Annotated in this window: 48 protein-coding genes (1 of these 48 cut by a window edge); 30 read left to right on the forward strand and 18 right to left on the reverse strand. The window is 61.6% G+C overall.

Annotation, left to right across the window (positions count from 1 at the left end):
- The 7 genes from AGR7B_RS21645 to AGR7B_RS21675 form a co-directional block, all read left to right on the forward strand.
- Positions 1 to 1,037: the 3' portion of an NnrS family protein gene (locus AGR7B_RS21645; protein ID WP_080857852.1), read on the forward strand. Its footprint begins 151 nt before the window's first position; the window shows 1,037 of its 1,188 coding nt (coding positions 152–1,188); its start codon lies off the left edge, out of view; the stop codon is at positions 1,035 to 1,037.
- Between the two features lie 201 nt (positions 1,038 to 1,238).
- Positions 1,239 to 1,424: a periplasmic nitrate reductase, NapE protein gene (napE, locus tag AGR7B_RS21650; protein WP_003585411.1), complete on the forward strand. Its 186-nt coding sequence runs from the start codon at positions 1,239 to 1,241 to the stop codon at positions 1,422 to 1,424.
- A gap of 7 nt (positions 1,425 to 1,431) precedes the next feature.
- A complete protein-coding gene (locus AGR7B_RS21655) occupies positions 1,432 to 1,932 on the forward strand; it encodes a ferredoxin-type protein NapF (protein ID WP_080857853.1) in 501 nt (166 codons plus the stop codon).
- Complete coding sequence (locus AGR7B_RS21660) at positions 1,925 to 2,212, forward strand: chaperone NapD (RefSeq protein ID WP_080857854.1); 288 nt, start codon at positions 1,925 to 1,927, stop codon at positions 2,210 to 2,212. Before AGR7B_RS21655 ends, AGR7B_RS21660 begins: the two co-directional genes overlap by 8 nt.
- A complete protein-coding gene (napA, locus tag AGR7B_RS21665) occupies positions 2,187 to 4,691 on the forward strand; it encodes a periplasmic nitrate reductase subunit alpha (RefSeq protein WP_080857855.1) in 2,505 nt (834 codons plus the stop codon). The genes AGR7B_RS21660 and napA overlap by 26 nt, the downstream gene beginning before the upstream one ends.
- Positions 4,661 to 5,152 (forward strand): nitrate reductase cytochrome c-type subunit, encoded by a 492-nt coding sequence (locus tag AGR7B_RS21670; protein ID WP_065655264.1) that lies wholly within the window; start codon positions 4,661 to 4,663, stop codon positions 5,150 to 5,152. The genes napA and AGR7B_RS21670 overlap by 31 nt, the downstream gene beginning before the upstream one ends.
- A 2-nt stretch (positions 5,153 to 5,154) precedes the next feature.
- Positions 5,155 to 5,850, forward strand: a complete 696-nt coding sequence (locus AGR7B_RS21675) for a cytochrome c3 family protein (protein WP_269313700.1) — start codon at positions 5,155 to 5,157, stop codon at positions 5,848 to 5,850.
- Between the two features lie 104 nt (positions 5,851 to 5,954).
- Here AGR7B_RS21675 and AGR7B_RS21680 read toward each other — a convergent pair whose 3' ends face one another.
- The 6 genes from AGR7B_RS21680 to AGR7B_RS25665 all read right to left on the reverse strand — a co-directional run bounded on the left by AGR7B_RS21680 (position 5,955) and on the right by AGR7B_RS25665 (position 13,324).
- A complete protein-coding gene (locus AGR7B_RS21680; protein WP_080857856.1) occupies positions 5,955 to 7,868 on the reverse strand; it encodes a PhoX family protein in 1,914 nt (637 codons plus the stop codon).
- 127 nt (positions 7,869 to 7,995) lie between these two features.
- Positions 7,996 to 8,706, reverse strand: a complete 711-nt coding sequence (locus tag AGR7B_RS21685) for a 4'-phosphopantetheinyl transferase family protein (protein WP_080858205.1) — start codon at positions 8,704 to 8,706, stop codon at positions 7,996 to 7,998.
- Between the two features lie 63 nt (positions 8,707 to 8,769).
- Positions 8,770 to 9,525, reverse strand: a complete 756-nt coding sequence (gene dhbA, locus AGR7B_RS21690) for a 2,3-dihydro-2,3-dihydroxybenzoate dehydrogenase (RefSeq protein WP_078053267.1) — start codon at positions 9,523 to 9,525, stop codon at positions 8,770 to 8,772.
- Positions 9,526 to 9,538: 13 nt separating this feature from the next.
- On the reverse strand, positions 9,539 to 10,408 hold the full coding sequence (locus AGR7B_RS21695) for an isochorismatase (protein ID WP_078053266.1): 870 nt from the start codon (positions 10,406 to 10,408) through the stop codon (positions 9,539 to 9,541).
- 96 nt (positions 10,409 to 10,504) lie between these two features.
- A complete protein-coding gene (locus AGR7B_RS21700; protein WP_078053265.1) occupies positions 10,505 to 12,130 on the reverse strand; it encodes a (2,3-dihydroxybenzoyl)adenylate synthase in 1,626 nt (541 codons plus the stop codon).
- Positions 12,131 to 12,148: 18 nt separating this feature from the next.
- Positions 12,149 to 13,324: an isochorismate synthase gene (locus AGR7B_RS25665; protein ID WP_078053264.1), complete on the reverse strand. Its 1,176-nt coding sequence runs from the start codon at positions 13,322 to 13,324 to the stop codon at positions 12,149 to 12,151.
- A gap of 81 nt (positions 13,325 to 13,405) precedes the next feature.
- Between AGR7B_RS25665 and AGR7B_RS21705 the strand changes: the two genes are divergently transcribed.
- Entirely contained in the window at positions 13,406 to 17,854 is a 4,449-nt protein-coding gene (locus AGR7B_RS21705) for a non-ribosomal peptide synthetase (RefSeq protein WP_080857857.1), read from the forward strand.
- 60 nt (positions 17,855 to 17,914) lie between these two features.
- Entirely contained in the window at positions 17,915 to 19,261 is a 1,347-nt protein-coding gene (locus AGR7B_RS21710) for a condensation domain-containing protein (RefSeq protein ID WP_080857858.1), read from the forward strand.
- Between the two features lie 308 nt (positions 19,262 to 19,569).
- On the opposite strand, the gene AGR7B_RS21715 is transcribed toward AGR7B_RS21710, so the two are convergent.
- The 7 genes from AGR7B_RS21715 to AGR7B_RS21745 form a co-directional block, all read right to left on the reverse strand.
- A complete protein-coding gene (locus AGR7B_RS21715; protein ID WP_080857859.1) occupies positions 19,570 to 22,407 on the reverse strand; it encodes a condensation domain-containing protein in 2,838 nt (945 codons plus the stop codon).
- Positions 22,408 to 22,469: 62 nt separating this feature from the next.
- Complete coding sequence (locus AGR7B_RS21720; RefSeq protein ID WP_078053260.1) at positions 22,470 to 22,748, reverse strand: phosphopantetheine-binding protein; 279 nt, start codon at positions 22,746 to 22,748, stop codon at positions 22,470 to 22,472.
- Entirely contained in the window at positions 22,741 to 23,580 is an 840-nt protein-coding gene (locus AGR7B_RS21725; RefSeq protein ID WP_078053259.1) for a siderophore-interacting protein, read from the reverse strand. Before AGR7B_RS21725 ends, AGR7B_RS21720 begins: the two co-directional genes overlap by 8 nt.
- 234 nt (positions 23,581 to 23,814) lie before the next feature.
- Positions 23,815 to 24,768, reverse strand: a complete 954-nt coding sequence (locus AGR7B_RS21730) for an ABC transporter substrate-binding protein (RefSeq protein WP_078053258.1) — start codon at positions 24,766 to 24,768, stop codon at positions 23,815 to 23,817.
- Positions 24,769 to 24,791: 23 nt separating this feature from the next.
- Complete coding sequence (locus AGR7B_RS21735) at positions 24,792 to 25,856, reverse strand: FecCD family ABC transporter permease (RefSeq protein WP_080858206.1); 1,065 nt, start codon at positions 25,854 to 25,856, stop codon at positions 24,792 to 24,794.
- Between the two features lie 11 nt (positions 25,857 to 25,867).
- A complete protein-coding gene (locus AGR7B_RS21740) occupies positions 25,868 to 26,881 on the reverse strand; it encodes a FecCD family ABC transporter permease (protein ID WP_080857860.1) in 1,014 nt (337 codons plus the stop codon).
- Positions 26,878 to 27,678 carry an ABC transporter ATP-binding protein gene (locus AGR7B_RS21745; RefSeq protein WP_080857861.1) on the reverse strand — a complete coding sequence of 267 codons (801 nt, stop codon included), beginning with the start codon at positions 27,676 to 27,678 and terminating at the stop codon, positions 26,878 to 26,880. Before AGR7B_RS21745 ends, AGR7B_RS21740 begins: the two co-directional genes overlap by 4 nt.
- Positions 27,679 to 27,892: 214 nt before the next feature.
- Here AGR7B_RS21745 and AGR7B_RS21750 point away from each other — a divergent pair, with 214 nt between their 5' ends.
- The gene (locus AGR7B_RS21750) at positions 27,893 to 29,194 is read left to right on the forward strand and encodes an NtaA/DmoA family FMN-dependent monooxygenase (protein WP_080857862.1); all 1,302 of its coding nucleotides are present in this window, start codon (positions 27,893 to 27,895) and stop codon (positions 29,192 to 29,194) included.
- A gap of 2 nt (positions 29,195 to 29,196) precedes the next feature.
- Here AGR7B_RS21750 and AGR7B_RS21755 read toward each other — a convergent pair whose 3' ends face one another.
- A complete protein-coding gene (locus tag AGR7B_RS21755; protein WP_065655272.1) occupies positions 29,197 to 29,973 on the reverse strand; it encodes an IclR family transcriptional regulator in 777 nt (258 codons plus the stop codon).
- A gap of 297 nt (positions 29,974 to 30,270) precedes the next feature.
- On the opposite strand from AGR7B_RS21755, the gene AGR7B_RS21760 reads away from it, so the two are divergent.
- Entirely contained in the window at positions 30,271 to 32,337 is a 2,067-nt protein-coding gene (locus AGR7B_RS21760; protein WP_080657567.1) for a TonB-dependent receptor, read from the forward strand.
- An 80-nt stretch (positions 32,338 to 32,417) separates the two neighbouring features.
- On the opposite strand, the gene AGR7B_RS21765 is transcribed toward AGR7B_RS21760, so the two are convergent.
- On the reverse strand, positions 32,418 to 33,605 hold the full coding sequence (locus AGR7B_RS21765) for an acyl-CoA dehydrogenase (protein WP_080857863.1): 1,188 nt from the start codon (positions 33,603 to 33,605) through the stop codon (positions 32,418 to 32,420).
- Positions 33,606 to 33,701: 96 nt separating this feature from the next.
- Here AGR7B_RS21765 and AGR7B_RS21770 point away from each other — a divergent pair, with 96 nt between their 5' ends.
- From AGR7B_RS21770 to AGR7B_RS21805, 8 genes are all read left to right on the forward strand, one after another.
- Positions 33,702 to 34,622: a LysR family transcriptional regulator gene (locus AGR7B_RS21770; RefSeq protein ID WP_065655275.1), complete on the forward strand. Its 921-nt coding sequence runs from the start codon at positions 33,702 to 33,704 to the stop codon at positions 34,620 to 34,622.
- 135 nt (positions 34,623 to 34,757) lie between these two features.
- Positions 34,758 to 35,819: a LacI family DNA-binding transcriptional regulator gene (locus AGR7B_RS21775; RefSeq protein WP_080857864.1), complete on the forward strand. Its 1,062-nt coding sequence runs from the start codon at positions 34,758 to 34,760 to the stop codon at positions 35,817 to 35,819.
- A complete protein-coding gene (locus tag AGR7B_RS21780; RefSeq protein ID WP_080857865.1) occupies positions 35,816 to 36,838 on the forward strand; it encodes an ABC transporter substrate-binding protein in 1,023 nt (340 codons plus the stop codon). Before AGR7B_RS21775 ends, AGR7B_RS21780 begins: the two co-directional genes overlap by 4 nt.
- Positions 36,839 to 37,005: 167 nt before the next feature.
- Positions 37,006 to 37,833, forward strand: a complete 828-nt coding sequence (locus AGR7B_RS21785; RefSeq protein WP_080857866.1) for an ABC transporter permease — start codon at positions 37,006 to 37,008, stop codon at positions 37,831 to 37,833.
- Positions 37,830 to 38,609 (forward strand): ABC transporter permease, encoded by a 780-nt coding sequence (locus AGR7B_RS21790; protein ID WP_065655279.1) that lies wholly within the window; start codon positions 37,830 to 37,832, stop codon positions 38,607 to 38,609. Before AGR7B_RS21785 ends, AGR7B_RS21790 begins: the two co-directional genes overlap by 4 nt.
- Positions 38,602 to 39,627, forward strand: coding sequence for an ABC transporter ATP-binding protein (locus AGR7B_RS21795; RefSeq protein WP_080853606.1), 1,026 nt, complete (start codon positions 38,602 to 38,604; stop codon positions 39,625 to 39,627). The genes AGR7B_RS21790 and AGR7B_RS21795 overlap by 8 nt, the downstream gene beginning before the upstream one ends.
- A 2-nt stretch (positions 39,628 to 39,629) precedes the next feature.
- Entirely contained in the window at positions 39,630 to 40,550 is a 921-nt protein-coding gene (locus AGR7B_RS21800) for a nucleoside hydrolase (protein WP_065655281.1), read from the forward strand.
- Positions 40,547 to 42,340 (forward strand): adenine deaminase, encoded by a 1,794-nt coding sequence (locus AGR7B_RS21805; RefSeq protein WP_080857867.1) that lies wholly within the window; start codon positions 40,547 to 40,549, stop codon positions 42,338 to 42,340. Before AGR7B_RS21800 ends, AGR7B_RS21805 begins: the two co-directional genes overlap by 4 nt.
- Positions 42,341 to 42,400: 60 nt before the next feature.
- Here the strand turns inward: AGR7B_RS21805 and AGR7B_RS21810 are convergent, their stop codons facing one another.
- The 3 genes from AGR7B_RS21810 to AGR7B_RS21820 all read right to left on the reverse strand — a co-directional run bounded on the left by AGR7B_RS21810 (position 42,401) and on the right by AGR7B_RS21820 (position 45,442).
- Positions 42,401 to 43,594, reverse strand: coding sequence for a hypothetical protein (locus AGR7B_RS21810; protein WP_078053244.1), 1,194 nt, complete (start codon positions 43,592 to 43,594; stop codon positions 42,401 to 42,403).
- A gap of 6 nt (positions 43,595 to 43,600) precedes the next feature.
- Entirely contained in the window at positions 43,601 to 44,059 is a 459-nt protein-coding gene (locus AGR7B_RS21815; RefSeq protein ID WP_078053243.1) for a hypothetical protein, read from the reverse strand.
- A gap of 210 nt (positions 44,060 to 44,269) precedes the next feature.
- Entirely contained in the window at positions 44,270 to 45,442 is a 1,173-nt protein-coding gene (locus AGR7B_RS21820; RefSeq protein WP_162934225.1) for a M20 aminoacylase family protein, read from the reverse strand.
- A gap of 209 nt (positions 45,443 to 45,651) precedes the next feature.
- On the opposite strand from AGR7B_RS21820, the gene AGR7B_RS21825 reads away from it, so the two are divergent.
- From AGR7B_RS21825 to AGR7B_RS21875, 11 genes are all read left to right on the forward strand, one after another.
- Positions 45,652 to 46,362 carry a phosphoribosyltransferase gene (locus AGR7B_RS21825; RefSeq protein ID WP_080857869.1) on the forward strand — a complete coding sequence of 237 codons (711 nt, stop codon included), beginning with the start codon at positions 45,652 to 45,654 and terminating at the stop codon, positions 46,360 to 46,362.
- Positions 46,363 to 46,569: 207 nt separating this feature from the next.
- Positions 46,570 to 47,625: a dipeptidase gene (locus AGR7B_RS21830; RefSeq protein WP_080857870.1), complete on the forward strand. Its 1,056-nt coding sequence runs from the start codon at positions 46,570 to 46,572 to the stop codon at positions 47,623 to 47,625.
- Between the two features lie 49 nt (positions 47,626 to 47,674).
- Positions 47,675 to 49,315: an ABC transporter substrate-binding protein gene (locus tag AGR7B_RS21835; protein WP_065655285.1), complete on the forward strand. Its 1,641-nt coding sequence runs from the start codon at positions 47,675 to 47,677 to the stop codon at positions 49,313 to 49,315.
- Between the two features lie 18 nt (positions 49,316 to 49,333).
- Entirely contained in the window at positions 49,334 to 50,401 is a 1,068-nt protein-coding gene (locus tag AGR7B_RS21840) for an ABC transporter permease (RefSeq protein ID WP_080857871.1), read from the forward strand.
- A complete protein-coding gene (locus AGR7B_RS21845; RefSeq protein WP_080857872.1) occupies positions 50,398 to 51,330 on the forward strand; it encodes an ABC transporter permease in 933 nt (310 codons plus the stop codon). Before AGR7B_RS21840 ends, AGR7B_RS21845 begins: the two co-directional genes overlap by 4 nt.
- Positions 51,327 to 52,163: an ABC transporter ATP-binding protein gene (locus AGR7B_RS21850; RefSeq protein ID WP_080857873.1), complete on the forward strand. Its 837-nt coding sequence runs from the start codon at positions 51,327 to 51,329 to the stop codon at positions 52,161 to 52,163. Before AGR7B_RS21845 ends, AGR7B_RS21850 begins: the two co-directional genes overlap by 4 nt.
- Positions 52,160 to 52,909: an ABC transporter ATP-binding protein gene (locus tag AGR7B_RS21855; protein ID WP_080858207.1), complete on the forward strand. Its 750-nt coding sequence runs from the start codon at positions 52,160 to 52,162 to the stop codon at positions 52,907 to 52,909. Before AGR7B_RS21850 ends, AGR7B_RS21855 begins: the two co-directional genes overlap by 4 nt.
- Before the next feature lie 177 nt (positions 52,910 to 53,086).
- A complete protein-coding gene (locus AGR7B_RS21860; RefSeq protein WP_080857874.1) occupies positions 53,087 to 53,989 on the forward strand; it encodes a LysR family transcriptional regulator in 903 nt (300 codons plus the stop codon).
- A 183-nt stretch (positions 53,990 to 54,172) separates the two neighbouring features.
- The gene (locus AGR7B_RS21865) at positions 54,173 to 55,708 is read left to right on the forward strand and encodes an ABC transporter substrate-binding protein (protein ID WP_080858208.1); all 1,536 of its coding nucleotides are present in this window, start codon (positions 54,173 to 54,175) and stop codon (positions 55,706 to 55,708) included.
- A 194-nt stretch (positions 55,709 to 55,902) separates the two neighbouring features.
- Positions 55,903 to 56,853 carry an ABC transporter permease gene (locus AGR7B_RS21870; RefSeq protein ID WP_059760891.1) on the forward strand — a complete coding sequence of 317 codons (951 nt, stop codon included), beginning with the start codon at positions 55,903 to 55,905 and terminating at the stop codon, positions 56,851 to 56,853.
- Complete coding sequence (locus tag AGR7B_RS21875) at positions 56,850 to 57,671, forward strand: ABC transporter permease (RefSeq protein WP_162934226.1); 822 nt, start codon at positions 56,850 to 56,852, stop codon at positions 57,669 to 57,671. Before AGR7B_RS21870 ends, AGR7B_RS21875 begins: the two co-directional genes overlap by 4 nt.

Consider the following 57,671-nt stretch of genomic DNA (forward strand, 5'->3'; position numbering starts at 1 on the left):
ATGAAATGATCTTCGGCACCTATGGCATGGCGCTTGCCGGTTTTCTTGGCTCAGCGGTGCCGGAATGGACGGATACGAAGCCCGCGCAGGGACGAACGCTGCTTCATCTCGCCGGTCTCTGGCTGCCGGGCCGCCTTATCGGCCTTCTCGGGATGGAGGCATGGAGCCTGTTTGCAGGTTTTTTCGATCTCGCCTTTCTGCTCGCGCTCTCTGTTCTCATCGGCAGGGCGATGCTGGCGCGGCGCACGATGAAACACCTGGCATTCCTTATCTGGCTTCTTCTGTTTACGGCGGCTGAAGCGGGTGTGCGTTATGCCTGGTGGAGCGGCGATCTCGAACTTGCATCCCGCTTGCTGGAGGCGGCGCTGTGCATTTTCACCGTGCTGTTTTCGCTTTCCGCCGCGCGTATCAATGTGGTTGTCATCAATCTGGCGCTCGATCCGAGCGGCGAGACCACGCCTTACCGGCCTCATCCCGGCCGCCAGCATATGGCGGGCGCCATGGTGACGCTTTACATGGCGGCGAAACTTTTCTTTCCGCAGAGCGATGTCTGCGCCTGGCTTTCGCTTGCGGCCGGCGCCGCCTTTTTCGACCGGCTGGCCGAATGGTTCATCGGGCGTGCCGTCTTTAAGACCGAGGTGCTGTTGCTTGGCCTCGGCAACGCCTTTGCGGGCGCGGGTTTTCTGGCGCTCGGCGCGACACGGCTCGGTTTTTCCGTCACGCCCGCCGCGGGGCTGCATCTGCTGTCGGTCGGGGCGCTGGGATGCGCCATCATGGCCGTCTTCATCATTGCCGGGCTGCGGCATACGGGCCGCAATCTGACGCATCTGCCATGGCAGGCGCATGTGGCCGCCCTTCTGATGGCGACGGCCGGGCTGGTGCGCATCCTGCCGGAATTCGATTTTGCCGCAACATTATCGCCCTATCACCATGGCCTCAGCGCCGCTTTGTGGGCGGCTAGCTTCTGGGTCTGGTTGCAGGGCTTCCTGCCTTTCATGCGCGCGCCAGGCGTCGATGAGGCGGGCGCATGCGGATGAGACAGACCTTGCCCCGCTGCGTCGACATCACTGTTCCGACGAGTTTGTTTATTTTTTCGGCAAAAGCACAATGTGAAATCAGTGGCTTAGAGGAGGGATATTGATGAATGTTAGTTTTAATAAATAATCAATAAAATCAAGTGGTTGAACATACTTTCTTTTTGGTCGATTATAACTCCAACCAAATAGGGAAACGCGAATATGCCTAAAATAGTCGCGCCTCAGCACGCAGATGAAAAGCCAAGCCGGACGAGGGAACTTGTGACCTTCGCCGTTCTGGCCTTCGGAATCTGGCCCATTCTGGCGGTCGGATTTGTCGGAGCCTATGGTTTTATTGTCTGGATGTTCCAGATCATTTACGGCCCACCGGGGCCGCCCGGACATTGAGGGCGAGATGATGATGGAAGTCTCTCTCAGCCGGCGCGATTTCCTGCGCGGCGGGCAAAAAAATAGACCACGCATCTGTCCCCCCGGGGTCGCGTTGAGCGACCTCGCCGCGTGCAGCGGTTGTGCAAAATGCGTGGAGGCCTGTCCCACCGGCATCATTGCCATGGCGGACGGTTTGCCTTGCGTGGATTTCTCCGCCGGGGAATGCACCTTCTGCGGCAAATGCGCGGAGGCCTGTCCCGAACCGGTCTTTGCCGCCCCCGCGGCGCAGCGCTTCGATCATGTCATGGCGATCGGTGAGGGGTGTCTTGCCTTCGGCAATATCGATTGTCAGGCCTGCCGCGATGCCTGCCCGACTGAGGCCATCCGGTTTCGGCCCCGGCGCGGCGGCCCCTTCGTTCCGGAACTGCTGGAAAATGCCTGCACCGGTTGCGGGGCCTGCGTGTCCGTCTGCCCCGCCAGTGTGATCGAGATCAAAGAGAGAGCCACGGAGATGCAATATGCCTGAAAATACAGGCCGGTATCATGTTTCAAGCGCCGTGGTGGCGGTGATGCCGCAGATGCGGGACGCCGTACTGGCAACGCTTTCAGCACTCGACAATGTCGAGGTTCATGGCGAGGGCAACGGCAAGGTCGTCATCGTCATAGACGGCACGAGCACCGGCATGCTGGGCGATACGCTCACTTATATTTCGACACTCGACGGTGTGATTGCCGCCAACATGGTTTTCGAACACGTCGACACAGAGGAGACAAGCGGCGATGAGCAGCGAACTGACGCGGCGTGATCTATTGAAGGCCCATGCCGCCGGCATTGCGGCGGCAACGGCGGGCATTGCGCTGCCGGCCGCCGCCCAGCCGGTGCCGGGCGGGGTTTCCGCATTGCAGATCAAGTGGTCCAAGGCGCCCTGTCGTTTCTGCGGCACGGGCTGCGGCGTCATGGTCGGCGTCAAGGAAGGCAAGGTCGTCGCCACCCATGGCGACATGCAGGCGGAGGTCAATCGCGGTCTCAACTGCATCAAGGGCTATTTCCTGTCCAAGATCATGTATGGCAAGGACCGCCTGCAAACCCCGCTTCTGCGCAAAAAAGGCGGCGTCTACGCCAAGGACGGCGAGTTCGAGCCGGTGAGCTGGGATGAGGCTTTCGACGTGATGGCGCAGCAGTGCAAGCGCGTGCTGAAAGAGAAGGGGCCGACGGCCGTGGGCATGTTCGGCTCCGGCCAATGGACGATCTTCGAGGGCTATGCGGCCACCAAGCTGATGCGCGCCGGCTTCCGCTCCAACAATCTCGATCCCAATGCACGCCACTGCATGGCGTCGGCCGCTTACGCCTTCATGCGCACCTTCGGCATGGACGAGCCGATGGGCTGTTACGATGATTTCGAACATGCCGATGCCTTCGTGCTCTGGGGCTCGAACATGGCGGAGATGCATCCCATTCTGTGGACCCGCATTGCCGACCGGCGTCTGGGCTTCGACCATGTGAAGGTGGCTGTGCTTTCGACCTTCACCCATCGCAGCATGGACCTTGCCGATATTCCGATGGTCTTCAAGCCGGGCATGGATCTCGTCATCCTCAATTACATTGCCAACCACATCATCAAGACCGGGCGCGTCAACGAAGACTTCGTGAAGAACCACACGAAATTCGTGCGCGGCGTCACCGATATCGGTTATGGCCTGCGGCCCGACAATCCGGCAGAGGTGAATGCCGCCAATTCCGCCGATCCGACCAAGACCGAAGCGATCGATTTCGAGACCTTCAAGGAATTCGTCTCCGAATACACGCTGGAAAAGACCGCCGCCATGACCGGCGTGGAAGCCGGTTTCCTGGAGGAGCTGGCCGAGCTTTATGCGGACCCGAACCGCAAGGTCATGTCGCTGTGGACCATGGGTTTCAACCAGCATGTGCGCGGCGTCTGGGCCAACCAGATGGTCTACAACATCCATCTTTTGACCGGCAAGATTTCCGAGCCTGGCAACAGCCCGTTCTCGCTCACCGGCCAGCCCTCGGCCTGCGGCACGGCGCGCGAGGTGGGCACCTTCGCCCATCGCCTGCCGGCCGACATGACGGTGACCAACCCGGAACACCGCAAACATGCCGAGGAAATCTGGCGCATCCCGCACGGCATCATCCCGGAAAAGCCGGGTTACCACGCCGTGCAGCAGGACCGCATGCTGCATGACGGCAAGCTGAATTTCTACTGGGTGCAGGTCAACAACAACGTCCAAGCCGGTCCCAACACCAAGAACGAGACCTATCAGGGCTATCGCAACCCGGAAAACTTCATCGTTGTTTCGGATGCCTATCCGACCGTCACGGCCATGAGCGCCGACCTCATCCTGCCCGCCGCCATGTGGGTGGAGAAGGAGGGGGCCTATGGCAATGCCGAGCGGCGCACCCATGTCTGGCACCAGCTTGTCGAGGCCTCGGGCGAGGCGCGCTCCGACCTCTGGCAGCTGGTGGAATTTTCCAAACGCTTCACCACGGATGAGGTGTGGCCGGCGGAGATACTGGACGCCAATCCCGCCTATCGCGGCAAGACGCTGTACGAGGTGCTCTTCAAGGACAGCGATGTCGGCAAGTTCCCGTTAAGCGAGATCAACGGCGAATACGAAAACCAGGAAGCAAAACACTTCGGCTTCTATCTGCAAAAGGGTCTCTTCGAGGAATATGCCACCTTCGGGCGCGGCCACGGCCACGATCTGGCGCCTTACGATGCCTATCACGAGGTGCGCGGTATGCGCTGGCCTGTGGTGGATGGCAAGGAAACGCTGTGGCGTTACCGCGAAGGTTATGACCCCTATGTCAAACCGGGCGAGGGCGTGAAATTCTACGGCAACAAGGACGGCAAGGCGGTCATCATCGCCGTGCCCTACGAGCCGCCGGCGGAATCCCCGGATGCGGAATTCGATACCTGGCTGGTGACGGGCCGCGTGCTGGAGCACTGGCATTCCGGCTCCATGACCATGCGCGTGCCGGAACTCTACAAGGCCTTCCCCGGCGCCCGCTGTTTCATGAATGCCGACGATGCGCGCAAGCGCGGGCTCAATCAGGGCGCGGAAATCCGCATCGTTTCTCGCCGTGGCGAAATACGCTCCCGCGTGGAAACGCGCGGCCGCAACCGCATGCCGCCCGGTGTCATCTTCGTTCCCTGGTTCGATGCCAGCCAGCTCATCAACAAGGTGACGCTCGACGCAACCGATCCCATCTCCAAGCAGACGGATTTCAAGAAATGCGCAGTCAAGATAGAGCCGGTCGCATGATCAGGAAACACGGATGGATGATCGCCGCTTTCGTCGTTGCGACGGTGGCGACGGGGGCCGTTGCGCAGATGGTGCCGGAATTGTCTGGCCCGCGCGGCGATGCCATGCAGACCGAACCTGCGAAACCCCTGCCGAAATGGGTGATCGACGATTTCAGGCGCATGCGCGCCTATCCGGAGCAGCCGCCGGTCATCCCGCATTCGATCGACGGTTACCAGCTTTCGGTCAATGCCAACCGCTGTCTCTCCTGTCACAAGCGCGAATTCACGCAGGATTCCGGCGCGCCGATGATCAGCGTCACCCATTACATGACGCGCGAAGGCCAGATGCTGGCGGATGTTTCGCCGCGCCGTTATTTCTGCACGGCCTGCCATGTGCCGCAGGCCGACACACGGCCGCTCGTGCCCAACACCTTTCAGGACATGAGCGAAATGGGCGTCAAACCGGCGGGTAGCGAATGATGATCGCCCGTGTGAAAAAACTTCTCGCGTGGCTCTGGGCGGTTCTGACGACACCGGCCGGCACGCTCAGCCTCGCCTTTCTCACCCTTGGCGGTTTCGTCGGCGGGGTCATGTTCTGGGGCGCGTTCAACACCGCGCTCGAAATGACCAACAAGGAAGCCTTCTGCATTTCCTGCCACGAGATGCGCGCCAATGTTTATGAGGAATTGACCCGGACGGTGCATTTCTCCAACCGTTCCGGCGTGCGCGCCTCCTGTCCGGATTGCCATGTGCCGCATGAGTGGACGGACAAGATCGCCCGCAAGATGCAGGCCTCGAAGGAGGTCTGGGGCAAGATTTTCGGCACCATCGATACGCGCAAGAAGTTCCTCGACAAGCGGCTGGAGCTTGCCCAGCACGAATGGTCCCGCCTGAAGGCCAATGACAGTCTGGAATGCCGCAACTGCCATTCCTCCGCCGCCATGGACTTTACCAAACAGACACAGCGCGCCGCCGATATTCATTCCAAATATCTGCTGACGGGCAAGGCCACCTGCATCGATTGCCATAAAGGCATCGCTCATGAATTGCCCAATATGGAAGGCATAGACCCCGGCTGGAAAATGCCGCCGGCGCTCAACGACCAGCCGGGGCCGACGGCCTCTGCCGTCGACGACCTTAGACGTGCGATGACGGATGTGCATCGGAACGTTTTCTGATCGCCTGAAAAAGAAGCCGTGCATCCCTTCGGGCGCACGGCGTTTTCGTCAGTAGAACCGGATCGCGGCTGTCGCGACGATCCGGTTGCCAATATGTCTGTGGCTTAGCCGATCTTCACATTGTCATCGCGCTTGATGGCGATGACGGTCGAGCGCGGCAGCTTGCCTTCGCCATCCGGGAAGGGGGCGTCGGGGTGCTGGATGCCGACGAAGTGGGTGCGCTTGTCGCCGGACCATGTCTGGCCGGTGACTTCGGAACCCTTCGGGGCGGTGAGGAAGCGCTGGATACGGCCGGTGGCCGGGTCGCCCGCCAGCATCTGGTTGTTGCCCTGGCCGGCGAAGTTACCTTCATTGGTGTCCTCGCCATCGGTCTGGATCCACAGCAGACCGGTGCTATCGAACATCATGCCGTCAGGCGAATTGAACATGTTGCCTTCGTTGATGTTCGAAGAACCCGCATAGGCGTCCTTGTGGACGGTGGGGTTGCCGGCCATGCAGAACAGGTCCCACTTGAACTTGCCGTCCGCATGGTCGTCATTTTCCGGATACCAGCGCACGATCTGACCGTATTCGTTCTTTTCGCGCGGGTTGGCGGCATTGATCGTCATGGCGTCGCCGCCGGCATTGGCGCGCAGCTTGCCGTCCTTCATTTCGCCACGGCGGCTGTTGTTAGTCAGCGCGCAATAGGCTTCGATGGCGACCGGGTTGATGGCGACCCATTCCGGTCGGTCCATCGTCGTTGCGCCCACCTTGGAAGCGGCCTGACGGGTGAAGACGCAGATTTCGTCGATCTTCATGCCGGTGGTTTCAGGCGTCAGGGCGAGCCATTCGCCGGCGCCGTCGTCGGAAAACTTCGCGACGTAGAGCGTGCCTTCGTCGAGCAGCTTCGAGGTGTCGCCGCCCGGCACGTAGATGCCGTTGGAGACGAATTTGTAGAGGAATTCGCCACGCTCGTCGTCACCCATGTAAACGACGACACGGCCATCGCGGGCGATGACCACGGCGGCGTTTTCGTGCTTGATGCGGCCAAGCGCGGTGCGCTTGATCGGGGTGGAGGAGGCGTCCGAAGGATCGATCTCGACCACGTAACCGGCGCGGCGCGGTTCGTTGGGGTTCTTGGCGACGTCGAAACGCTCGTCGAATTTCTCATAGGCGTAGCGCGTCTCGGCGACGATGCCGTAACGCTTGTAGTCGTCAGGCAACTTGAAGGCGGCGTCGGTGGTGCCGAAATAGCCGTTGAAGTTTTCTTCGCAGGTGAGATAGGTGCCCCACGGCGTGCGGCCGGCGCCGCAATTGTTGAAGGTCCCGAGACAGTCGACACCCTTCGGGTCGGCGGCGGTCTTGACGAGATCGGAGCCTGCGGCCGGGCCGGAAAGCTTCATCGGCGTATTGTGGTGGATACGGCGGTTGAAGGGGCTGTCGAGAACGATCTTCCAGCCATCCTTGTCTTCCGCGACTTCCATGACGGTGACGCCCTGCATGTTCTGCAGGATCTTCACGTCGTCGGCCGTCTTCGGATTGCCCTTGTCAGTGTGCGGCAGGTTGATTTCGGGGTTCACATATTCATGGTTGACGGCGATCAGCTGGTGGCTGCCGACCACGAAGAGTTCCATGCCGTCGGTGTTTTCGCCGAAGACCTTGTCGGAGTTTTCAACGCTGACGCCCTTGGCGGGGTCGAGATCGGGAACGTTGGAGAACAGCGGCTGGCCCCATTTCGCCAGCGGCTTCCAGTTATAACCTTCCGGGACATGGATGGTGTTGTCGGTGGCGGCGGCAACCGGCTTGAAGGGGAAACGGCCGACGGCGGCTTCCTGCGCTTCGGCCGAGGTGCTGCTCATCAGGTTGCCGAGCGTGCCCATGGCGGCCGCGGCCGAACCGAAGGCAAGCACGCCGCCGAGAAAGCCGCGGCGGGAAATCGCGGTTTCGACAACGCGGTCGAAATCGGTTTCGGCCGGCGGCGGGTTCTGCAGTTCGTCCCACTCGTCCCAGGACAATTTGCTCGTATCGATGTCGGTCATAGTCTGTCTCCACCGTTGCTTGTTTGGAATCATTCCAGCAAGGTGCCTACCGTCCGAATATTTCATTCGGATGACGGAAAGGGCAGTATCGGCGGTCATTTTCCCTGCGCCGGGGCGGCGTTTTTCGTCAGCGCCCGATCAGGATGCGGGTGACAAGAAAGCCGTCGAAGCGGCAGAAACGGAAGGGAATCTCCGTTCCCCTGCGCCATTCGCCTATGTCGGCGGTCAGCCGCAGCGAGGCCGAGCCGTTGTCGTCGAAGCCGGATAATTCCGCCGCCTCGAAAAAGAAAAACCGTTTCACTGTCGGATAAAGCGCCTTGAACAGGCTTTCCTTGGCCGAAAAAATCAGGCCGGTCATGAAGGGGTCTATGACGTTGCCGAGGTTGTGGCGTTCATGCGCCGTCAGGGCCTGCGCGGCGATATCGCAGGCTTCCTCTTCAGTCAGGAGCCTTTCGATATCGATGCCGATGCCGCGGAACCGCCCCGAAGAGCCGGCAATGGCAATCGCCCGCTCATGGCTGTGGGAAATCGCGCCGATCACGCCTTCGGGCCAGATCGGCGCGCGGTCCTCACCCATACCGGGAAAGCTGGAGCGGCCGGTGAGACGGCGGATGGCTTCGGCCGCGCATCTGCGCCCGGCGATGAACTCCGCCTTGCGTTTGGGCAGGGCGTGTAAAAGCTGCGGCGGCAAGGGAGGGACCTCGCCGCCGCAACCCTCATCGGCGCTGTAATGAAGGGTGAGGCAATGGCAATCGCAGCTGTCGTCCGGCCAAGGCCAGATGGCCTCCGGTGGATCGCCGGAGACGGCTTTGCGATGAAACGCCGTTGCAATGGCCATGTCCGTCACCTTCATCCAGCGGCCTAGATCATGCGCTCACGCTTTTCGCCATCCCGCGTCTGTTCAGGCCGCAAGCGTTGCGCCGCCATCGACGACGATCTGCTGCATCGTCACGTGGCCTGCCTGATCGGAGGCGAGGAACAGCACCGTATCGGCGATATCGTCCGGCCTCGCGATCTTGCCGAGCGGAATGCCGAGCTTGAACTGATCGGGCAGGCCGGCGACCAGCCGGTCCTTGCCGGAAGGATCGCTCAACATGCCGGCAAGCATCGGCGTATCGGTGGAGCCGGGGGAAACGACATTGCAGCGCACGCCATAAGGCGCAAGCTCAAGGGCGGCGCAATGGCTGAGGCTGACCAGCGCCGCCTTGGAAGCGCAATAGGCCATCATGCCGATGCGCGGCACGACGGCGGCATTGGAGCCGACATTGACGATGGCGCCGCGCCCCTGCCGCTTGAAGGTGCCGCTCCATTGCCGCAGCATATAGAACGGCCCGGCGGCATTGACATCCATGCAGGCCTTCCAGTCCTCTGGCGTCAGGCTTTCGCTGTCGCCGAGCCGTAAAATTCCGGCGGCATTGACCAGAATATCGAGCCCGCCCCATTCGCTCTCTATCGCCTTGCAGGCCGTCTCCACCGCCGCCGCGTCAGTGATGTCGAGCGCGATCTGGCGGAAGGGGGCCTCCGCCGTGTCAGCCAGAAGGTCGAGGCCGATGACCTCGGCCCCTTCCTCGATGAAACGTTCGGCGATGCGGCGGCCGATGCCCTGGGCCGTGCCCGTCACCAGCACGCGCCGTCCGGTAAATCTCTGTTGCGTCATCTTGTCCGTCCGCTCAGGCTGCGAGCCGCTTTTCTTCGATCAGCGTCCACCAGGCGGAAAGTGTCGGCACACGGGCCAGCTCATCGAAGCCGACGGTGACACCGCGCTCCTTCAATTCGCCGGCGAGCTTCATCACCTGCAGCGAATCCAGCCCGTAGAAGATCAGGTTTTCATCGGGGTCGATATCGCTTTCATCCTCCACCATCTGCAGGACGCGGGCTTTCAGCCATTCGCGGGTGCCGGTGGCCTCGCCTGCGCCGACAAGGCTTGCGGTGTCGATCACCACGCCGCAGCGCGTCGCCACATATTGCAGCGCCATGCGGTGTTCGGCCTCGGAAAAATCGGCGACACCGTCACCGATCATGAAGGGCTGAATATCCTTCATGAAGGCTTCAACCGCCGTCATCATGCAGCCGATATGGGCGTAAACGCCGCCGACGATGATCTGGTCGCGGCCCCAGCCTTTCATGCGCTCAGCAAGATCGGAACGCTGGAAGGCGCTGTAGCGCCATTTGGTCAAAACCACGTCGTCGGGCGTCGGCGCGAGCTTGTCGACCACCTTCTGCAATTCGGGATCGACGACAGTAAGACCCGGTCCCCACATGTCGTTCAGCAGCGCGCGGTCGCCGGGCGGCTGGTTATGCGGCTGGGCGGTATAGATGACCGGCACGCCGTTCTGAACGGCCCATGCCTTCACCTTGGCGAGATTGTCGATGAGGGCCGTGATCAACTTGCCGTCCGCCTCGTAGAACCGCAGGAAATAACGCTGCATGTCGTGGATGAGAAGCACGGCGCGTTTCGCATCGGGCTGCCATTTTGTCTTGTTGGCCGGAAAGCTCGCGGCGACCGGCATCGGATAGTCGGAAATGGTGGGGATCGTCATGATGACCTCGGTTTTTTGCTGCGCCGGCTCGGGCGGCGCGTAATCTTTGGAATTGGGGACGCCCTTTTGAGCGTCCCTTTCGGTTGGCGCTGCCTGTCAGGCGCTGATGGCGACGGGGGCCATCAGCAGGTCGCGCAGGCGCTTCTTGTCGATCTTGCCGACGGCGGTGAGCGGCATGGCCTCGATGAAGCGCACGCGGTCCGGCAGCTTGTAATCCGCGACGCCGAGACCGGCGAGATGCTGGCGGATGGCCGGCGCCCTAAGCGCGGGATTGCGCGACACGACGAAGACGCAGCTTTTTTCGCCGAGAAGTTCGTCCTGCATCGCCACCAACGCCGCGTGCGTCACATCCGGATGCCGCAGGATCAGGTTTTCCACCTCTTCCGAGGCGACCTTTTCGCCGCCGCGATTGATCTGGTCCTTCACCCGGCCAACGACCCGCAGATAACCTTCGGGCGTGCGCTGCACGACGTCGCCGGAATAATAGAAGCCGTCCTTATCGAAGACCCGGGCGCTGTGTTCGGGGGCGCGGTAATAGCCCCGGAACGTGTAGGGACCACGGGTCGCCAGCATGCCGGCTTCGCCCTCGGGCACGTCGTTGCCGTCCTCGTCAACGATGCGGATTTCGTCGTCCGGGCTGATCGGCCTGCCTTGCGTGGTGAAGACGATATGGTCGGGGTCACCGAAGCGGGTGTAGTTCACCAGACCTTCCGCCATGCCGAACACCTGCTGCAGATCGCAGCCCAGCACCTCCGGCACCTGGCGGGCGAGCGCTTCGGCGAAGCTTGCGCCCCCAACTTGCAGGAGCTTGAGGGATTTCAGCCGTTCGCGATGGGCGGGAGCCGCCTGCAGCCACAGCGCCACCGCCGGCGGCACCAGCGGCACAATGTCAACGCGATGTTTTTCGATCAGATCGAAGCAGGCAAGCGGCTCCGGATTGGCGGCCATGACCACGGCACCGCCGGCGTGGAACACCCCAAGCGCGCCGGGTGAGCTCATCGGGTAATTATGCGCCACCGGAATGGCGCAGAGGAAGCGGGTCTGCGGCGACAGTTCGCAAATCTCCGCGCTGGCCCGGGCGCTGTAGTCGTAGTCGTTATGCGTCCGGGGGATCAGTTTCGGCGTTCCGGTGCTGCCGCCGGAAAGCTGGAACAATGCCACCTCATCGGCGGCGGAAGGGGCGTAAGCCGGTGGATTTTCGGCCGGGGCGGCCAGCTTCTGCTCCAGGCTGCGCTGCGGATCGGTTTCGCCGAGCAGCAGGGTCACGGCAAGCTTTGGAGAGACCGCCTTCAGCGCCTCCACAAATGTGTCATCGGCGAAAAGCTCGTGGCTGCGTGAGGCGATCACCAGCTTCGGCGCGATCTGCTCCGCATAGGAGGTCATTTCCAGTCGGCGATGGCTGAAAAGCGCATTGACGGGGGCGGCGCCGATTTTGATGAGCGCGAAAAAGACGAGATAGAACTCGGCTATGTTCGGCAATTGCACCAGCGCCGTATCACCCCTGCCGATGCCTGCGGCGGAGAGATGTCCGGCCAGATTGGAGGATTGCCGGTCGAGGTCGGCGTAGCTGAAACGACGGTCGCCGCAGATCAGCGCTGTGGCGTCCGGCCGGCGCTCCACCTGTTCGGCGAGAATGCCGCTCAGCGGCCGGTCGATCCAGTAGCCGCGTTCGCGGTATCGGCGAACGAAATCCTCGGGCCAGCGTTGGAATTCGATTGTCATGGTTTGTCCCTGGAAAAATTAGGCCGCAAGACCGCAGGCGTTCAGCATGGTCTTGAGCTTGGTCTGCACCTCGGCCCATTCGGATTCGGGCTCCGAGGCCTCCACGATGCCCGCGCCGGCGAAGAGCCGCACGGTTTCCCGCTGCACGGTGCCGCAACGGATCGTCACCACCCATTCGCCATTCCCTTGCGAATCCGTCCAGCCGACCATGCCGGTGAAGAGGCCGCGCTCGAAAGGCTCGACGAAGCGGATGAGGCGATGGGCGCGCTCGGTGGGGAAGCCGCAGACGGCTGGCGTCGGGTGCAGCAGGCAGGCAAGCTGCAGCGCATTGGTTTCCGGATCGGCGAGACGGCCTTCGATGCGGGTCGAAAGATGCCAGAGCGCCGCCGTATTGATGAGGGAGGGTTTTTCGGGAACATCGAGTTCCGCGCAGACCGGCGAAAGCAGCGAGCGGATATCCTCGATGACGAGGCTATGCTCGTAATGATCCTTTTCCGAGGCCGAGAGCCGATGCGCATTGGCCTTGTCCGCCGCCGGATCGACCATGCGTTTTGCCGATCCCGCCAGCGGGTTCGAGGTGATTTTCTCGCCCTGCTTGCGAATAAGAAGTTCCGGGCTGACGCCGATCAGGTCGCCGCCATCGGGCAGCGGAATGCGGAACTGGTAACCTTCGCGGTTCTGTTTGGCCAGACTCGCCAGCAATCTTTCGACATTGACCTCGGAGGCGAAAGTCAGTTCACGCATGACGGAAAGCACCGCCTTGCGGACTTCGGAATGGCGGAAATTGACGATGGCATGTTCGACGGCATGCTTGAAACCGCTCTCGTCCGGCAGGCTGTTCTGGCCGACAAGTGCAGGCATGGCCGAATCGGCGACGATCGGCTCCGCATCCTTGGAATTCCATTCATAGTTGTATGGGATATATAGGCATGAGGGTTCGCTGACATCGAAGGGGATCGCGCCGATGGCGATTGGGTTCTCCTGTCCCTCCCGCTGCGCACGCTCGAACGCGCCGGCCAGTGCCTGCTGCAGCGGGCTGGCAATGTCTTCGCCGCCGCGGGCAGGAATCGCTATCTTTTCGCGAATGCCCTTGGCGCGCAATTGCCCGTTGCCGGACGTAAACAGAAATTCTCTATTAAATTCAGTAATTTCGTCGGATTCGACGTCATTCGTCCTGAGTGCTCCCGTTTTCATGGGATGCCTCCTGTGCGAGTGGTTGACGATGGCTTATACTTGAGTATGCTAATCATGTTTTGTCAACCGGTACAAACTCACATGCTAAATTTAACCCCGATGCAGGTGGCCTATTGGGTCGGCCGCGAGGCGGATGGAATACTCGGGAAAGTTACGCCGCATCTTTACCTCGAATTCGACGGGCAGGCGGTGGATGCGAAAAAACTGGCCGTTGCCGTCGAAAGGCTCTGCCAGCGTCACCCCATGCTGAGCCTCAGGCTCGATGCTGAAGGGCTTCAGTCCGTCGATCCCGCCGGCCGGCCGCTCCGCCTCGATGTGGAGGACATGGCCGCGCTTGACTCGGAGGCGCTTGCACGCCGTCTTGAGGCGAAGCGTGAGGAATGGAGCCATCGCCGGGCCGATCTTCGCTTTGCCGCACCGGCGGCGATCTCGCTGAGCCTCTTGCCGGAGGGACGTTGCCGTCTGCATGTGGACACAGACATGCTGGCCGTCGATCCGGCCAGCGTGCGGATCGTGATGGAAAACCTTGCCCGCTTTTACGAGACGGCGTCAGGCGCAGACGAAACCCGGACTTTCGAAGCAGTGACCCCGTCGTTTTTCGACTGGGCGGAACGTCTCATGTCTGATCCGGACTTGCGGGGCCTGCGCGAAAGGGACCGCCTGTGGTGGCGGCAACGGCTTGCCGATGTTCCGGACGCTCCGCCGCTGCCGTTTCTGTCCGATGACCCCTTGCGCGCCGTTCACACGGACCGGCTCGCCACGCTGCTTTCAGCGGCGGAGCGCGGCAGTCTGGAGCAGACGGCGCGGCGTTTTTCCGTGACGACATCGACCCTTCTGCTCGGTGTTTTCGCACTGGCGCTGTCTCAGGCGGCGGGGGCGGAAAAATTCCGGCTTTCCGTGCCGGGTTTCTGGCGCGCGCCGCTGGTGCGAGGGGTCGATGAAATCGTCGGCGAATTTTCCAACGTGCTCGTGCTCGGCGTCGATATCAGGCCTGAAGAAACGCTCGAGGCGCTGCTTGGTCGGCTGTTCGATGAGATGAACGGGCTTCTCGCACACCAGTCCTATCCGGGCGTCAGCGTGATGCGCGATCTCTCCCGCCAGCGCGGTGGTTTGCAGACCTCGCCGGTGGTTTTCACCGCCGGGGTCGATCTTCCGGGCGGGGAGCTGTTTTCGGAACGGGTCGGGCGGGTGTTCGGTCCGATGGTCCACACCGTCTCGCAGGGGCCGGGGGTGGCGCTGGATGCGCAGGTGGCGGCGTTGGATGGCGGGTTGCTGATCAACTGGGATGTGCGGCTCGATGCGCTGCCGGAACGCTGGCTGCGCGCCCTGTTCGAAACCTACGTCACTCTTCTCCGCCGGATTGCGGAAAGCCCCGATCTCGCTTGCGAAAGCGTGGAGCGATTGGTCGCGCAGCGGTCGGAAACGGCAGCCGAGGCAAAAGGAAAACCCATGGAACGTCCCCTCTCACCCCTGCAACAGGCCTATCTGCTCGGGCGTGGCACCCATCTGCCGCTGAGCGGCGTGGCGATGCAGGAGTTCCGCGAATATCGCGGCGATATCGACCCGGAACTGCTGCGGTCGCGGCTTGCCGCGATGGTCGCGAGACATGAAAGCCTGCGCACCCGCATCGATGAGCGACGGCTGGTGCAGATGGTCTCCGAAGAGCCGAAGATCAATCTCGATCTCGTCGATCTTTCGGCCCTGTCTCTTTCGCAAGCCGAGGCAAGGATCGACACGGTGCGACGGGATTTTTCCCATGCACATTTCGATCTCGCAGCCTCGCCATGGCAGGTCACTGTGTTTCTTATGCCCGATGCCGGGCTGACGGGGCATAAGGTCGTGGTCTTCCTGCGTTTCGACGCGCTTATACTTGATGGGCGGGCCATTGCCAGCCTCGCGGCGGAACTCTTCGATGGCGTCGTGCCGCCGGAAGCCGCCGCAACGGCCGAAACGCCGAAGGAGGATATTTCGGCGGCCCGTTCCGGGGATGCCGCCTATTGGGCTGAAAAGTTGAAAGATGCCGAGGTGCCCTCGCAACTGCCGTGGAAAGCACCGCTCGAAACCATTCCCACCTCGCGTTACAGCCGCCAGAGCCTGACTGTCGAAAAACAGCGTTTCACCGCCTTTTCACGCATCGGTGCGAAAGAGCGGCTGTTCAAAAATTCGGCGCTGACGGCCGTTATCCTCGATGTGCTCTCGCTCTGGCTCAACGAAGGCGCGCTCGTCGTCGGCATTCCCGTCGCGCCCCAGGTGGAAGGCGCCTTCGCCAACCGCTCCAGCTTCATCGCCGTCCAATGGGATGCGGCCAGGAATAGCTTTGCGGAGCGGGCGGCAGGCCTCCAGACGGATGTGCTGGAAGGGCTGAACCATCTCGCCTTTTCGGGTATCGATCTCAATCGTGTACTTCTCAATGCCAATCCGGGCGGGCTCGCCTTGCCGGTGGTGATCACCAACGGTCTGACCTGGCCGACGCTTTCATCCGAATCGACGATGCAATGGACCGGCGGACTTACCCAGACGCCACAGGTGGCGCTGGATTTCCGCTTTTCGCAGAATCCGCAGGGCGATCTCGTGCTCGATATCGATTATGCCGAGCAGGCGATCGATGCGGCGATGGTGGCGGATATTCTCGCCGCCATCGAGCGTGCGATTGCCTGGATCGCCAATAACGGCGCTTTCTCCTTCAACGCACGCGATATTGTCGACCTGTCCCACTACCGGCTGAACGGCGACGAGAGAAACTTCGCCTGCCCGCCATTTCTGGAACGGATCGCCGGCCATCTTTTCGAGGGCGACCCGTCGCGCACGGCGCTCGTCAGCGGCAAGCGACGTATCTCCTATGGCGAACTCGGTCAGATGGTGGCAGGGGCGATGGCGGGCCTTAAGGCGCGCGGCATCGGCCGCGGTGATGTCGTGGCCGTGTGCCTGCCGCGCAGCCCGGAACATACGGCCATCACGCTCGCCGTAGCGCTGATGGGTGCGGTCTGGGTGCCGGTCGATGCCGGCTCGCCGGAAGATCGCCTGCGCTATCTGCTGACCAATTGCCGCCCGGCGATCATCGTCGCCCGCAGCGTTCCGCAGGGTTTCGACGCTGTCGATCCGGCGGCGCTTCTGTCCGCGCCCGCACCGGCTGGCGCACCCGTTACCATGGCGGAGGTGGCGGCGCTCTCCCAAAGCGAGGAGCCTGCTTACTATCTCTATACCTCCGGCACGACAGGCAAACCGAAATGCGTCGTGCTTTCCAACCGCGCCACGGCCAATGTCATCGGCAGCACGCTTGCGGAATGGGCGGTGACGGATAGCGATGTGTTCATCTCCGTCACGCCACTTCATCACGACATGTCCGTCTTCGATGTTTTCGGTGCGCTCGTCGCAGGAGCGACCCTGGTGTTGCCGGAACCGGGCGAGGAAAAGGATGCGGTGCGCTGGAACGAGCTGGTGGCCGAACATGGCGTCACCCTCTGGTGCTCGGTGCCGGCCATTCTCGAAATGCTTCTCTCCTGCCGCCGTGGCGACCAGCTTGCTTCGCTGCGGCTCGTGGCGCAGGGCGGCGATTACATCAAGCCGATGATTATCGAAGAACTTCGCCGGCTGAAGCCCGGCCTGCGGCTGATATCGCTCGGCGGGCCGACGGAAACCACGATCTGGAGCATCTGGCACGAGATCGTTGCGGAAGATGTGGCGGCCGTGCCCTATGGCCAACCGCTGCCCGCCAATCGTTACTTCGTCCTCAACGATCAGGGTGGCCATTGCCCGGCCGGTGTCGTTGGCCGCATCCATACGGCCGGCGTGAATGTCGCCATCGGTTATCTAGAAGATGGCGCGATTACCCAGACGGATTTCGTGACGGTTGCCGATCCAGAAGGAAACCCCGTGCGCGCCTTCCGCACGGGAGACCGGGGCCGTTACCGGCCGGATGGCAAGATCATGTTTGCCAGCCGCGTCAATGGTTACGTCAAGGTGCGCGGCGTGCGCGTTTCTCTGCCGGATGTGGAAAACGAGCTTATCCGCCATCCTTCCATCCAGCGCGTTCTGGTGGTGGATTACGGCGTCGAACAAAAGGGCGAGGCGGCCATCGGCGTGCTTTACGTCGTTGCACCGGGCCTTGATCTGTCGACCGCCGATCTGCGCAATTTTGCCCGCCAGCATCTGCCGGAATCGCATGTGCCCGGCCGGTTTCTCAAGGTCGACGATCTGCCGCTCTCGGCCAATGGCAAGCCGGATCGCCGTCGCGCCCGCGAATTGCTGACCGGTGCTGCGGAACCGGCAAAAATCTCCGCCCGTGCGGCTCCCGCCGTCGATCAGGGCGACCGCCGGGTGCTGGATATCTATCTCGGCGTGCTGGGTAAAAAACCGGCGAATGTGGATGCGAACAGCGACCTGCTGGCGCTCGGTCTTCTGCCTTCGCATCTGAAAACCGTCTCGGCTGAAATCCGCACTGCCTTCGGCGTGGAGCTCACACCGCAGCAGCTTTTGCGGTGCCGCAACGCCAGACAGGTGACTTCGCTCCTGGCCGCCCGGGCGGCGTGAACCCAATCATTTCGGGTGGCACTTCGCGCCCGATAACGGAAATTGTGCAAGGAAAAACAGATGGCGCATATCGATCCTGCCGGCGGCTGGCTTCCACTGACGCAGCCGCAACTCGATTTCTGGGAGGAGTTTTCCTTCCATCCCGACGACCCGGTTTCCACCGTCGCCCATTACATCGATCTTTCCGGTGCGGTGAATGAAAGCGCGCTCATCGAGGCGATCAAACGCACAGTGCGCGAATCCGAAGTCCTGTCGATCCGTTTCCGCATCGGCGACGATGGCGAGACGCCGCAGCAATGCTGCGATCCAAGCCGTGCCCCTGTGGTGGAGCTTGTCGATCTTCGCGGCGATGCCGCTCCCCTGGAGGAGGCGCTGCGGCGCATGAACGCGGATGTGGAAGCAAGGCTCGATCTCAGAACCGACAGGCTTTCGGCGCAGCTGCTCTACCGTATCGCCGACGATCGTTATCTCTGGTACATCCGCGCCCATCATATCGTCGTTGATGGTTATGGCCTGACGCTGGTTGAGCAGCGCTGCGGCCAGCTTTACGGGCACTATTGCGGCAAAGGTGAAGCGGGTCCGGATTTCCACCCATTCGGCGATTTCCTTGCTGAAGAGGATGCCTACAGGCAAAGCCGGCGTTTTGAAAAGGACCGCGATTTCTGGGCGGCCTATCTCGCCGCACCCGCCGATCTGCCGGTGCTGGACAAGGATTGCGAGGACTATGGCGGCGGTGGCCTGCATACGGACGCGGCCTTGCCGCAGGGTTTCAGCACGCGGTTGCAACAGGTGGCGGGCGCACTGGAGATCGGCTGGCCGGACCTTCTGGTGCTGCTTTCCGGCCTTTATCTCCACCGTGTCCTGCCCCGGCCGGATCGCGATGTGCTGACCTTGTGGCTGCCCTTCATGAGCCGCTGGGGCAGCGTCGGCGCGCATATGCCGGCCATGCTCGTCAATATTTTGCCCTTCCATCTCACCATCGAGCCGGGGGAGAGCCTCGGCGCATTTCTGACGCGCAATGCCGCCAATCTGCGAAAGCAGCGCCTGCATGGCCGCTACCGCATCGAGCAGATCGCCGCCGACCGGGAAATACCGAAGGGCCGGCGCTTCTTCTTCTCGCCGCTCATCAATGTCCTGCCCTTCAGCGCGCCGGTCTTTGCCGGGCTTACCGTTGTCAGGCACATCCTCGCCAATGGTCCCGGCGACGGTTTCAACCTGACCTTCCGTGGCGAAGACGACGGCAGCGAGCTGAACCTGCATATCGATGCGGATTCAGCGCTGACGCAAGCGGAGGATTTCGCCGGTTACCGCGAGGAGTTGCCATTGTTCCTCGATACCATGCTGCGCGAGGAGGCGCTGACGCTTGCGGCGGAGGAGGCGTCCACGGCGTTCCGTCTGGCGGTTTGAGGGGGGGGACGACTGTGGGTGAATGCCAGGCCGGCTTCAGAGTGTGAGGCCGGGCATATGTTGCCGATAAAGACGGACAATCCCTTTTCCGTCATGCCGGACTAGATCCGGCATCCAGCGACGGCGCGTCTGCGCCGCGAAAGGACTCTCTCGCGATCAAGGACTTGACCGCACTTGACCCCGGACCAAGCCCGGGGTGACGGCGTGCGGATGCAGCGGCCGCGGCAATACATTCTCATCAGCATTCACAGGCAAAAATAACCCGGCTCTGCTAAGGCGAAGCCGGGTTTTTCCTGCCCAAGTCCAGCTCAGGCGAGTGTCGTCAGCACGCGGCTCGAAGCGCCGGCTTCGGCAAAGCGGCTGAAGACGCCGCTGGTGGTGTTGCGCAGCCGCTCGACGTCCTGCGGACCGTAGCGGTCCGAACGGTAGCTCATCAGCACACGAATGGAGCGCTCGCCGCCGATCATCTCTTCCATCACCTCGAATTGCAGCCCCAGCATGGATTCATGCTTGTCGGGGTCGATCTGGCGGAACTCCACCGGTTTGCCATCCGGCCCGGCAAGGGTGCCGTTCAGCTTGTTCTTGGCGTGGATCTGGATGAAGACCTCGAACAGATGGTCGCGGCCGGGCGTCATGCCCAGCGCTTCCTCGACGAGATCGATCGGGATTTCGCTATGTTCCAGCGAGCCGTTGATGGTGTTCTTCACCGAAGAAATCAGGTCGCCGACGGTCATTGTCTCGCCGAAACGCACGCGATGGGCGACAACCGTGGTGAAATAGCCGATCGTATCGAAATAACCGCTATCGGTGCGGCCTGAAGCCGAGGTGCCGACCACGAGATCGCTTAACCCGCCGAGATGGCGCAGCGATGCGGCAATGGCGGCGTAAACCACGTTGAACAGCGAGGCGCTGTTCTGCTTGGCAATGGCGTAAAGCCCGTCGCTGACATGTTTTTCCAGCTTGAATTCGATCCAGCCGCCCGCCGGTGCTTCGTCCTGCGATGCCTCGTGCGGCGTGCTGTCCTGTCCGTTGAGGGTAAGGCCTTTCGGCGCATCCCGCAGCATATCGGTCCAGTAGGCGAGGTGGCCGGCATTGACGCCTGACGCGACCTGTTTTCTCGCAAATTCATGGAAGGGCGCCGGCTTGGTGGCAAAGACCGGGGCCTTGCCCGCCGCCCTTGCCCGGTAGGCCTCGGTCAGCTCGTCCATCATCAGGTTCACCGACCATTCGTCGAGTACGATGTGATGGAAAAGGAAGGAAAGCACCTGACGGCCGGTCTGCGCATCCTTAAGGAAGCGCAGCCGCATCGGCAGTTCACGCGCAAGATCGAACCTCCAGCTGGCCTCCGCGTGCCGGTCCACACCTTCGCTTTCTTCGCTGGTCCAGAACCATTTGTAACCGGGCAGATCGTGCATCGGCACGATCTTCTGCAGAACCGTATCGTCTTCGACGTAGAAATGGGTCCGCAGGCCGGGATGGCGCTCGATGATGTCGAGGAAGGCGCATTCGAAGGCATTCTCATCCACGGGATCAAGGAAATCGAGCGCGAAGGGAATGTTGAAGATTTCGCCGAAGCCGAAGGCGGCATAGGCCTTCCAGAGCGACATCTGCGCCAGCGAAAGCGGCGCGGTGAGCGAGCCGCTCGCGGTCGCCTCGGCCTGTGCGGGTGATGCGGTTTCGAGCCGGGTCGCCTGTTTTGCGAGCGAAGCGGCGGTCGGGTAGCTGAACAGGTCGTTGAAGCGCAGCTCGATGCCGTGGTTGCTGAGAAGACGTCCGATGATGCGCGTCGCAATCAGCGAATGGCCGCCGAAATCGAAGAAATCGTCATCCGGCCCCATCTCGGGCGAGACGAGCGCTTCACGGAATTCCGCAAGGATCGTTGCGACGGTGTCGTCGTCGTTTTCACCGGAAGCAGCGGTCGAAAGGGCTGCCTGCTGCGTTGCTGCCACGGTGTTTTGAGGGACGATGCCAGAAAAATCCGCGCCGCCTTCGAGATGGCTGACGAATCGTTCCAGCAGGAAGGCCGTCGCATGCGGCGATGTCTCCCTGCCGCCCGTCAATTCGAGGCGGATATCGCCGGCGGCTGTCGGACCGGCGGCAAGCGTCAGGCCGAGACCGGATTGCAGGGAGGGCAGGGGCAGGTGCTCAAACTGGAGCCCATGCTCTGATATGGCCTGAACGGGTGTCGCAAGCGCCTGCAGCGTGAAGGTGGCGGTTCCGCCTTCATTGTCGTTTCGCTGCTCCAGACCGGACAGCACGGCTTTTTCAGCCTGTTCGGGCGATTGGTCGCGGGAGATCGCTACCCGTGCCGCAGCTTCGGCTGACATCGGCATCGAAGCGCCGACACCGGGCTGCAGGCGCAGGGTTACGGTCTCGGGACCGCCGTTTTTCGCCAGAAAAAGGGCAAAACGCGATCCGGCGCGGGCCAGAAGCGCATTCGTCGCCGTGGAGCTGTTGAGGCCGAGCAGGGTGGCGGGAAGATCGACGCCGTGGCTGTGGCTCGCCGGCCTGTCGATTCCGTTTTGCCGCAGTGCCACGACGGTCGAGCCGGAGGCCGGACGTTGCAGCCAGCCGAGCGGAAGCGGGTCGACACTGTTACTTTCGACCGCGCGCGGCGAAAGCGGTTTCGGTGTCTCACCGGCATAGGCCGCCGTAATGCCTTCCAGCAGGATTTGCGGCGAGAGGACTTCGCCGAGCAGGCCGTGGACCAGAAATGCCAGCAGGATTTCTCCCTCGCTCAAAAGCACGACGGCCTGAAACGGCGGGTCGGTTTCGGCATCGAAGGGCCTTGCCTGCAGGTCGTGCAGCAAGGTCAGGGCCTCGCCCGCCGATGGAACATGCAGCAGTTGCACGATGGATGCTGACGGGGCCTCGATGCTCTTGGCAAGCGTGCCGTCCTCGCCGAAGGCAAAGCGCGCACGAAGCTCGGGCCAGACCTCGCAAACCGTCTTCAGCGCCGAGGTCAGACGCAGCAGATCGCATTCTTCACCGATGCGATAGGCGAGAAGGGCGCGGAAGACCTGATCGGGATCCTGAAACTGCTCGAACCAGACCCGTTCTTCGTATTGGCTCGGCGGGGCTGCATCTCCCCTGTCGAAAGTTTCTTCGATGCGACGTGCGAGCATACGCGTATTGTCTGCTGCCATGGTCCTCTCCTTGGAAATATTCGGGAATCGCGCTCCGGCGCGAAAAGCGCTGTGTCGTGGGATCAATGTCCCGCGCGCGACCGTTCTATGAGCGCCTGCCAGGCGGCAAGCGTGGGCTGCCGGGCCAGATCCTCATAATCGAGCCGCGTCCCGGCAAGCTGGGAAAGCGGTGGCATCAGCCGCATGAGGGCAAGCGAATGAAGCCCGCGACCGAACAGGTTGTCCCCCGGTTCGATGTCGCGCACTTCATCGTCGAGAACCCTGGCGATAAGGGCCTTGAGTTCCGTCATCATCGTTTCCGCCTCCGGCATGGTGTCCGCCGCGATTGCCGGTTCACTCATCGAAATGATCGTGAACGCCGCTGGCGCCGCGCCGCCAGTAACCGGAAGCGCGAGTCCATTTGGGGTTGGCGCCGAATTCTTCGACCAGAAGGGCGCGAACCTCCTTTGCAGCCTTCGATTCGCAGGCGACCCAGCTGAAGAAATCGCCCTTCGGCAGTTCGAGCTTGCGCAGGGCGCCCACCAGCGCGTCGTGGTCGGTTCCGTTTTCCGTCTTCTGCGTCACCCAGACAATAGACGCATCCGCCTTCGTCGTGAGTTCCAGCCGGTCGGCATCCGTCTCTACCTCGATCAGCGCCACGACGCGGGTGCCCTCAGGCATTTCCTGCAGCCGCCGCGCCAGCGCGGGAAGGCCGGTATCGTCGGCAATCAGCAGATGCCAGTCGTAGGTGAAGGGGACGGTGAAAGAGCCGCGCGGACCGGCGATCCACGCTTTGTCACCCGCTTTGGCGGCTTTCGCCCAGTTGCTGGCGGGGCCGTCGTGATGGGTGGCGAAATCGATGGCGAGTTCGCCCTTTTCGGCGTCGAAGCTGCGCGGCGTGTAGTCGCGCGCCAGCGGGCGTGGTGCGCCTTCCGGGAATTCAATGCCGTTCGGGCCGATCACCGGCAGGCTCGGTTCCGTTTCGCCGGACTGGGCAAAGAACATCTTGACGTGGTCGTCGAAACCGAGGCTCGCAAAGCCCTCCAGTTCCGGCCCGGTCAGGACGATGCGGACCATGGACCGGCTGAGCTTTTCGACGCGCGCGACATTGAGCGCGCGCAGCGCGACGGGGTGGCGATGGCGTTTGGGAGTGCGGTCCGGAATGGGGGAATCTATGGTTTCTGGCATGCTCATGCTGTTGTCTTTCCTGGGATATCGCCGACGGGTTCGGCGGTTTCGCTGTCCCGGGTCGGCGTGCCGGACGATCGCGCGTTGGGAATCTCATCCGGCGCGATATTCCGGCGTCGTTGCGTCAAGATGCGCGAACCATAACAGGCGGTTTCGGCCCCGGCAATATAACTTTCTCCAAAAACTCAAGTTTATACCCGGCACATAAATCGTGCCGGGATTGGCTTGGGAGAACGCCGTTCAGCGGCGGCCTGCCCAGCTTTCCACCTCATTCAATGTGTGCAGGGCGCTCGGGATTGAAGGCGTCGTGACCCTGGTGGAATCGAGGAAAACGATCCTTTTCTCGCGCGCCGGTTTTACGAAACGCTCCCAGCCGGGAATGATCTTTTCAAGTGCGGCGCGCGTTCCGGCCTGGCCGCGGGCTGTGCTGGTATAGCTGTTCATCACCACCAGCAGATCGGGATTGAGCTTGCCGAAGGCATCGGCGCTCAGCGGCATCATCAGGGTCGAGCCCATGCCGCCCGAAGAGGCAGCGTTGTCGATCTTCAGGCGGGTATAACCCAGATCCTCCAATGCCTGCACCGCGCCGGACATGTCACCCACCGCATTGATCTGGTCGGTCAGCAGGATCGCGAGATAAGTCTTGCCCTTGATATCGTCGCCCAGCGTCTTTTTGACGGCGGCGAGCTTCGTGTCATAGGTCTTCCGGCGCTCGGCAAAGACATCGCTTCGCCCGACCAGGGCGGCAAGGTTTTCTTCGACGCTGAAACCGTAGGCATGGCCGGTGCTGACTTTTTGCAGATAGACGGGGGCGACGGTGGAGAGTTGTTCGGCCTTGCCGCCATCCATTTCCGTGGCGACGATCAGGTCCGGTTGCAGCGCCCGCAGTTTTTCAAGGTCGATCTGGCCGACCGCGCCGAAACCCTTCGGTTTCGTGCGGCCTTCACCGAGAACGGTGTCGACGAAATCGACGGCGGTGGCGAATTTGCCGTCGCTGTTGCGGCCATAGGCGCCGACCACATTGGCGTCGAGGTCCATCAGCGGCACGCCGAGCAGCGGCTCGTGCATGACGACGATGCGTTGCGGCTTTTCCGGAACGGAGACGGTGCGGCCGGCGGCATCGGTCACGCTGCGCTCGGCGGCGAGGCTCGTTCCGGCGGCCAGAAGTGCGGCGATGAGGATGGCAATTCGCATGGCATTCCCTTTATTCGATGTCTTCAGTGGCTGTTGGTTCTGCGCAGCGCCTGAAGGCGCAGCGTGAGGATGAAAAGCGGAACGCCGATCAGCGTCAGCGCAAGGCCGATCGGCATCGGCGTATCGGCCACCAGCCCGCGCGACAGCGTATCGGCCGTGACGACCAGAATGCCGCCGGTAAGCCCCGACAGGAAAAGCCTGGCGCGCCCGACGGCGGGGGAAACGAAGGTGGCCAGATGCGGGGCGATAACGCCGAGAAAGGTCAGCGGGCCGACGGCGGTAACCGAGGAGGCGCTGAGGATGACCGCAAAAACAATGACGAGCGGGCGCGAATGCCTGACGGTTTCACCGAGCGCCATGGCCATTTCATTGCCGAGATCGAAGACCGCGAGCGCCCGGCCGATGAGAAAAATACCCACGAGGCTTGCGCCAAAGAGGGGCGCGAAAACGAGGATGGTCGACCAGCTTGCCTGAAACAGCGAACCCGCCATCCAGTCGGCCAGCGACAGCGAGGTTTCGGCCGGCGTGTAGAGCAAAAGGACGGAGGAGACGGAGGAAAGCGCCGATTCAATTGCGATGCCCATCAGCAATATGGCAAGGCCGCTCGAGCGTTCCCTTCCGACGAGGGCGATGAGAAGGAAGGCGACGGCCAGACCGCCGCCGACGGCCGCAAGCGCCACCAGTGTCTTGGGTGCGGCCGGCACCAGCACCAGAAGCAGCATGATGGTGGTCATCGACCCCTGGCTCAGACCGAACAGGCCGGGATCGGCGAGCGGATTGCGGGCGACGGATTGCAGCATGGCGCCCGCCAGCGCCACGCTCCAGCCGGCCATGAAACCGATGAGGATACGCGGCAGCCGCACCGTCCACAGTGCATAGGCCTGATCGTCGCCGAGATGCCCGCCCACCAATCCGCGCAGGAGATCGGCGAGGCCCGTTTCGGTATTGCCGAGGCTGACGGACAGGGCGGCGAGCGCCAGCGCCAGCACAAGCAGCGCAAGGCCGGCCTTCAGATTGCCGATGCCGATCTGCAGGCCGGTCGGCAGCCGGAGGACGGCTTTGCCGTCGGTGGCGAAATGCCGTTTCATGAAAGCCCCCTTCATGACAGCCCCCTTGCCGAAGGCGACAGATAGAAGCGCTTGACGATGACGATGAAGACGAGGCCGCCGAGCAGGTCCATGAACAGCCCGGTATTGACCACATAGGGCGCAAACAGGGTTTGCGCGCCAAGATCGGCCAGCACGCAGAGGCCCGCGCCGACAAGCGCGGAGGCCGGCAGGGAAATCGTGAAATTCACGCCAACCAGCGGCCGGATCATATGCGGCACGATGAGGCCGACGAAGCCGATGGGGCCGCAGATCGCCACCGCCGAACCCGAGGCCAGCATGGTGGCGAAGAGCGCGACCCGGGAAATACGCGTGACATTTACACCGGCGGAAGCGGCCTTTTCCGCGCCCAGCAGAACCAGCGTCAGCGGCCGGGCGACCGCCCACAATATGACGAGCGCAATTGCGCCGATCCACCAGAAATCGGTCAGGCGCTCGGCATAGACGTGGTTGATATTGCCGCCCACCCAGCTGAGGAACTCGGCGCGGCGTGTGGGGTTGGAGAGAAGCAGGGCGTTGGTCACGCCGATCAGCAGCATGGAAACCAGCGCGCCGGAAAGGATGAGCGACAGGCCGCGCGGATCGTTCGCCCGCCCGGCGAGACGCGCGACGACGAAGCAGGCGGCAAAACCGAAGCCGGCGCCCGCGAGTGCTGCAAGGCCCTGCATTTCCGGAGGCAAATCGAACACCAGCGCACCGGCAATCACAAAAAGCGTCGCGCCGGCATTCAGCCCCAGGGTGGAGGGCGAGGCGAGGGGATTGCGCACAAGCCCCTGCAGCACACAACCGCTAATGGCCGTCGTCGCCCCCACATAGATGGCAATCAGCGCGCGTGGGATCTGCTGATAGAGAAGCACCGACTGCTCATAGCTGTCGGCCTCGCCGCGCCAGAGCGTCGCCAGGATTTCGGCCGGCGGCATTTCGCCGGACATTACCAGCAGATTGATGGCGAGGATGGCAGCCAGCAGCAGCGCGGCGGCGAAAATCAGCGTTATTTTCGGGGTCATGCCGGGATGGCCTGTTCCTGCCGCTCCAGCCGGGGCACGCAGATGAGCCGCCCCTGCCGGGAGAAGATATCCGCTTCGAGATCGAAGACCTCGGCGACATTTTCGGGTGTGACCGTTGTTTCCACCGGCCCGGACGCCAGAACCCGCCCGGCTTTCAGCATGATGACATCATCGGCGAAGGTGGAGGCGAGGTTGAGATCGTGCAGCACGACGATGACAGTCTTGCCATGCCTGTCCGTCAGTTCGCGCACGAGGCTGAGAACGGCATATTGATATTTCATGTCGAGATGATTGACCGGCTCGTCCATCAGGATCACGTCCGTATCCTGCGCCAGCACCATGGCGATGAAGGCGCGCTGGCGCTGGCCGCCGGAAAGCGTGTTGACCTGCGCTTTCGCCTTGTCTTCCAGCCCAACGGTCTTCAGCGCCTCGGCAAAAAGCGCGCGGTCGCGTTCAGTCGGGCCGCCCGCTAGGCCGTAACGGGCGTAACCGGCAAGCTCGATCAGCTCACCGAGCGTCATATAGTCAGGGCAATGGCACTCCTGCGGCAGATAGGCGATGCGCCGCGCCAGTTCGCGGCGTCCGATCTCGCCGATCGAACGCTCGCCGAGCCTTATTGCCCCGGATGACAGAGGCACAAAACCCATTATGGTCTTCAACAGCGTCGACTTGCCGCAGCCATTGGGGCCGACCAGCGCGGTGACGCGGCCTGATCTGAAACGGGCGGAAAGCCCCCGCAGGACGGGAACATGTCCATAGCTGGCGTGAAGGTCCGTGGCGTCAAGCACCGGATACAACTCCTGTTATTCATACGTCCATGCGTCGAGACGCCGCACGGTCTTTATAAGTATTTGAATTTAAAAGTCTAACCCGTCGAAAAAGCATTTCTTTCCGGCAGGCGCGACGGTGTGGTCTTGAAGCGACACTAAACTATAGTAAAACTCTCCACAAATCGAAATTTGCCGATTCAACGTGCAGATTTCCTGCCGGTTATTTCAGTCGAGGTGCATCATGTCAGTCGCAGCCAAGCTTCATATCGGCATGTCGCTGGCCCCAACCTGGCTCAGCGGCGAGGCATGGCGGCGCGCGGACAGCGATATAAACGGGGTGTTTTCCAGCGATTATTTCGTCGATCTGGCGCAGCGCGCGGAGGCGGCGCATGTGGATTTCGTGTTTCGGCCGGATACGCTTTTTCTGCGCACCGAGGGGCTGGAGACCGGCGGCGGATTTGCCAGCATGGATCCGACCATGCTTCTTGCGGCCATTGCGCGGGAAACCAGCCATGTCGGGCTGTTGTCCACCGTTTCGACCACATTTCTGCCGCCCTATGTGGTGGCCCGCCAGATCCAGTCGCTGAACTGGCTGAGCAACGGCAGGGCGGGGTGGAATATCGTCACGGCGCTTGAGGGGCACGAAAATTTCGGCCTGAAAGAGATGCCTTCGCCGCAGGAGCGTTACGAGCGCGCCGCCGAATTCACGCAGGTGGTGAAAGCGCTATGGGCGAGTTTTCCGAACGAAGCCATCAAACTCGACCGGGAAAGCGGGCGGTTCGCCGATTCTTCGCTGGTGCGGCCGGTGGCGCATGAGGGCAGGCATTTCAGCGTCAAAGGCCCGCTCAACCTGCCGTCCCATGCCAGCCGCATTCCGCTGGTGCAGGCGGGCGCCTCTCCCGAGGGCCGTGATTTCGCCTCGTCGGTGGCCGATGCTGTCTTTGCCTCGACGCCGGACATGCAGGCGGCCATCGAACTCAGGGCGGATTTGCGGCGGCGTGCCGAGGGCCACGGCCGCAACCCCGACGGCGTGAAGCTGATGCCGGGCCTCAGCCTCTATCTCGCGGAGACCGGCAGGGAGGCGCGGGAACTCTTCGCGGAGACCCATGCCCGCGCCAACCGCGCCCGCGCTTTTGCCTCCATTCGCGATATGACGGGTCTTGATCTCACGGACTGGCCGCTCACGCGGATCGTTACCGCCTCCGACCTGCCGCCGCCGCCGGAGACACCGAAAAGCCGCACCCATGCCGGCCTGCTGCGCCGGCTGATCGAGCGGGAGACGCTGAGTGTTGCGGAATTATTGCGACGTCCGGAAGTGATGGGGTCGGGCCATTGGCAGATCATCGGTACTGTTGAAGATGCCCTTGAGGCCATCCGTGAATGGGCGGCTGCCGGTGCGATCGACGGTTTCGTCGCGGTGCCCGGCGGTTCGGTGGCATCCATGCGGCTGGTGCTGGAGCGGCTATTGCCGAAGCTCGCCGATGCCGGGCTTTTCCGCACGGCTTATTCCGGCCGCACCTTTGCTGAACATCTGGCCGAATAGGCTTACGCTCCGCCGGATTCGGCGGTCGCCTGTTCGGCGGCTTCGATCAGCCGGGAAAAATGCCGTTCGGTCTCGGCGGTGGCCACGAAGGATACGGTGGTGACGACACAACAGAGTTCGCCCTGGGCGTCGAAAACCGGCGCCGCCTTGCCCGTCAGGGCGGAGAACAGATGTTCATTGAGTTCCGCGCCGCCGACCTCACGAATGGTTTCCAGAATGCCGGCATCGGGACGGGAGCCACGAAAGGCGGCCGGTTGCAGCCTGCGCACGGCGGCTATCCTGTCCGGTGGCAGGTAGGCCTGAAAAACCAGCCCGCAGGCGCTGTTGTCCAGCGGCAGAACATCGCCGAGCGCTACGGTGCTGATGGAAAAGCTGGCGCTTCTCGCCCACCGCACCACGGTCGGGCCGCGTTCGGTCCAGATCGCCACGCCGCAGCTGGCGCCGATCTCGGAGGCAAGCGCATTCATCTGGCGGCCCGCGGTTTCGACCGGATTGATTCGCCTGAGCGCGCTTATGCCTATTCCGAGCGCCGCAGGTCCGAGGTCGTAACTGCCGCTTGCGGGGTCCTGTATCACCAGCCCCTCCCGCACGAGGCTTTGCATGTAGCGATGCGCCGTGGAGCGGCCGGTGCCGGCGCGTTTGGCCAGTTCGCCAAGTGCCAGCGCCCTGTCCGATCTGGCGAGAAGATTGAGGAAACGCGCCGCGATCGATACCGACTGAATGAGGGCAGAGCGCTTTTCGCCCTCGTTTTCCGGCAGATTGTCCGAATCGTCATCCATGGCGTTCAAGCGCGTTCCCCCGTTTTGTTGAGCATGCCTAACGCATCGCACCGGAAATCGGAATGGATTTCTGCGGACGGAACTATGCTGTTTCCTTTCGAAACGCTGCGGGTGAACAAACGGTGGTCGGTAAACTTTGTTGTAAATATGGCACATCCCGTTACGGAAGCCTTTTTGTCCGCAATACAGAACGCATTCTCTATTGCGAAACGGATAACGCTTCCGTTACTTGAATATGACTTTAATACTCATGTTTATTAGGGGTGTGTGATGGGGTTTAGCTCTAACGGTCGTTTGATGAGCGGGGTCAGCGCTCTGACGCTGGCGACATTGTTTGTGACGCCGGTTCTCGGTCAGGATCAGCAGGCAACGACGGCGGGCACCACCGTCCTGAAGCCGATCGTCGTGACCGGTGAAAAAGTGGCGCGCGACATGAAGAACACGGCGTCGTCCGTTTCGGTCATATCCGGGGATAAAATCAAGAAGGAAAAGACCGGCGACCCGACCGTATCGGAAGCGATCAAGGATATTCCGAACGTCGTTTACACCGACAATGTCAGCGCCCCGATCATTCGCGGACAGGACACACAGGGACCGAATACCGGCTCCATCGCCTTCTTCACCGGCACGGTGCCGCGCGCGACGATCAATGTCGACGGCCATTATCTCGGTTATAACGAGTTCATCTATGGCGCGAGCTCCATCTGGGATGTCGAAAGCATCGAGGTGTTCCGCGGCCCACAGACCACCTCGCAGGGCGCCAACGCCATTGCCGGCGCGATCCTCGTCAACACCAAGGACCCGACCTTTACGCCCGAAGCCAGCTATCAGGCGGAAATCGGCAATTATCACCAGAAGCGCGGTTCCTTCGCCTTTTCCGGTCCGCTGATCGAGGATGAGCTGGCGGCGCGTATGGCGATCGATTATTCCGGCCGCGATACCTTCATCGACTACATCAATTCCGCCTTCGCCCATGAGGGAACGGACCAGAACTTCAAGGAATTCAACGGCCGCTTCAAGCTTCTGTGGGAACCGTCGGAAATTCCCGGCCTTTCGACGAAGCTCACCTATTCCTATAACGCCTCCAACCGGCCGAGCCAGGAAGCGGCGTCGCGCCCCTTCGAGGATCTCAACCACGTCACCACGACGATGCCGAATTTCAGCCAGTACACCAATACCGGCATTCTCGACATCAACTACGATTTCGAAAACGGCGTGAAACTGTTCAACCAGACGCAGTTCTCCTCGTCCATCGCCAAGCGCCGGGTCGGCATTGCGAATACGGGTGATGCCGATATCGACCTGAAGAACACGTCCCATGAAACACGCGTGACCTTCGGTGATCAGGAAGACGTGCTGAGCGGTGTCGCGGGTATTTATTACGCACATACGAAAGCCGACGAGGTGCTTTATCTGCGCGGAACCTCGCGCTTCAACGATACCAAGGACAATCTCGGCCTCTTCAGCGAGTTGAGCTATCGCCTGACCGATCAATGGACCCTGACGGGTGGCCTGCGCTACCAGCAGGACCAGATTCAGCGCGCCGGTTACCGGACGCTCTCCGCCACCAGCAGAAGCTCGGTCAATTATGACGAAACCTTCTCGGAAATCCTGCCCAAGGCGTCGCTGGCCTACGCCATCAATGACGACTGGACGGTGGGCGGCCTGATCAGCCGCGGTTACAATCCCGGCGGCGTCGCATTCGACCTGACGACCAGCAAATGGCGCACCTTCGACAAGGAAACCATCTGGAACTACGAGCTGTTTACCCGCGCCAGCCTGCTGGACGATACGCTGACGGTGAACGGCAACCTGTTCTACATGGACATGAAAAACGCCCAGTTTAACGTGCCGGTGGTTGTCTCCACGGGCATCAGCGAATCCTACACCGTCAATGCCGAGGAGGCCCATGCCTACGGTCTGGAAATTGGTGTGGATTATCAGGTCCTCGACAATCTGACGCTGAAGGCCAGCGCCGGTCTGCTGAAGACGAAAATCGACGAGATTTCCAGCAATGCCGCCTATGTCGGCAAGGAATTCGCCAAGTCGCCGGGTTACAGCTTCACCGTCGGCGCTAGCTGGGACGTGACGGATAAATTCACCGTTTCGGGGCAGGTGCGCCATCTCGACGGCTATTATTCCGACACGGATAACAAGGCCGTTTATGCAATCGATCCCTATACGATCGCGGATGTGCGGGCGAGCTACAAGTTCCAGGAGGAGCTTGAATTCTACGCTTACGTCAAGAACGTCTTCGATGAGCGCGCACCGACGCTGATGAAGGAAAACCGCGGCATTGGCGGCATCGAGGCAAGCATGACCGAACCGCGCATGTTTGGCGTCGGTATTCGCGGCACGTTCTGAGCGATTGCCGGATTTGAAAAGCAAAAGGCCTTCGAAGTGATCTTCGAAGGCCTTTTTGATGAAACGACGCGGATAAAGTCTCAGAAAAACGCCTGAATGCCCGTCTGCGCCCGGCCGAGGATTAACGCGTGGACGTCGTGAGTGCCCTCATAGGTGTTGACCGTCTCAAGGTTCTGGGCGTGGCGCATGACGTGATATTCGATCTGAATGCCGTTGCCGCCATGCATGTCGCGGGCCTGGCGGGCGATATCCAGCGCCTTGCCGCAATTGTTGCGCTTGATGATGGAGATCATTTCCGGCGCCATCTTATGCTCGTCCATCAGTTGGCCGACGCGGAGCGATGCCTGAAGGCCGAGCGCGATCTCGGTCTGCATGTCGGCAAGCTTCTTCTGGTAAAGCTGCATGCCGGCGAGCGGCTTGCCGAACTGCTTGCGGTCGAGACCATATTGCCGGGCGCGGAACCAGCAATCTTCCGCAGCCCCCATGACACCCCAGGAAATGCCGTAACGGGCGCGGTTGAGGCAGCCGAACGGGCCTTTCAGGCCGGAAACATTGGGCAGCAGCGCGTCTTCGCCCACTTCCACACCGTCCAGAACGATCTCGCCGGTGATGGAGGCGCGCAGCGACAGCTTGCCGCCGATTTTGGGAGCGGAGAGGCCCTTCATGCCCTTTTCCAGCACGAAGCCGCGGATCTGGTTGTCATGGGCTTCCGATTTCGCCCAGACGACGAAGACATCGGCGATTGGCGCATTGGAAATCCACATTTTCGAACCGCGCAGGCGATAGCCGCCGGCGATCTTTTCGGCGCGGGTCTTCATGCCGCCGGGATCGGAGCCGGCATCCGGCTCGGTCAGGCCGAAACAGCCGATCAGCTCGCCGGAGACGAGGCCGGGCAGGTATTTCTTCTTCTGCTCGTCAGAGCCATAGGCGAAGATCGGATGGATGACGAGCGAGGACTGCACGCTCATCATCGAGCGGTAACCGCTGTCGATCCGCTCCACCTCGCGGGCGATGAGGCCGTAAGCCACATAGCTGGCATTGGCCGCGCCATATTCTTCCGGCAGGGTGACGCCGAGCAGGCCGGTGCGGCCCATCAGGCGGAACAGTTCCGGTTCGGTGGTCTCGGAAAGATAGGCTTCGGAGACACGCGGCAAGAGTTCGGATTTGCCGAAGGCGGCGGCGGCGTCGCGGATCATCCGCTCGTCATCGGTCAGTTGGTCTTCGAGCAGAAAAGGGTCCTGCCAATTGAATGCTGCGTGTTCGCTCACGTGATGCCTCCGGATTTGCTGGCCGGATTATTGGTATTCGAGCCAGTCGGCACAAGCCATGTTTACTCATTTTTGCATTACATATAGTAATGGCTCATGACGTCTCTCAGCCGCAAACTCCTGCCCTCCACCAGTGCGCTCGCCGCCTTCGATTCCGTTGCCCGGCTTGGCAGCTTTTCCGCGGCCGCCGATGAGCTTGCCCTGACGCAGGGGGCGATCAGCCGGCAGGTTATGTCACTGGAAGAACAGCTTGGGGTGCGCCTTTTCGAGCGCGGTGCGCGCGGCGTGGCGCTGACGGCGGAAGGCCGTGCCTATGCAAAATCCATCGCATCGGCGCTTGGCGAAATACGCTCCGCCTCGCTCCAGATCATGACCAAAACGCATGGCAATACGCTGAACCTCGCCATGCTGCCCACCTTCGGCACCCGCTGGCTTCTGCCGCGTATCCCGGATTTCGTGGCGAACCACCCCGAAATCACCATCAATTTCGCCACCCGCATCGGGCAATTCGATTTTGAGCGCGAGCAGCTGGATATGGCGATCCATATCGGCCAGGCCGATTGGCCGGGGGCGGAGAGCACCTTTCTCATGCATGAAATGGTCGCGCCGGTGTGCAGCCCGCAATTTCTCAGCGCTCACCCGGTGGAAAGGGGCGAGGATATCGCCGCCCTGCCGTTGCTGCACATGGCCTCGCGGCCCGGAGCATGGGGCCACTGGTTCGAAAGCCTGGGACTGTCGCTCGCCTTGCCGCAGGGCATGCGCTTCGAGCAGTTCTCCAGCGTGGCGCAGGCCTGCATCGCCGGGCTCGGTGTGGCGCTGATGCCGCTGTTTCTGATCGATAACGAGCTGAAATCCAAGCAGCTGGTCAAAGCCTTCGATCATCAGGCGAGAAGCCCCAGTTCCTATTATGCGGTGGCGCCGCTTTCGCGTGCCAATCACGTGCCGGTCGTGCTGTTTCGCGATTGGCTGGTGCGCCAGGTTGAGGCTTATCGCGCCGCCAGCACTCAGGCCCTGTAAAAAATAATCGCTCTTTTTTCGGGCATTTAACCTTTGTGCCCAGCTTTTCGCCGTATTTCGCCGGCGCAGGACTCGACAGCGGCCCGCGCCTCGCTTATTCTGATTAAACGTTTAATCAGCCTTCCCGGACCATCCATGGCGTCGTCACGGCCTGCCACCAATCTGAGCGCGATAGCAGCGGCACTCGGCGTGTCGGTTGCAACCGTGTCCAATGCGCTGTCGGGTAAAGGCCGTGTTTCACCTGATCTGGTAGAGCGAATCCGCAAGACGGCAAGTGAACTGGGTTATGTGCCGAGTTCGGCGGGCAGGGCGTTGCGCACCGGCAGAAGCGGTGTTCTGGGGCTGGTTCTGCCTGACATTGCTAACCCGCTCTTCCCGCAGATCGCGCAGGCCATTGAAAAGGCTGCCGTTACTGCCGGTTACGGCGTGCTGATCGCCGACTCCCGTGGCGATATCGCCATGCAGACGGATGCGATCAACCGGCTGATCGAGCGCGGGGTCGATGGTATGGTGGTCGTTCCCCGCCGTGGCACGCGCATTTCCGATGTCGATTGCCCGGTCGCCGTCATCGACAGCCCGTCGACACCGGGCAATACCGTTGCCGCCGACCATTGGGATGGTGGCCGGCAGGTGGGTGACTATCTGGCAGGCCTTGGCCACCGCAAGGTGGTGCTGGTGGGCAAGAACCGCGATTCCAATGTGCAGAATGACCGTCTCGGCGGCATTCGTGATGGTCTTGGCAAGGCCTGCGTGACCCGGACGCTCTGGATCGACAGCATCGAAGAGGCTGACGGTGCGGGTTGCCGGCTGGGGCTTGCCGATCTGGTGGCGGATGGTTTTACCGGCTTTGCCGCCATTTCCGACCTGCATGCGCTGCGGGCGCTGACCGAGTTGCAGCGCGAGGGCATCGAGGTGCCGGAAGAAGCAAGCGTCACCGGTTTCGACGATCTCATCTTTTCCGCCGTGGTCACCCCGCCGCTTACGACCATGCGCATGGATATGGGCCGCATCGCTGATCTGGCCGTCGGCGCGCTGCTGCGCGCGATCGATGGCGCCGGCGAAAACGGCATCGCGGGCGAAGTGACCGCGGAAATCTCGAAAGTACCGATGGCGCTGATCATGCGCGGCTCCACCGGCAAGGCAAAGCATGATGCGATTGAAGCCAAAAAAACGACAGCAGGAGAACTCACACCATGAAAAAGATCATTCTCGCATCGGGCACCGCCCTGATGCTGACGATGGGGGCCGCTGAGGCGCAGGACAAGACGCTGACGATTTCCGTCTACGCCTTCGCGCAGGACGAATTCAAGGAACTGGTCTATACGCCGTTCGAAAAGCAATGCGGCTGCAAGCTGGTTGTCGAGACCGGCAACAGCGTCGAGCGTCTGGCCAAGATGGAGGCCAACAAGGCCAATCCGGTGGTCGATCTCGCCATCGTCTCCATGGCGGATGCGCTTTCGGCCACCCGCAAGGATCTGATCCAGAAGATCGATGCTTCCAAGGTTCCGAATATCGAAAAGCTCTATGACATCGCCAAGGATCCGAATGGCGACGGCATGAGCGTCGGCGTCAATTTCTACGCCACCTCAATCGTTTACCGCACCGACAAGATGAAGATCGATAGCTGGGCCGATCTTTTGAAGGACGGTATCGTCGACCACGTAGCCTTCCCGAATGTTACCACCAATCAGGGCCCGCCGGCGCTTTATATGCTCGGCAAAGCTATCGGCAAGGACACGCCCGATCTTTCCGGCGCCATCGAGGCCGTGGGCGAAAAGAAGGACGACATCGTCACTTTCTACGTCAAATCCTCGCAGTTGGTGCAGTTGATGCAGCAGGAAGAAATCTGGGCAGCCCCGATCGGCCGCTTCTCCTGGGCGCCTTTCACCAAGCTCGACCTGCCGCTTGCCTGGGCGACGCCCAAGGAAGGCCAGACCGGCGGCATGAACGTGCTCGTGGTGCCGAAGGGCACGAAAAACGAAGATCTGGCGTTGCAGTTCATGGATTTCTGGCTATCGACCGACGTTCAGAAGGCGCTGGCCGAAAAGCTGGTGGACAGCCCGACCAACAGGGAAGTCAAGGTTTCCGATGAGGTGGCGAATAACATCACCTATGGCGACGAAACCGCAAAAAGCCTCCAGCTCATTCCGTCCGACGTGACGCTTGATAACCGCGACAAGTGGCTGTCGGAGTGGAACGCGAAGGTGGGCCAGTAAGCCCATTCACCGTTTGGAATGGGGCATTTAAATGTCCGCAAGGGCGGCTCCATTCCCGGAAAAGCGGTTCGGTCGTCCCCTGACCGCTTTTCCACCCTTTTTGATCGTAGGCCGGCGCGTCTGGCTGCCGTAACAACCGGCCCTCAGGCCGTTCAGGGAATAAACCCATGTTTCAGAACCGGGCCGAAGCGCTGGCGCTTGCCTTGCCTGCCGCAATTTTCGCGGCGGCGGTCTTTCTTGTGCCGGTCTTCATGCTGCTGTCGGAGGGTTTTCGCACCGCCGATGGCTGGACGTTGTCGGCTTACGCCGATTTCTTCACCGATCCGTTGAACCAGACGGTTTTCCTGCGCACCCTGAAGCTCGGCGCGCTTGTCACCATCGTCTCGGCGGTGGTGGGTTATGCGGCGGCCTTCGCCATCGTCAACCTGTCGCAGGGCGCGAAGGGGCACGTCGTCAATCTGGTCGTGCTGCCGCTGATGATTTCACCCGTCGCCCGCACCTATGCCTGGATCGTCATTCTGGGTCGAACCGGCATCGTCAATCAGGCGCTGCAGGCTGTCGGCCTCAGCGACGGGCCGATCCGCATCCTGTTTTCCGAAACGGCCGTCTTCATCGGCCTTCTGCAACTCTTCCTGCCATTGATGATCATCTCGCTCATTAGCGCGCTTGAGAACATGCCGAAGGATACGATTGCGGCTGCCCGCGTTCTCGGCGCAAGCTGGCTGCAGGTGTTCTGGAAGGTCATCCTGCCGCTCACCAAGGAAGGGCTGGTCGTCGGCGGCACGCTGGTCTTCACCGGTTCGCTCACGGCCTATATCACGCCCGCCATTCTCGGCGGCTCGAAGGTGCTGATGCTGGAAACCCTGCTTTACCAGCAGGTGACGGTTTCCAACAATTTCGTCTCCGCCAGCGTCATCGCCTTCATCCTGATCGTCATGAGCTTTGCCGCCAATATCCTGCTGAAGCGCATCGCCACCGCAAGGAACAAGAAATGACCCGGCAGCTCTTCATTCCGCTCACGCTTCTGCTTGTCGTCGGTTTCCTGATCGGGCCGTTCCTCATCATCGTTGCGGCCTCGTTTTCGGCCGGCGATACGCTCGCCTTTCCGCCGCAGGGCTTTTCGCTGAAGTGGATCGCCAAGGTCTTCACGGTCGAGAGCTTCCGGGAAAGCTTTGCCATGTCGATGTTCCTCGCCATCGGCGGCACGTTTGCGGCGCTCATCCTCGGCATTCCCGCCTCCTACGCCATGTCGCGCTACAAGCTGCCTTTTGCCGAGACGGTGCGCACCATCGTTTCCGCGCCGATCATCGTGCCGGGTATCATCGTCGGCTTAGCGCTGCTGCGTTATTTCGTCGTGCCTTTCGGCATCGGCATCACGCTTGCTTTGTTCCTCGCCCACACGGCGCTCATCCTGCCCTATGCGGTGCGGGTGGTGTCGGCCAGCCTCAACAATCTGCGCTCGGATATCGAGGAGGCGGCGGTGCTGCTCGGCTCGTCGCGGGTCGGGGCGTTTTTCCGCGTCGTGTTGCCGAATATTCGCGGCGGCATTCTCTCAGCCTTCATTCTCGGTTTCGTAACGAGCTTCAACCAGGTGCCGGTGTCGCTGTTCCTGTCAGGCCCCGGCGTTCGCACGCTGCCCATTGATATGCTGGGCTACATGGAAATCGTCTTCGATCCTTCCGTGGCCGCACTCTCCTCGCTGCTCGCCTTCCTTTCCATCGGCATCGTCTTCATGGCCGAACGTTTCCTGGGGTTCTCCCGTTATGTCTGACGCAAATTACCTTTCGCTCAAAAAAGTCTCGCTCGCCTATGGCGGCAATGTCGCCGTCAAGGACCTCGATCTCGATATCCGCAAGGGCGAGCTGCTCGCGCTTCTTGGGCCTTCCGGCTGCGGCAAGACCACGACGATGCGCGCCATTGCCGGGCTGATGCCGGTGGCGGGCGGGCGCATCGATCTCGATGGGGCAGACATTACCCGGGTGGCCGCGAACAAGCGTGCCGTGGGACTGGTGTTCCAGTCCTATGCGCTCTTCCCGCATCTGACGGTCTATGAAAACGTCGCCTTCGGCCTGAAGCTCAAGGGCATGAACGGCAAGGCGCTGGAGGACAAGGTTGCCTCCGGCCTGAAGTCGGTGGGCTTGTCCAGCTTCGCCTCGCGAAAGCCTGCGGAGCTTTCCGGCGGCCAGCAGCAGCGCGTGGCGCTGGCGCGCTCCATGGTCATGGAGCCGAAGGTGCTCTTGCTCGATGAGCCGCTCTCCAACCTCGATGCCCGCCTGCGCCTTGAAATGCGCACCGAATTGCAGCGCGTGCAGAAGGAAACCGGCGTGACGATGATCTTCGTCACCCATGACCAGATCGAGGCTTTGGCGCTCGCCGACCGCATTGTCGTCATGAAGGGCGGCAAGATTGAGCAGATCGGCACGCCGGAAGAGATCTACAACGCGCCGGTTTCATCCTTCGTGGCGGATTTCGTCGGCTTCGAAAACATCTTCGCGCTGGAAGGCGGCGCGCTCAAAACCGCAAACGGCACAACACCGCTTCCCGGACCAGTCCTTTCAGCATCCGGACTGGCCTGGCGGCCGCGCATGGTCACCCTCGGTTCAGGTCCTTTCCAGGGAACCGTGCGCGGCACCTCCTTTGCCGGCAACAGCCGCGAATATCTGCTCGATACGCCGCTCGGCCCCATCAAGGCGGAAACGGACGCCGCCCTGACCTCCCACGCAATCGGCGATACGCTCGCCTTCGACCTGCCGGTCGAAAAGGCGGCGAGCCTCAAGGTGTTCAACTGACCATGGGTGTATGGATCGATACCGATATGGGCTTCGACGATATCGCCGCCATCATGGTGGTGCAATCGTCGGGCCTTGCCATCGACGGCATTTCGCTGGTCTTCGGCAACGCGACACTTCAGGCCGTCTGCCGCAATGCCGCAGGCGCCGTCTCAGCCTTCGGCTGGTCGATGCCGATCCATCAGGGCCGCGCCATGCCGGTGCTGGGCGCACTCGAAACCGCGCAATGCATTCTGGGCGATAACGGCATTCCGACCGTCGGCCAAAACTTGCCGGATGCGCCGGTCTTGCCGAAAAGCGATGCCTTTGCCGCCCTTTGCAACTGGCTGGAGGGTGATGGTGAGAAGCGCATTCTGGCACTCGGCCCACTCACCAATATCGCCGCGCTTTGCCTTGCCCGGCCTGATCTTGCCGCCAGAATTTCCGATCTCACCTGGATGGGTGGCGGCGTGACCAGCGGCAACCACACGGCATCGGCCGAATTCAACGCCTTTGCCGATCCGGAAGCGCTGGCCATCGTGCTCTCCCACGGCCTGCCGTTGCGCATGGTCGATCTGGACGCCTGCCGCAAAGTTACCGCCTCGCCGGCCGATGTGCTGCCGATCCGCAATGCCGGCGGCAAGAATGCCGGGCTGATCGCCGATCTGCTGGAAGGTTTCATCGGCATCGCCACCAGCCGTGGCAGAGCTGCCATGGCGCTTTACGATCCCGTTGCCGCCGTCGCATTCGTCTCCGGTCTCATCGGTTGGCGTCATGCGCGGATCGATGTCGAGCTTCAGGCGACGCTGACGCGCGGGCGAACCGTGGTCGAGACGCGCGCTGAGAAAGCTCACGCCTTCAACGCGCATTTCGCCGAAACGGTGGATGCCGAGGGTGCAAAGACGGCGATTCTCGAGGCGTTGCGCCGGGAGGCCGCCCGATGAGCGCGAACTTTCCGACACGCGAGCCTGCCGATCTCACCGATGATGCGCTGCGCAGCCGCGCGGTCGCCGCCGCACGCGGCGATGCGCCTTTCGATGTCCTCATCACCGGCGGAACATTGGTGGATGTGGTAACGGGAGAGCTTCGCGCCGCCGATATCGGCATCGTCGGCGCTCTGATCGCCAGCGTGCACGAGCGGGCAAGCCGCAGCGATGCCGCACGGATCATCGATGCGGCAGGCGCCTATATCTCACCCGGCCTCATCGACACACATATGCATATCGAAAGCTCGATGGTCACACCGGCCGCTTATGCGGCGGCTGTGGTTGCCCGTGGCGTCACCACCATCGTCTGGGACCCGCATGAATTCGGCAATGTGCATGGTGTGGAAGGGGTACGCTGGGCGGCGAAATCCATCGAAAACCTGCCCCTGCGCGCCATTCTGCTCGCGCCCTCCTGCGTGCCTTCCGCACCCGGGCTGGAGCGCGGCGGGGCGGATTTCGACGCTGCCATTCTTGCCGATATCCTGTCGTGGCCGCAGGTCGGCGGTGTCGCGGAAATCATGAACATGCGCGGCGTCATCGAGCGCGATCCGCGCATGAGCGGCATCGTGCAGGCCGGGCTTGCCTCGGAAAAGCTGGTCTGCGGCCATGCACGCGGCCTGAAAGATACCGATCTCAACGCGTTCATGGCGGCGGGCGTTTCTTCCGATCACGAACTGGTCTCGGGCGAAGACCTGATGGCGAAACTGCGGGCAGGACTGACCATTGAGCTGCGCGGCTCGCACGATCACCTGCTGCCGGAATTCGTGGAAGCGCTGAACGCGCTCGGCCACCTGCCGCAGACGGTGACGTTGTGCACCGACGACGTCTTCCCCGATGATCTGCTACGAGGCGGTGGGCTTGACGATGTGGTGCGCCGCCTCGTCCGTTATGGCCTGAAGCCCGAATGGGCGCTGCGCGCCGCAACGCTCAATGCCGCGCAAAGGCTCGGCCGTGCCGATCTCGGCCTCATCGCCGCCGGCCGTCGCGCCGATATCGTCGTCTTTGAGGATTTGAGCGGTTTTGCCGCCCGCCACGTTCTGGCCGAGGGCAGGGCGGTTGCGGAAGGCGGGCATATGCTCGTCGACTTTCCGGCCTGCGATGCGACAGCGCTCGAAGGCTCGATGAAGCTGCCGCTGCGCGCAGCCGATGATTTCCGGGTTGCCTCCGAGGGCGCGAAGGTGCGCCTCGCCACCATCGACCGCCCGCGCTTCACGCAATGGGGCGAGGCGGAAGCCGAGGTGAAGGACGGTTTCGTCGTTCCCCCTGAGGGCGCCACGATGATTTCCGTCACCCATCGCCACGGCATGGCCGAGCCGATCACCAGAACCGGCTTTCTCACCGGCTGGGGAAACTGGAACGGCGCCTTCGCCACCACCGTCTCGCATGACAGCCACAACCTCACCGTTTTCGGCGGTAATGCGGAGGACATGGCGCTCGCCGCAAATGCGGTGATAAAGGCCGGCGGCGGCATGGCTGTCGCTTCCGAAGGCAGGGTGACCGCACTTCTCCCGTTGCCGCTTTCCGGCCTCGTTTCCGATGCCCCGCTTGACGACGTGGCAAAGGCTTTCGAAGAATTGCGCGAAGCCGTCGGCAGGCTGGTGGAATGGCAGCCGCCCTATCTCGTCTTCAAGGCCTGCTTCGGCGCCACACTCGCCTGCAATATCGGCCCGCACCAGACAGATATGGGCATTGCCGATGTGTTGACGGGCAGGGTGATGGAAAGCCCGGTGATTTCGGTGGTGGGGTGAGCGCAGGCGTTTACTGCGCGCTCTTTTCCGACCCTGTGAATGGGTTCAGGCGAGCGGCGGTTAAACAGAGAGGGAGCCGCCTACCTGCTTTTCGGCCCAGTCATGCGCCCAGCTGGCGCGCGAGCAATAACCCCGGCTGCCATCCTCGCCGAAAAACACGCCGGCCCAGAGCGGTGTCGCATCGTCCGTCAGAACCCAGCCGCCTGAATCGCCCTGCGTCGGCATGGGCGTGACGAGATGCCCGAGCGCGCCGCCGATCGGGATGACGGGCTGCGGCTTGAGTTCGATCTGGTCGCGAAAACAATAGGTCGAGGTGCCGTCCGTGAAGGCGTAGCTGATCGCCAGCGAGCCGAGCTTGCACTTATAGGTGCCGCTTTTGCCCCTGAGGGTCACGTTTTGCCCCGGCGTCAGGCTGGCGGCCACCCCGCCCAATGAAGACGCTGCCGGTGCTTTGGTCAGTTCGATCAGCGAGAAGTCGAACATATTCACAGGCGGATCGTTGCCGGGATAGGGATTGGGTATCGGCAGTACCACAGGATCGCAGACCGTCTGCGCCGGTAAGGGATGGAGCTTGGTATGATGTATCACCGTGCCGATCCGTTTTCCCGATACATCTAAAATATCGTCGCCGGTGTTGGCGACATGGGCGCAGGTCATGCCGTATTGTTTTTTGCGCGCGTTGGTCAGCGTCCCGCCATAGGTGCCGGTTTCGCCGGCGCTGGTGGTGATTTCATCGCCGGCCGCAAAGGCAAGCCTTGCCCTTGGACGTTCCTCTATCCGGGCGGAAGCGACACTCCCATTAATGAGAGCGGTTAATTGGCGAAGCGCCGCAATGTCGCTACCGTCCTCCAGAGACTCGGGCGCAGCTTTTGCCGGGGTCTTGAGTGGACCGTAAACGATGGTCATCACGACAGGACCGCTTCTCGTTGGGCGCGGGATCGCGTCCCACAGCGAAACGTTGCGCTTGAGGTCGCGGCGCCTATATCCTTGATAGGGCGTCTGGAACGGCCATTCCGGAAAAGCGAGGGGCAATCTCCACCAGTCGCGAAAAGGGCGACCGTCGAGAAGATACTCATACCGGTAGCGTTCGCCTTCCGGCAAGACGCCATCTTCTATATCGTAAAGCAGCATCCATAACGGATCCACGTCGAGGGTGAAGCCATGCACGATGGGGATTTCCGAGGCCGCCCGTGCCAATTGCGTCATGGCTTCGGAAGCGTCGAAATAGGCGCGCAGGTCCTCATAGGTCGGCATGGCCGCTTACTCCGGTTTGGGTTCGAAAAACCCGGCCACAAAGGTGAAGATTGGCGCGAGCAGGCCGGCCGCGAAAACGCTGTACCACTGGTGGACGAGAAAGACGGAGCCGCTCAGCGTATAGGCCCAGAGCACGAAGGCGATGGTGGAGATGATGGCATTCAAGACCCATGGCTGGCCCGAGAGTTTACGGCGGTAGAGATAGATCGGAGTACCGATGATGCCGAGGGCGAGAATTGCCCAGCTGACGATCACGGCCTGCGTGGGGACGACGCTGTCCGCCGTCAGCATGCTCAACCCGTAATGGGAATTGACCATTTTATCGACTGCAACATATAGGGCCACGGACTCTGCCGGAATATATTTGATAAGACGGTCGCGATAATCGTCAGGCGGCAGGTTTTTTAGCGACTTGGAGGCCAGACGCCCGTTGATCGCACTTTTTGGCACAACAAGTCTCGTCATGATGCTTGCCCGTTTGAAAAATTAGACCGGAAATAAATAACAAATGCGACTATACCGTGTATGTATACTAAATAAACGGTTGAGTCTATTGGATGTCGATGTATATGGGGTAGAATTATTGCGCGTAAGCAGTATTGTTTCGCCCCGATGCCGCGGGGCGATTATTGATCGGACGCTTCACATCTGAAAGCTGTGCCGGAAAGGCCACTTTCACTCCGCCGCCAGTTCCTGCTCCACCAGCGTCGCCCAGAACGCCACGCCCGGCACGATGGCCGCATCGTTAAAGTCGTAGGAGGTGTTGTGGTGCAGCGCGCCATCCACCGCCGGACCGTTGCCGAGCCAGACATAGCAGCCGGGCGCTTCGCCTGCGAAGAAGGCGAAATCGTCGCCGGCGGTCGAGGGCGGGAAGGCGTTGCGGGTCCTGTTGCCGAAGACGGTTCTTGCGGCGCGCAGCGCCCGTTTCGTCGCATCCGCCTCGTTGATGACGGGTGGAATCCGGCGGATGAACTCATAACTTGCTTCGATGCCGAACATCGCCGCCGTGCCCTTGGCCAGCCTGCCGATTTCCGCCTCCAGCTGGTCTCGCACTTGAGGCGCATAGGCGCGCGCGGTACCGCCGATTTCGACGAGATCTGGGATCACATTAAGTGCCTTGGGGTCGCCTGCCTGCACCGAACAGGCACTGACGACGGCCGGCTGCAATGGGTCGACCACGCGGCCGACGATAGTTTGCAGCGAGGCGAGGAAGGTGCCGGCCGCCGTTACCGGATCGCGACCGAGATGCGGCTTGGCGCCGTGGGTGCCGACGCCTTTGAAGGTGACGCGCCAACTGTCCGACGAGGCAAGCTGCGGTCCTTCCACCACCGCCATTTCGTCGATGCCCAGCCCCGGCATGTTGTGCAGGCCATAGACCGCATCGCAGGGGAACAGCTCGAAAAGCCCGTCCTCGACCATTTTTTTTGCGCCGCCACGGCCTTCTTCGGCCGGCTGGAAGATGAAATGCACGGTGCCGGAAAAATCGCGGGTCTTTGCCAGATAACGCGCCGCACCCAGCAGCATGGCGGTGTGGCCGTCATGGCCGCAGGCATGCATCTTGCCGGGGAATTTCGATTTGTAGGGGCGGTCTGGAACCTCAGGCATGGCAAGGGCATCCATGTCTGCGCGAAGACCAATGCTGCGCGTGCCGTTGCCCACCTGCAGCGTGCCGACCACGCCGGTGCCGCCGAGACCGCGATTCACCTTCAGCCCGGCGCGCTCGAGAAGATCGGCGACGATGGCGCTCGTTCTCTCCTCTTCGAAACCCAGTTCCGGATGCGCGTGCAGATCATGACGGAGTTCCGTCAGGAATGGCAGGTCCTCGCCGATCCGGTCCAGCAGTCTCATGGGAAGCTTGTCCTTGAATGTGGGAAAAACCCGCGTCATAGGTGGGTTTGTCCAAATGCCTGTTGCTTTTTTCTCTTCTAACGGAAAAAGCCAATGAAATGAACCCGCAGCGTCTCTGTGGTTGCTAAAATGATGAATCTGCCGAACGGGATTGGCGTGGCCGAAAACCGTCTCCGCCATGCGCCATCCCTGTTCTGAAAGGAAAACAGATGCCGTCACCAGCATCGCCCGCCATCGCCCCGTCTCCCTCCGCGCCGCATGAGTTCTGGCAGCAGATCCATCCGCCCCGGAGCTTCGAAACAGCAGGCGCATATTCCACATTCTTTCCGGCGGAACTGGATGATGGAAGGCAGATCTGTCTGCCCATACGGCCGCTTGCGGACGGAGAGCACGCGCTTGCATCGCTCATCGTCAACCAGGCTTCCTTTGAGGTTCTGGAGGCGCTGGCCGCCGATCTTGCCGCAAAGCTTCTTCCCTTCAAGCCGGATGTCGTTATCGGCCTGCCGACGCTCGGCCTGACGCTTGCGGCCGCCGTTGCCCGCCATCTTGGCCATTCCCGTTACGTGCCGCTCGGCACTTCACGCAAATTCTGGTATCTGGAGGAACTGTCGGTGCCGATGTCCTCCATCACCACAAGGCAGGAAAAACGGCTTTATATCGATCCGCGCATGCTGCCGCTCATCGAGAACCGGCGGGTGGCGCTGGTGGATGACGTCATCTCCAGCGGCAGCTCCATCATAGCGGGTCTTTCCCTTCTCGCCGCCTCCGGCATTCGGCCCGCCGTCATCGGCGCGGCCATGCTGCAATCGGATCGCTGGCGGGAAAAAATCGCCGCTTTCGGGCCGGAATGGCCGGAGCGAGTGAGGGGTGTTTTTTCAACGCCGCTACTCACCAAAGCGGAAGGCGGCTGGCGCACCTGACGAAGCGCAAATTCCGGCAAAAGGCAAGTGGTGATAATTTCACCGCTGCCTAATTTGTGTCTTGCGAAGCTCGAAGAGATCGTCCTAAGATCGCCCCCGACAGACAATAGCGGTCGGCGAACAATGCGCCGGTTTGCTTTCGCGCGGTGTCATCCCGGCGTCTGCCCGCCCCCGTTTTGTTCTTTCCGATGACTGGAATTTCTTCCCATGCATGCAGTATTCGACGGTCATAATGATGTGCTGCTTCGGTTGTGGCGCAACAGCAAGGCCGGTGCCGATCCGGTGGCCGAATTCAGGAACGGCACGCGCGAAGGCCATATAGACGGCCCGCGTGCAAGGGCAGGCGGTCTCGGCGGCGGCATCTGCGCGATCTATATTCCCTCCGGCGATCTCATCTTGCAGGAACCGGATGAAAGCGGCCATTACAACACGCCGCTCGCCTCCCCACTGGAGCGCCAGCCTTCGCTCGATATCGCCATGGAAAAGGCGGCGATTGCGCTGAGGCTCGACCGCGCCGGCGCGTGGCGGCTTTGCCGCTCCACGGCCGATATCCGCAAGGCCTTTGCCGAGGATATCTTCGCCGCCGTGCTGCATATGGAGGGCTGCGAGGCGATCGACGCCGATCTCGATGCGCTGAACGTGTTTTACGCCGCCGGCCTGCGCTCGCTCGGCCCGGTCTGGAGCCGGCACAATATCTTCGGCCATGGCGTTCCGTTCTCTTACCCCATGTCTCCCGATACGGCGCCCGGCCTCACCGATGCCGGTTTTGCGCTGGTGAAGGAATGCAACAGGCTCGGCATTCTCATCGATCTCGCGCACATCACCGAAAAAGGCTTCTGGGATGTGGCGAAGACCACCAACCAGCCGCTGATCGCCAGCCATTCAAACGCACATGCGCTTACCCCCGTCGCCCGCAATCTCACCGACAGGCAGATGGATGCCATCAGGGAAAGCGGCGGGCTGGTGGGGCTTAATTATGCCGTGACCATGCTGCGCGCGGATGCGCGGGACATTGCCGATACGCCGCTTTCCGACATGGTGCGCCATATCGATTACATGGTGGAGCGCATGGGCATTGATTGCGTGGCGCTGGGATCGGACTTCGACGGCGCGACGATACCCGTCGGCGTTGCCGATGCGAGCGGCAATCACAATCTGGTTGCGGCGCTGAAATCGGCGGGCTACGGTGATGGAGAACTTGCTAAAATATGCCGGGAAAACTGGCTGCGTGTTTTGTCTCAGGCCTGGCACGAGGCGGCCTGAGAAGAGCTGAAGCGAACCAAATCAAGCTTATAACAAAAGGGGAGATCCTATGATCAAATCGCTCAACAAATCCATGCGTATTCTGAGCACCAGCGCCGCTTTGTCGCTGATGATGCTGGCCGCGCCCCATGCTTTTGCCGCAACGCCGGCCGATACGCTGGTCGAAGGTTTCGCCATCGACGACATCATCACGCTCGATCCGGGCGAGGCTTTCGAACTTTCCGCAGCTGAAGTTACCGGCAACACCTACAGCAAGCTGGTTTCCATCGATCTTAACGACACGTCCAAGGTTATCGGCGATCTGGCCGAAAGCTGGACGACCTCCGACGATGGTCTCACCTATACGTTCAAGCTGAAATCCGGCCTGAAATTCGCGTCGGGCAATCCGGTCACGGCCGATGATGTGGCTTTCTCCTTCGAACGCGCCGTGAAGCTCGACAAGTCGCCGGCATTCCTGCTGACGCAGTTCGGTCTCAGCGGTGACAACGTCACCGAAAAGGCGAAGGCTGCGGATGCGAACACATTCGTTCTGACGGTCGACAAGCCCTATGCGCCGAGCTTCGTGCTGAACGTGCTGACCGCAACCGTCGCTTCGGTGGTCGACAAGAAATTCGTGACGGAAAAGGCCAAGTCGGTCACGCCGAGCGCCGATTACAAATACGATACCGATTTCGGCAACGAGTTCCTGAAGACTGGCTATGCCGGTTCCGGCCCTTACAAGATCCTCGGCTGGAAGGCCAACGAGGCGGTGATCCTCGAAGCCAACCCGAATTATTACGGCGAGAAGCCGAAGCTGAAGCGTGTGGTCTATCGCCACATGAAGGAAAGCTCGGGCCAGCGCCTGGCGCTTGAAAACGGCGATATCGATGTGGCCCGCAACCTCGAGCCGGGCGACATGGAAGCCGTTTCCAAGAAGGAAGGCCTTGCCGTCACCTCCGCGCCGAAGGGCACCGTCTATTATTTCAGCCTCAACCAGAAAAACGAGAACCTGAAGAAGCCCGAAGTCATCGAAGCCTTCAAATATCTGGTCGACTATGACGCCATCGGCGCGACGATCATCAAGGGCATCGGCGAAGTTCACCAGACCTTCCTGCCGAAGGGCCAGCTCGGCGCGCTTGACGAGAACCCCTACAAGCTGGACGTCGCCAAGGCGAAGGAGCTTCTCGCCAAGGCCGGCCTGAAGGACGGCTTCACCGTGTCCATGGATGTGCGCAACACACAGCCGGTAACCGGCATTGCCGAAAGCGTGCAGCAGACGCTGGCGCAGGCCGGCATCAAGCTGGAAATCATTCCCGGCGACGGCAAGCAGACGCTGACCAAATATCGCGCCCGCACGCATGATATCTACATTGGCCAGTGGGGTTCGGACTATTTCGACCCGAACTCGAATGCGGAAACCTTCACCATCAACTACGACAATTCCGACGAGGGCAAGAACAAGACGCTCGCCTGGCGCAATGCCTGGGACGTTCCTGACCTGACCAAGGAAACCCAGTCGGCGCTTCTGGAGAAGGACAGCGCCAAGCGCGCCGCCATCTATGAAAACCTGCAGAAGGAAGTTCTGGCGAAGGGTCCCTTCGTCATCATCTTCCAGCAGACGGAAGTGGCAGGATATTCCGCCAAGCTGAAGGGCCTGAAGCTCGGACCGAGCTTCGACACCAACTTCGTCTACACCATTTCCAAGGAATGATCCGGAAGGATCGGTCTCTTGAGCATGGTTGAAAGCAACAGCAGGGCGAGGCACGGCAAACGCGGTGCCAATGCCCGCGTGAAAGCCGTTCTCGGCTTCGCCGTCACCGTCATCACCACCTTTCTGGGGCTGATGGCGGTCACATTCTTCATTGGCCGCGTCGTGCCGATCGATCCTGCGCTGGCGATCGTCGGCGACCGTGCGCCTGCGCATGTGGTCGAGCGGGTGCGTGAGCAGCTCGGCCTCAACCTGCCGCTCTGGCAGCAGTTCTTCCTTTATCTGAAACAGGCGCTATCGGGCGATTTCGGCACCTCCGTCCTCACCACCAATCCGGTGATGGAGGATATCAAGCGGGTGTTTCCGGCGACGATAGAACTCGCCACGCTCGGCACTATCATCGGCGCCGTCTTCGGCATTCCGCTTGGCGTGCTTGCCGCTGTCAAGCGTGGCAGCTTTGCCGATCAGGTGGTGCGCGTCATCGGCCTCATCGGTTATTCCGTGCCGATCTTCTGGCTCGGCCTTCTGGCGCTGCTGGTGTTTTACGCCCGGCTGCAATGGGTGGCTTATCCCGGCCGCATGGATATCGTTTATGAATTCACCTTCACGCCGGTCACGGGCTTCTTCCTGATCGACGCGATCTGGCAGCGGCAATGGGACGTGTTGTGGGATCTCTTCCGCCACATCATCCTGCCGGCCTGTCTGCTCGGTTATTTTTCGCTGGCCTATATCAGCCGCATGACGCGCTCCTTCATGCTGAACGAGCTTAGCCAGGAATATATCGTCGCGGCCCGCGCCAAGGGGCTTTCGGAAACCCGCATCATCTGGTTCCACGCGCTGCGCAACGCCGCCGTGCCGCTGGTGACAGTGATTGCACTCTCCTATGCCGGTCTGCTGGAAGGTTCGGTGCTCACCGAAACCATCTTCGCCTGGCCGGGGCTTGGCCTCTACATCACCAATTCCCTGCAGAATGCGGATATGAATGCCGTTCTCGGCGGCACGATCGTGATCGGCGCCATCTTCGTTGGCATCAATCTCTTCTCCGATCTGCTTTACCGGACGCTCGATCCAAGGACGCGCAGCCGATGACCCTTTCGACCGATACGATCAAACCCTATAGCCGCGAATGGCTGCTCTCCGACCGGCCGGCCTCGCGCAGGCAGGCGCGGCTTGGCCGCGCCTATGTCATCTGGCGGCGCTTTTCGGAAAACCGTCTGGCGCTGCTTGGGCTCGGCATCATCATCGCGCTGCTGTTCGTGGCGCTGTTTGCCGATGTTCTGGCGCCGCATAACCCGGTGCAGGGCGATCTGCGCAATGCCCGGCTTTTGCCGCCCGGCACGGAAGGTTATCTGCTTGGCACCGACGATCAGGGCCGCGATATTCTCTCGCGCCTCATTCACGGTTCGCGGCTGACGCTTTTCGTCGTGCTTCTGGTCGCCATCATCGCAGCCCCCGTCGGCCTCATCGTCGGCACGGTTTCCGGTTATGCCGGCGGCTGGGTGGATGCGGTTTTGATGCGCATCACCGATATCTTCCTTGCCTTTCCGAAGCTCGTTCTGGCGCTGGCGCTGGTCGCGGCGCTTGGGCCGGGCATCGAAAACGCGGTGCTCGCCATCGCGCTCACCTCATGGCCGCCCTATGCGCGCATCGCGCGCGCCGAAACCATGACTTTCCGCAATTCCGATTTCATCGCCGCGGTCAAGCTCATGGGCGCGTCGCCCTTCCGTATCGTGCTGAAACACGTCATGCCGCTCTGCCTGTCGTCGCTCATCGTGCGCGTGACGCTGGATATGGCGGGCATCATCCTTACCGCCGCAGGCCTCGGCTTCCTCGGTCTCGGCGCACAGCCGCCGCTGCCGGAATGGGGCGCGATGATCGCTTCCGGCCGCCGCTTCATTCTCGACCAATGGTGGGTCGCGGCCATGCCCGGCGTGGCGATCCTCATCGTCAGCCTCGGTTTCAATCTCCTGGGCGACGGGTTGCGCGATGCGCTGGACCCCAAGGAGGCGGGCCAATGAGTGCGCCGCTTCTGACCGTTCAGAACCTGCGCGTGTCCTTCCCCACCCGCACCGGGCTGGTGGAGGCGGTGCGCGGCGTGTCCTTCACGCTCGGGCGCGAGCGTCTCGGCATCGTCGGCGAATCCGGCTCGGGTAAATCGCAGACAGGCCGCGCCATCATGGGACTGACCCCGAAAAACGCGCGCATCGAGGCGGATGCGCTGCGCTTCGGCGATATTGATCTGCTCAAGGCGTCTGCAAAAGAGCGGCGGATCATGCGCGGCAAGCGCATGGCCATGATCCTGCAGGACCCGAAATATTCGCTGAACCCGGTCATGACCATCGGCCGCCAGATCATGGAAACCCTGCGCACCCATGAAAAGATCGGCGGCGGCGAGGCGCGCCAGCGCACGCTCGCCATGCTGGAAGCCGTGCAGATCCGCGATCCCGAGCGTGTCTTCGATCTTTACCCGCACGAGGTTTCGGGCGGCATGGGCCAGCGTGTCATGATCGCCATGATGCTGGTCTGCGGCCCCGAACTGCTGATCGCCGACGAACCCACTTCGGCGCTCGACGTGACGGTGCAGCTGGAAGTGCTCGACATTCTCGACAAGCTGGTGCGCGACCGTGGCATGGGGCTGATCTTCGTCAGCCATGATCTCAGGCTCGTCTCCTCTTTCTGCGACCGTGTTCTCGTCATGTACGCCGGCAAGGTGGTGGAAGAGCTGTCTTCCGCCAATCTGAAGGAAGCGAAACATCCCTATACGCAGGGCCTGCTGAACTGCCTGCCGGAAATCGGCGGCCACCGGCATCCGCTGCCGGTTCTGGAACGTAAGCCGGAGTGGCGCGCATGAGTTCAGTTCTTTCCGTTCGCGACATGGTGGTCGATTTCGACGGTTACATCGCGCTCGACCGCGTCAGCATCGATGTGGCAGAGGGTGAATCCTTCGGCATCGTCGGCGAGTCCGGCTCCGGCAAATCGACGCTGCTGCGCGCCATTGCCGGCCTCAACCATTTCGATGAAGGCTCCTTGATGGTGGCCGGACGCTCCTATACCGGCAAGCACCGCGACAAGAGCTTCTATAGCGACGTGCAGATGGTGTTTCAGGACCCCTATGGCTCGCTTCACCCGCGCCAGACGGTGGATGCGCTGCTGCTCGAGCCGCTGGTCATCCACGGTCTAGACAATCGCGAGCAGCGCATTGCCCGGGCATTGGACGAGGTGGGCCTCGGTTCCGGCTTCCGCTTCCGTTATTCGCACCAGCTTTCCGGCGGCCAGCGCCAGCGCATCGCCATTGCGCGTGCGCTGATCGTCGAGCCGAAAATCCTGCTGCTGGATGAGCCGACTTCGGCGCTCGACGCCTCCATTCAGGCGGAAATCCTCAACCTGCTGGAACAGGCCCGCAAGGACCGCAATCTCACCTTCGTCATGGTCAGCCACGATCTCGGCGTCATCAGCCATATGTGCGATCGCCTTGCGGTGATGAAAAGCGGCAGGGTGGTGGAAATGCTGGAGGCCGAGGCGCTGGAAAGCCGGGAATTCAGCGCGGATTATACAAGGCAGCTGCTGGTGGCGAGCGAGGGCTTCAAGCGCGTTTGAGGTGCCGCTATAGTCGGGTCAAATGACATCTTCCGTCATTCCGGCCTTGAGCCGGAATCCAGCGACCGCGCGTCTGCGCGGTCAGAGACTATATTGCGATCAAGGACTTGATCGCGCTGGATGCCGGGTCAAGCCCGGCATGACGGACGGTGTCGGCCAAAACAAGGTATCCAGACGATGCAACTGCGCGCCCTGATGTATTTCGACGAACTGGTCCGCACCAATTCCATGCGCGCCGCGGCGGAAAACCTGAATGTCGCGCCGACAGCGGTGAGCCGGCAGATCGAGAACCTCGAATATTATTTCGGCTCGCCGCTGGTGGAGCGTTCCAGCCGGGGCGTGAAACTGACGGCTGCGGGAGAGCTGCTCGCTGCCCGCGCCGGCAAGACGTTGCGGGAACTCGACCATGTGCATCAGCTGATCGACGATCTGAAGGGCCTCCAGCGCGGCCGGGTCACGGTCTATGCCAATGGTGCGACGGTGGCGAACCTTCTGGCGCCGGTGCTGGCGCAGTTCAGCCTGAAATATCCAAAACTGCGCTTCGAGGTGCATATTACTAGCGCCCGCCAGGCAATGGAGGCGCTGGGTGCTGCGGAAGCCGATCTGGTCGTCAGCCTGTTCGCGCCGAAGCTTTCCGGCGTGAAAGTGCGCTCTCGCACCCGCATCAGCTACGACGCCATCTTCCCCGCCGGTCATGCGCTTGCCGGGCAGACGGAAGTCTCGCTCAAAGAGCTGGCCAGCCTGCCGCTTGCTTTGCCGGACAAGAGTTTCGCGGCGCGTCAGGCTTTCGACACGCTGTTTGCCGATGCGGGCATCGAGCTTGATCCCGTCTTCATCACCAGCTCTTTGGAAATGCTGAAGGAGCTGGTACTGGGCCACGCCGCCGCCACGCTTTTGCCGGCGCTTTCGGTGGCGCGGGAAATCCGCAGCGGGCAGATGGTCGCCGTTCCGCTCTCCGGCAAGAAGGGTATCCATACCCAGATCGATCTCTGTGTCGCGCCCGACCGGCAATTGTCCTTCGCCGCCTCCAAGCTTGCCGATTTTATCGAGCGTTTCATGCGCGAGGCGACGGCGGGATAAGCGGAACGGTTTGGTCTTTCCGCCCGGAAGGTTGATTTCTATCCGCATTTCCGTGTAGCCATTTCAGCTACACGGAGCACACAAAAATCGAGATTGTGTGTGCGCCTGCAACATGACACTCTTTTTGCAACGGGCGGTCTTCGGAAGGGCAAAAATGCCCCGGCCGCCAGACAGGGGACAATGATGCCACGCACTTATCTTTCGCAGGCGGCAACGCTTTCGCGCCGTACCGCGTTGACCCTTGCATTGGGCACGGCGCTCTGGCTGCCGCTTTCGGCAACGGTTGCCGAAGCCGCGGCGAAAACCGCGCTGACGCTTGGCATGGCGGTGGAGCCGGCCGGTCTTGATCCGACCATCGCCGCCCCCGTCGCCATCGGCCAGGTCACCTGGCAGAATGTCTTCGAAGGTCTGGTGAAGATCGACCGCGAAGGCAAGGTGAAGCCGCAGCTTGCCGAAAGCTGGGAAATTTCCCCTGATGGCAAAACCTATACGTTCAAGCTGCGCAAGGGCGTGACCTTCCATGATGGCGAGACCTTCGATTCCTCTGTCGCGAAATTTTCGCTGGATCGGGCGCGTGGCGAAAGCTCGGTCAATCCGCAGAAACGCTTCTTCGCCGCCATCGACAGTATAGAGACGCCGGATGCCGCAACGCTGGTGCTGACGCTGAAGCAGCCGGCCGGCAGCCTCCTCTACTGGCTCGGCTGGCCGGCCTCCGTGATGGTGGCGCCGAAAAGCGCCGAGAATAACCGCACCACTCCTGTCGGTACCGGCCCGTTCAAATTCGTGGCCTGGGCCAAGGGCGACAAGGTCGAGTTGCAGAAGAACGACGCCTATTGGGACAAGGCCGTGGCGGTAAAGCTCGACAAGGCGACCTTCCGTTTCGTCTCCGATCCGCAGGCGCAGGCCGCCGCACTGAAATCCGGCGATATCGATGCCTTCCCGGAATTCGGCGCACCTGAACTGATGACCTCCTTCGATGGCGACGCGCGCCTCGGCACCTTCGTCGGCAATACGGAGTTGAAGGTCGTGGCGGGCATGAACAACGCCCGCAAGCCCTTCGATGACAAGCGCGTGCGTCAGGCGCTGATGATGGCGGTGGATCGCGGCACTGTCATTGAAGGCGCCTGGTCCGGCTTCGGCACGGCCATCGGCAGCCATTACACGCCGAATGACCGCGGCTATATCGATACGACCGGGGTACATCCTTACGATATCGACAAGGCCAAGGCGCTGCTTGCCGAAGCCGGTTATCCGGATGGTTTCAGCTTCACCATCAAAGCCCCGCAAATGGCCTATGCCCAGCGCACCTCGCAAATCCTGCAGGCGATGTTTGCCGAAATCGGCGTGACCATGACCATCGAGACCACCGAGTTTCCGGCGAAATGGGTGGCGGATGTTCTTAAAGGCGCGGATTACGACATGACCATCGTTGCCCATGCCGAGCCGATGGATATCGATATCTACGCGCGCGACCCCTATTATTTCAATTACAAGAACCCGGCCTTCAACGAGGTCGTGGCGAATGTCGAAAAGACGGCGGATGCCGGCGCGCAGGAAAAGCTCTATGGCGAAGCCCAGAAAATCCTCGCGGAAGATGTACCCGCCCTTTATCTTTTCGTCATGCCGAAACTCGGCGTCTGGGACAGGAAGGTGAAGGGGCTCTGGGAAAACGAGCCCATTCCCTCGAATGTGCTGACGGATGTGCATTGGGAAGAGTGACGTTTGTCGATAGCCGTTTCTTCCGTCATGCCGGACTTGATCCGGCATCCAGCCAGCCCAAGTCCTTGGGCTGAAAGGGCTCTCTCCGCCGCGCAGACGCGCGTCGGCTGGATTCCGGCTCAGGGCCGGAATGACGGGAGAGAGATAACTGGACCTTCGACCGCAGGCGAAACAAAGCAAGGAGAAGATGCCAGATGTTAGCCGTCCTCATCCGGCGTCTTTTAAGCCTCGTCATCACCCTGTTTGCCGTTTCCCTCATCATCTATGTCGTCATGGGCCTGCTGCCGGGCGATCCTGCCGCCATCATGCTCGGAACCTCGGCGAGCCCCGATACGCTCGCGGCGCTGCAGAAGCAGATGGGCCTCGATCAGCCGCTGCCGCTGCGTTATCTCCACTGGCTGGCCGGTGTGTTTCATGGCGATCTCGGGCAATCCTATACCTATGGCGTGCCGGTGGCGGGGCTGATCCTGGAGCGGCTGGCCGTTACCCTGCCGCTTGCGCTGCTGGCCGTCTGCCTTTCGGTGGCCATCGCCATTCCGCTCGGCGTTGCGGCGGCGCGGAGCCGTAACGGCGCGCTGGATTTTGCGGCCGGGCTGTTTTCGCATGTGGGCATTGCCGTGCCCGGTTTCTGGGTCGGCCTGCTGCTTATCATCGTCTTTTCCACCACGCTCGGCTGGATGCCGGCCGGCGGTTTTCCCGGCTGGACGCCGAGCTTTTCAGCTGGTCTTACAGCGCTCATCCTTCCGGCGGTGGCGCTGGCGCTGTCGCAGGCCGGCGTTCTTACGCGCGTCTGCCGCTCCGCCGTGCTGGAAGTGATGAATGAGGATTTCGTGCGCACCGCGCGCGCCAAGGGTCTGAGCGAGCGGGTGGCGTTGTGGCGCCATGCGGTGCCGAATGCGATGATCCCTGTCGTCACCATGATCGGCCTGCAATTCACCTTCCTCATTGCCGGCGCGGTGCTGGTGGAAAATGTCTTCAACTTGCCGGGTCTAGGCCGGCTTGCCTATCAGGCGCTGACCCAGCGCGATATCGTCGTCATGCAATCCGTCGTGCTGTTTTTCTCGGCGCTGGTGATCGTCATGAATTTCGTTGTCGATATCGCCTATCTTTTCATCGATCCCAGACTGCGGGCAGGTGCGCGATGATGCGATTGATCCGCCGCCGCCCCGCCTTTGCCGTCGGCATCGCCGTCACGGTCTTTCTGGTCGCAGTCGCCCTGCTGTCTCTGGTCTGGACGCCCGTGTCCCCCACCAAGATGCAGATCGTCCAGAAGCTGAAATCGCCCTTGGTTTATGGCGGCCTCGGCACGGATCATTTCGGCCGCGACGTGCTGTCGATGCTGATGGCCGGTGCGTGGAACTCGCTGTCCACCTCCATCGCCGCCGTCGCCATCGGCGCATTTATCGGCACGACCATTGGCGTTGCGGTTGCAGCGCTGCGCGGTTTCACCGAAACCGTGGTCATGCGCATCTGTGACATCATCTTCGCCGTTCCGCCCATCCTGTCGGCGATGATGCTCGGCGCTTTCATCGGCACGGGCCGTTTTACCGCCATCATCGCCATCGCCACCTTCATGGTGCCGGTCTTTGCCCGGCTGACGCTGGGGGCGGCGCTGCAGATATGGTCGCGGGAATATGTCACCGCCGCCACCAGCATCGGCCAGAACCGCGCCAAGATCACGCTTTTCCACATCGTGCCGAATATATCCAACCAGATCATCGTGCAGGTGACGATCCAGCTCGGCCTTGCGATATTGACGGAAGCAGGCCTTTCTTTCCTCGGTCTCGGCATGCCGCCGCCCGCCGCCACCTGGGGACGAATGCTGGCCGATGCCCAGACCTATCTCGGCACAGCGCCCTGGCTCGCCATCATGCCCGGCCTTGCGATTGCGCTCGCCGTCTTCGGCCTCAATCTTCTCGGCGATGGCCTGCGCGACCTGCTGGACCCACGCGATACCAGCTGA

Source organism: Agrobacterium deltaense RV3, assembly GCF_900013505.1.
GTDB classification, from domain to species: domain Bacteria; phylum Pseudomonadota; class Alphaproteobacteria; order Rhizobiales; family Rhizobiaceae; genus Agrobacterium; species Agrobacterium leguminum.

Coding starts and splice junctions, on each gene's coding strand:
- napE (WP_003585411.1), top strand. CDS start 1,239: ATGCCTAAAATAGTCGCGCCTCAGCACGCAGATGAAAAGCCAAGCCGG.
- AGR7B_RS21655 (WP_080857853.1), top strand. CDS start 1,432: ATGATGATGGAAGTCTCTCTCAGCCGGCGCGATTTCCTGCGCGGCGGG.
- AGR7B_RS21660 (WP_080857854.1), top strand. CDS start 1,925: ATGCCTGAAAATACAGGCCGGTATCATGTTTCAAGCGCCGTGGTGGCG.
- napA (WP_080857855.1), top strand. CDS start 2,187: ATGAGCAGCGAACTGACGCGGCGTGATCTATTGAAGGCCCATGCCGCC.
- AGR7B_RS21670 (WP_065655264.1), top strand. CDS start 4,661: ATGCGCAGTCAAGATAGAGCCGGTCGCATGATCAGGAAACACGGATGG.
- AGR7B_RS21680 (WP_080857856.1), bottom strand. CDS start 7,868: ATGACCGACATCGATACGAGCAAATTGTCCTGGGACGAGTGGGACGAA.
- AGR7B_RS21685 (WP_080858205.1), bottom strand. CDS start 8,706: ATGGCCATTGCAACGGCGTTTCATCGCAAAGCCGTCTCCGGCGATCCA.
- dhbA (WP_078053267.1), bottom strand. CDS start 9,525: ATGACGCAACAGAGATTTACCGGACGGCGCGTGCTGGTGACGGGCACG.
- AGR7B_RS21695 (WP_078053266.1), bottom strand. CDS start 10,408: ATGACGATCCCCACCATTTCCGACTATCCGATGCCGGTCGCCGCGAGC.
- AGR7B_RS21700 (WP_078053265.1), bottom strand. CDS start 12,130: ATGACAATCGAATTCCAACGCTGGCCCGAGGATTTCGTTCGCCGATAC.
- AGR7B_RS25665 (WP_078053264.1), bottom strand. CDS start 13,324: ATGAAAACGGGAGCACTCAGGACGAATGACGTCGAATCCGACGAAATT.
- AGR7B_RS21705 (WP_080857857.1), top strand. CDS start 13,406: ATGCTAAATTTAACCCCGATGCAGGTGGCCTATTGGGTCGGCCGCGAG.
- AGR7B_RS21710 (WP_080857858.1), top strand. CDS start 17,915: ATGGCGCATATCGATCCTGCCGGCGGCTGGCTTCCACTGACGCAGCCG.
- AGR7B_RS21715 (WP_080857859.1), bottom strand. CDS start 22,407: ATGGCAGCAGACAATACGCGTATGCTCGCACGTCGCATCGAAGAAACT.
- AGR7B_RS21720 (WP_078053260.1), bottom strand. CDS start 22,748: ATGAGTGAACCGGCAATCGCGGCGGACACCATGCCGGAGGCGGAAACG.
- AGR7B_RS21725 (WP_078053259.1), bottom strand. CDS start 23,580: ATGAGCATGCCAGAAACCATAGATTCCCCCATTCCGGACCGCACTCCC.
- AGR7B_RS21730 (WP_078053258.1), bottom strand. CDS start 24,768: ATGCGAATTGCCATCCTCATCGCCGCACTTCTGGCCGCCGGAACGAGC.
- AGR7B_RS21735 (WP_080858206.1), bottom strand. CDS start 25,856: ATGAAACGGCATTTCGCCACCGACGGCAAAGCCGTCCTCCGGCTGCCG.
- AGR7B_RS21740 (WP_080857860.1), bottom strand. CDS start 26,881: ATGACCCCGAAAATAACGCTGATTTTCGCCGCCGCGCTGCTGCTGGCT.
- AGR7B_RS21750 (WP_080857862.1), top strand. CDS start 27,893: ATGTCAGTCGCAGCCAAGCTTCATATCGGCATGTCGCTGGCCCCAACC.
- AGR7B_RS21755 (WP_065655272.1), bottom strand. CDS start 29,973: ATGGATGACGATTCGGACAATCTGCCGGAAAACGAGGGCGAAAAGCGC.
- AGR7B_RS21760 (WP_080657567.1), top strand. CDS start 30,271: ATGAGCGGGGTCAGCGCTCTGACGCTGGCGACATTGTTTGTGACGCCG.
- AGR7B_RS21770 (WP_065655275.1), top strand. CDS start 33,702: ATGACGTCTCTCAGCCGCAAACTCCTGCCCTCCACCAGTGCGCTCGCC.
- AGR7B_RS21775 (WP_080857864.1), top strand. CDS start 34,758: ATGGCGTCGTCACGGCCTGCCACCAATCTGAGCGCGATAGCAGCGGCA.
- AGR7B_RS21780 (WP_080857865.1), top strand. CDS start 35,816: ATGAAAAAGATCATTCTCGCATCGGGCACCGCCCTGATGCTGACGATG.
- AGR7B_RS21785 (WP_080857866.1), top strand. CDS start 37,006: ATGTTTCAGAACCGGGCCGAAGCGCTGGCGCTTGCCTTGCCTGCCGCA.
- AGR7B_RS21790 (WP_065655279.1), top strand. CDS start 37,830: ATGACCCGGCAGCTCTTCATTCCGCTCACGCTTCTGCTTGTCGTCGGT.
- AGR7B_RS21795 (WP_080853606.1), top strand. CDS start 38,602: ATGTCTGACGCAAATTACCTTTCGCTCAAAAAAGTCTCGCTCGCCTAT.
- AGR7B_RS21800 (WP_065655281.1), top strand. CDS start 39,630: ATGGGTGTATGGATCGATACCGATATGGGCTTCGACGATATCGCCGCC.
- AGR7B_RS21805 (WP_080857867.1), top strand. CDS start 40,547: ATGAGCGCGAACTTTCCGACACGCGAGCCTGCCGATCTCACCGATGAT.
- AGR7B_RS21810 (WP_078053244.1), bottom strand. CDS start 43,594: ATGCCGACCTATGAGGACCTGCGCGCCTATTTCGACGCTTCCGAAGCC.
- AGR7B_RS21815 (WP_078053243.1), bottom strand. CDS start 44,059: ATGACGAGACTTGTTGTGCCAAAAAGTGCGATCAACGGGCGTCTGGCC.
- AGR7B_RS21820 (WP_162934225.1), bottom strand. CDS start 45,442: ATGAGACTGCTGGACCGGATCGGCGAGGACCTGCCATTCCTGACGGAA.
- AGR7B_RS21825 (WP_080857869.1), top strand. CDS start 45,652: ATGCCGTCACCAGCATCGCCCGCCATCGCCCCGTCTCCCTCCGCGCCG.
- AGR7B_RS21830 (WP_080857870.1), top strand. CDS start 46,570: ATGCATGCAGTATTCGACGGTCATAATGATGTGCTGCTTCGGTTGTGG.
- AGR7B_RS21835 (WP_065655285.1), top strand. CDS start 47,675: ATGATCAAATCGCTCAACAAATCCATGCGTATTCTGAGCACCAGCGCC.
- AGR7B_RS21845 (WP_080857872.1), top strand. CDS start 50,398: ATGACCCTTTCGACCGATACGATCAAACCCTATAGCCGCGAATGGCTG.
- AGR7B_RS21850 (WP_080857873.1), top strand. CDS start 51,327: ATGAGTGCGCCGCTTCTGACCGTTCAGAACCTGCGCGTGTCCTTCCCC.
- AGR7B_RS21855 (WP_080858207.1), top strand. CDS start 52,160: ATGAGTTCAGTTCTTTCCGTTCGCGACATGGTGGTCGATTTCGACGGT.
- AGR7B_RS21860 (WP_080857874.1), top strand. CDS start 53,087: ATGCAACTGCGCGCCCTGATGTATTTCGACGAACTGGTCCGCACCAAT.
- AGR7B_RS21865 (WP_080858208.1), top strand. CDS start 54,173: ATGCCACGCACTTATCTTTCGCAGGCGGCAACGCTTTCGCGCCGTACC.
- AGR7B_RS21870 (WP_059760891.1), top strand. CDS start 55,903: ATGTTAGCCGTCCTCATCCGGCGTCTTTTAAGCCTCGTCATCACCCTG.
- AGR7B_RS21875 (WP_162934226.1), top strand. CDS start 56,850: ATGATGCGATTGATCCGCCGCCGCCCCGCCTTTGCCGTCGGCATCGCC.